This is a genomic window from Thalassotalea psychrophila (genome assembly GCF_031583595.1).
Classification (GTDB): Bacteria; Pseudomonadota; Gammaproteobacteria; order Enterobacterales; family Alteromonadaceae; genus Thalassotalea_A; species Thalassotalea_A psychrophila.
In genome coordinates, this window is record NZ_CP134145.1 from 1,787,812 (window position 1) to 1,845,482 (window position 57,671).

The 57,671-nt window shown below is 40.7% G+C and carries 26 protein-coding genes (1 of these 26 running past the window's edge); 25 read left to right on the forward strand and 1 reads right to left on the reverse strand.

Annotated features, from left to right (window positions below; translation table 11 throughout):
* Window positions 1-483: 483 nt before the first annotated feature.
* The 19 genes from RGQ13_RS07405 to RGQ13_RS07495 all read left to right on the forward strand — a co-directional run bounded on the left by RGQ13_RS07405 (window position 484) and on the right by RGQ13_RS07495 (window position 51,903).
* On the forward strand, window positions 484-4,524 hold the full coding sequence (locus RGQ13_RS07405) for a S8 family serine peptidase (RefSeq protein WP_348392915.1): 4,041 nt from the start codon (window positions 484-486) through the stop codon (window positions 4,522-4,524).
* 45 nt (window positions 4,525-4,569) lie between these two features.
* Window positions 4,570-8,973: a S8 family serine peptidase gene (locus tag RGQ13_RS07410; protein ID WP_348392916.1), complete on the forward strand. Its 4,404-nt coding sequence runs from the start codon at window positions 4,570-4,572 to the stop codon at window positions 8,971-8,973.
* Window positions 8,974-9,047: 74 nt separating this feature from the next.
* Window positions 9,048-12,125 (forward strand): TonB-dependent receptor domain-containing protein, encoded by a 3,078-nt coding sequence (locus RGQ13_RS07415; protein ID WP_348392917.1) that lies wholly within the window; start codon window positions 9,048-9,050, stop codon window positions 12,123-12,125.
* 174 nt (window positions 12,126-12,299) lie between these two features.
* Window positions 12,300-15,509, forward strand: a complete 3,210-nt coding sequence (locus tag RGQ13_RS07420) for a leucine-rich repeat domain-containing protein (RefSeq protein ID WP_348392918.1) — start codon at window positions 12,300-12,302, stop codon at window positions 15,507-15,509.
* A gap of 533 nt (window positions 15,510-16,042) precedes the next feature.
* Window positions 16,043-18,130, forward strand: coding sequence for a winged helix-turn-helix domain-containing protein (locus tag RGQ13_RS07425; protein WP_348392919.1), 2,088 nt, complete (start codon window positions 16,043-16,045; stop codon window positions 18,128-18,130).
* A gap of 393 nt (window positions 18,131-18,523) precedes the next feature.
* A complete protein-coding gene (locus RGQ13_RS07430; protein WP_348392920.1) occupies window positions 18,524-21,685 on the forward strand; it encodes a leucine-rich repeat domain-containing protein in 3,162 nt (1,053 codons plus the stop codon).
* An 867-nt stretch (window positions 21,686-22,552) separates the two neighbouring features.
* Entirely contained in the window at window positions 22,553-26,593 is a 4,041-nt protein-coding gene (locus RGQ13_RS07435; protein ID WP_348392921.1) for a S8 family serine peptidase, read from the forward strand.
* 17 nt (window positions 26,594-26,610) lie between these two features.
* On the forward strand, window positions 26,611-30,861 hold the full coding sequence (locus RGQ13_RS07440) for a S8 family serine peptidase (RefSeq protein ID WP_348392922.1): 4,251 nt from the start codon (window positions 26,611-26,613) through the stop codon (window positions 30,859-30,861).
* Window positions 30,862-31,024: 163 nt separating this feature from the next.
* On the forward strand, window positions 31,025-34,099 hold the full coding sequence (locus RGQ13_RS07445; RefSeq protein ID WP_348392923.1) for a TonB-dependent receptor plug domain-containing protein: 3,075 nt from the start codon (window positions 31,025-31,027) through the stop codon (window positions 34,097-34,099).
* Between the two features lie 539 nt (window positions 34,100-34,638).
* A complete protein-coding gene (locus RGQ13_RS07450) occupies window positions 34,639-35,754 on the forward strand; it encodes a saccharopine dehydrogenase family protein (protein ID WP_348392924.1) in 1,116 nt (371 codons plus the stop codon).
* Window positions 35,755-35,767: 13 nt separating this feature from the next.
* Window positions 35,768-37,324, forward strand: a complete 1,557-nt coding sequence (locus RGQ13_RS07455; protein WP_348392925.1) for a class I adenylate-forming enzyme family protein — start codon at window positions 35,768-35,770, stop codon at window positions 37,322-37,324.
* A 372-nt stretch (window positions 37,325-37,696) separates the two neighbouring features.
* Window positions 37,697-38,890, forward strand: a complete 1,194-nt coding sequence (locus RGQ13_RS07460; protein WP_348392926.1) for a thiolase C-terminal domain-containing protein — start codon at window positions 37,697-37,699, stop codon at window positions 38,888-38,890.
* 99 nt (window positions 38,891-38,989) lie between these two features.
* Window positions 38,990-41,389: a TonB-dependent receptor gene (locus RGQ13_RS07465; RefSeq protein WP_348392927.1), complete on the forward strand. Its 2,400-nt coding sequence runs from the start codon at window positions 38,990-38,992 to the stop codon at window positions 41,387-41,389.
* A 238-nt stretch (window positions 41,390-41,627) separates the two neighbouring features.
* A complete protein-coding gene (locus RGQ13_RS07470; RefSeq protein ID WP_348392928.1) occupies window positions 41,628-42,428 on the forward strand; it encodes an alpha/beta fold hydrolase in 801 nt (266 codons plus the stop codon).
* Window positions 42,429-42,683: 255 nt separating this feature from the next.
* Window positions 42,684-43,877, forward strand: a complete 1,194-nt coding sequence (locus tag RGQ13_RS07475; RefSeq protein WP_348392929.1) for a thiolase C-terminal domain-containing protein — start codon at window positions 42,684-42,686, stop codon at window positions 43,875-43,877.
* Between the two features lie 91 nt (window positions 43,878-43,968).
* A complete protein-coding gene (locus RGQ13_RS07480; RefSeq protein ID WP_348392930.1) occupies window positions 43,969-46,473 on the forward strand; it encodes a TonB-dependent receptor in 2,505 nt (834 codons plus the stop codon).
* 183 nt (window positions 46,474-46,656) lie between these two features.
* Window positions 46,657-47,934 carry an acyl-CoA dehydrogenase family protein gene (locus RGQ13_RS07485; RefSeq protein WP_348392931.1) on the forward strand — a complete coding sequence of 426 codons (1,278 nt, stop codon included), beginning with the start codon at window positions 46,657-46,659 and terminating at the stop codon, window positions 47,932-47,934.
* Window positions 47,935-48,169: 235 nt separating this feature from the next.
* Window positions 48,170-50,797, forward strand: coding sequence for a LuxR C-terminal-related transcriptional regulator (locus RGQ13_RS07490; protein ID WP_348392932.1), 2,628 nt, complete (start codon window positions 48,170-48,172; stop codon window positions 50,795-50,797).
* Between the two features lie 101 nt (window positions 50,798-50,898).
* On the forward strand, window positions 50,899-51,903 hold the full coding sequence (locus RGQ13_RS07495; protein WP_348392933.1) for an AraC family transcriptional regulator: 1,005 nt from the start codon (window positions 50,899-50,901) through the stop codon (window positions 51,901-51,903).
* 65 nt (window positions 51,904-51,968) lie between these two features.
* Here RGQ13_RS07495 and RGQ13_RS07500 read toward each other — a convergent pair whose 3' ends face one another.
* Window positions 51,969-52,358 (reverse strand): hypothetical protein, encoded by a 390-nt coding sequence (locus tag RGQ13_RS07500; RefSeq protein ID WP_348392934.1) that lies wholly within the window; start codon window positions 52,356-52,358, stop codon window positions 51,969-51,971.
* A 206-nt stretch (window positions 52,359-52,564) separates the two neighbouring features.
* Here RGQ13_RS07500 and RGQ13_RS07505 point away from each other — a divergent pair, with 206 nt between their 5' ends.
* From RGQ13_RS07505 to RGQ13_RS07530, 6 genes are all read left to right on the forward strand, one after another.
* A complete protein-coding gene (locus RGQ13_RS07505; protein ID WP_348392935.1) occupies window positions 52,565-53,488 on the forward strand; it encodes an SDR family oxidoreductase in 924 nt (307 codons plus the stop codon).
* Between the two features lie 14 nt (window positions 53,489-53,502).
* Entirely contained in the window at window positions 53,503-54,681 is a 1,179-nt protein-coding gene (locus RGQ13_RS07510; protein WP_348392936.1) for a lipid-transfer protein, read from the forward strand.
* Between the two features lie 240 nt (window positions 54,682-54,921).
* The gene (locus RGQ13_RS07515) at window positions 54,922-55,365 is read left to right on the forward strand and encodes a MaoC family dehydratase N-terminal domain-containing protein (RefSeq protein WP_348392937.1); all 444 of its coding nucleotides are present in this window, start codon (window positions 54,922-54,924) and stop codon (window positions 55,363-55,365) included.
* Window positions 55,366-55,376: 11 nt separating this feature from the next.
* Complete coding sequence (locus RGQ13_RS07520) at window positions 55,377-55,778, forward strand: MaoC family dehydratase (protein WP_348392938.1); 402 nt, start codon at window positions 55,377-55,379, stop codon at window positions 55,776-55,778.
* A gap of 268 nt (window positions 55,779-56,046) precedes the next feature.
* Window positions 56,047-57,462, forward strand: a complete 1,416-nt coding sequence (locus tag RGQ13_RS07525; RefSeq protein WP_348392939.1) for a DUF1254 domain-containing protein — start codon at window positions 56,047-56,049, stop codon at window positions 57,460-57,462.
* Between the two features lie 68 nt (window positions 57,463-57,530).
* Window positions 57,531-57,671: the 5' portion of a hypothetical protein gene (locus tag RGQ13_RS07530; protein WP_348392940.1), read on the forward strand. The gene runs 345 nt beyond the window's last position; the window shows 141 of its 486 coding nt (coding positions 1-141); the start codon lies at window positions 57,531-57,533; its stop codon lies beyond the right edge, outside the window.

Genomic DNA, 57,671 nt, shown 5'->3' on the forward strand with positions numbered 1-57,671 from the left:
ATTATCAAAGTAAGCCTGTTATCAATAAGCGGCTAAGTTAGTCCCACTAGCTTTAACAATGCGCTGCTTGAATTGTAAGGTTAAGTGTCAACCCACTTGCTTACAACCTTACGGGAGCCATTCTTGGTTTTTCCGTTGGTTCAGGTCGTAAGTTATAGGGCGCCGTAACTACAATGACACTGTTAACGTTGTTTATTGCGCGAAAGTGTTGTCTTAGATTTAACAATTTATTTATAGCAGTTAACAATAAGTATACTTTTATATTACACATGAATAATTTTTAACGTGCTGTAATGTAACGACTTATACCTTTAATAGATAACTTTAATAAAAATATTTATAGGTGTTATAAGCCCTATCAAATTGCTTGTTATAGTGCCTGCCCGTATTTTAATGCCCTTTAAAGTAACCTTTGTTTAACAAAGGTTACAAAAAAATAAGAATAAATAATAAGAGCACAATACACTGAAGGGGAATATGTGCATGATTTTTCAAAAATCTACACTAGCAATATGTGCAGTAGGGTTGCTGGTCGCGAGCGTAAATAGCGCGAGCGCAAACACCGCAAACCTGGCAACAACAATTGGCCAGCAAAATGAATCCGAGTTCATTGCTATCTATGAACAAGTAGGCAGTGGTTCTCATACCTATTTAATTACACTGTCTAACGATGGTGCACTTGCTCAAGCAATGCAAAATCAAAATATCTCACGCGAGCAAGCAAGCTTAAATATCAACACCGAGCAACAACAGCTTATTGACGATATTTCACTCTTAGATCAAAATGCCGTTGTCGGTCGACGTTTTCGAATCGTTGGCAATATGCTGTATGTTAAAATGGCAGAGGCGGCGGCAAAGCAGCTGCAACAAAACTCGTTGGTAACCAGCATTAACGTAGTTGATGCCAGCGATGCCGAATTTATTGAAGCTGAGCAAAGTCCATATACCAAACTTAAAGTTAATGATGACGGTGGCCATACTGTGGTCGCATTAATTGGCTCGGGTGTTGATTACACTCATGCCTCTTTAGGCGGCGAAGGCACAGTAGCTGACTTTAGTAAAGGCTATGCCAATGCCACCAATTATTGGGGCGGATTTCCTAATGATGTGGTGATTGGCGGTTTCGATTTATCTTCAGAGGAAGGTTTATACGATTATAACCCTATAGAATATCCGGTAGATTACACTCCCCCTTATGCTTCGTGGCAACATTATACTGGTGGCATAGGTACTATGGCAGCCTCGCTTGTGAGACAAGCGGCTAGTGACGCCAAAATATTGGCCTATAAAACATCTGGCATCTCATTTAGAAATTATGTGCGATACGAAAGCCGTGGCAACTTTGCGCTTGCCCTTGAAATGGCAATGGATCCTAACCAAGATGGTGATATGTCAGACAGTGCCGATATCTTATTGATTGATTATGCCAATAGTATCAGTGCTTACTATCAGGAACTGGAAACTGGAGGTTCACATTATCCCACTCAAATGGGCTTGATTCGCGCCGTGGCCGCTACCGGGTCGTTGGTAGTTGTCCCTGCGGGAGATGATGATCACTACAAGTATCATAACTATTATTCGTTAAGTTATCGTGGTGGCGTAAAAGAAGCTCTTACTGTTGGCTATTCTGAGCATGAAGCTGACAATTACACCGTTGCCGACAATAGCCCATTAGGGCCAACACGCGGTGAGTCAATTTTAAAACCAGATATTTTAGCATTAAAACGCGATGTTACCGGCGCCGCGGCCGCAACCGGCTCAGGTTTTCATAAAATAACAGCCACACCGTATTTAATTGCGGCTAAAGTAGCCGGTACAGCCGCGAGTATCATGGAATCGAACCCCGAATTAACCAATAGCGAAGTTAAAGCGCTTATTGTTAACACCGGTATTCTGGATATTGAACAGCATTGGGGCGTTGCACAAATAGGCGGCGGCTCATTAAACCCGCTTGCAGCGATGAAATCCTACGCGCTGATGATGGATCAGACTACGCTGTTACCAAGCATTAATCTTGGTCAGCAAAGTGTGTTTAATAAATCCGGGTTTAGCCGTAACATCATCGTTAAAAATTTGACCGACAAAAGCCAAACTTATCGCGCCGAAATTATTATTAATGGTGACACGCCAAACAATCAGGCGATTGATGTCGTGTTACCTGAGTATATCGTATTAGCCCCTAATGAAGTAAAAACCATTGCCGTGGCGTTCAATATTGACGCTGATAAATTAGCTCCGCCACCTATAACTGAGGGTAAAGACTTTAGCCTTGAAAATTGGGACAAATTGGCGATTAATGGTTTTATTCAGTTAAACCACGAGCGCAATCCTGGTGCCAGTATTCATATGCCTTGGATGATAATGCCACAGCTTGCCTCGTCTTTTGTCGTCGATGCCGAGAGTGTTGATTACACGCCTATTTACAATGATGAATATTACCTTGATAAAGATAAAGAGCGACCAGTGGTGCCGCATAGTAGTGACTGGGTCGATAAGGCAACATACCCGATCCGTTGGGCTCACCATGAAGCAGAGCTCAGCAATAACTCTGCAATGGAACAAGATTTATATGCGATGACGCTCTTTTATAATGCCGAAAATAAACCAGTTGGCAGAGAGGATAACCACGGCCGATACATTAAATCACTTGCTGGCGGAATATTCCCGCAGGAGCAATGTAGTTCGGGTAAACAAATGAGTCTTGCGGTCAGAATGTTTGAAAAAATGGACCTGCCAATGGCGAATCACTTTGATCGTTTAGGCAGTACACTGCTGTATGTAAAAATGTACAACCAAAAGAGTGTAGAACTGGCCGATGGCAGTAATGAGTTGCTAGAAAAAAGCCTTCGTGAAAAAGGTATGCTAACCAGTTTAGCCATTGGCTTTGATCAAAATGGCGCCTTTAGAAGTACTTATCGTGATTTATCAATGGAGCAAGACCGTTCTAAGCCGCTGGCTAGACTCAAAGATACTGGGTTGCCACTTATAATTAGCCCCGGTGGTGATTCATTAATTATCAATATATGTACCGATAAAATGTACCATGGTGAGATCAATCACACCACATTTGAGCAGCCTATTGCTTTACAGTTTTCAACTGACCGACAATCACTGCCGGGCGTTGACGATCCTATTATGCAGCACAATTTCAGCACTAACGGTGAGATCATCGATGTTATCGTCGAAGATGAAAATGCAGATGAAGATGCCGATAACTGTCGTGATGGTTATATAACCGACAATGTTGGCAACTGTATACGTACCTTTACTAGCCCAATAACCATGTCGATAATCGATTACTTCTATGACGGTTATTATTATGATGTTAATGAACAAGCAAAGTTTGAGCGTCGTGACTATGACTATGCTTGTGCTGAAGCCGAATTTGGCAACAAGTCTTGTCAGCTTACTCATCCGCGTTTTAATAAAGTATTAACGTTCACAATGCCTGAAACCATTGAGTTTAACAATGATATTGATTGTACTTTTGCAGCCAATGAAACCTTAGCATCATGTTTTCCTGCTGAGTTAAGCGCTAGCGATAATATTGACGTAACTGCATTTATCACCGAAGTCGATTTTAGTGACCTATTGCAAGAGCCTGAGTTGTTGGCTGGTGCAGCATATTCATTTCATACCGGCAGCGTGATTAAAATTGCTAACCAGACAGAGTCTGAATCGTTAATTTGGAAAAACCACATAGTGGTACCCGCCAATGGTAAAGTCAGAGTGTCGTATTTAAGTGATAACGTTTGCCAATCGTTATTTAAAGTAGAAGAATGTTTGCCCGGTGCCGTAGTGTTTAGCCCGAAAACGTCTTACTTTGCTATTGCCGACGGCACAGCCGAGGTGTTAAATATCCAAACCGGGCAAAGTTTCATCGTGCCAGAAAATGCACAAAATGGCCAAATTATTGGTTATGTACAACGCGAATCAAACAATATCACAAAACTTCAGAACCAGCGCTTATTTTTAGTGGATGGTGATGAAGGCGCACCTTTCCAACTCTCAGAGCAAGGGGTGTTGTCGGTACGAGACGCCACGCAGTTAGACTTTGAGCGCAGTAAAAGCTACCGACTTGTGGTTGCAGCAAACTGGGGTAAAGTTTGGGGTAAATCATTACCAATTACCGTTGGTGTTGCCAATGTCAATGATAATGCACCGCAACAACTAACCAGCATCGCGCACATTCAGGCGCAACAACAACAACCGCTTAACACCGTAGATCTTAGCCAAAACTTTACCGATGACGATAATCAAGGAATGATTTTTATCGCCAATAACTTACCGCTAGGGTTAACCATGGATAAAGCCGGAAGGTTATCCGGAACGCCGGCTAAGCATGGCGAATTTAGCGCTACGATCATCGTCAGTGATGGTGCCACTCAGCTAAGCGCAGAAATTAATTTCGAAATAGCCAAAGCCAATGATAGCGGCCAACCAGAAGAACAACAGTCTTCTGCCGGCGCTATGCACTTTGGAATTTTTATGTTGCTGATGACACTGCGTCGTCGTTACCGTTAATTATGCAAAGAGAGCTCTAAGGAGCTCTCTTAAAAGGAATCTATTGTGAAAATTAAACTTCGAATATTATGTTCGGTTTTACCCATTGCATTAGCTTGCCAGCAATTAAGTGCTCCTGCATTTGCCGCAAGCAATTATGTGCCCGCCGACCATGAAGGTGAGTCAAGCATACTGCGCAGCCAAGAAAATAAATCTGGCTATCATTTGATAAATAACCCATTTAAGGAAAAATATCGCAGTCAAGAGAGTGAATACTTAGTGGTATTAGTGGATAAACCGCTTGCCACTTATGCCGGTAATATTCAGGGCCTACAAGCCACTAATATGCTGGCGAGCAAGCACACTAATAGCACTGAAAAAGGTAAGTTAAACACCAAAAGTTTAGCGTCAAAACGCTACTTAAATTACCTTGCTAGTAAGCAGCAAGAGCAGCAGTTGTTTATCAACTTGCGATTACAGCGAACCGTTGTTACTGACACCAGTTTTAATACCGCGATTAACGGTTTTTCGGCTAAAATAAGTGCCAGTGAAGCAAAAATCATTGCCCAATTACCAGAGGTTATTGCGGTCAATAAGTTTCAAATCTCACATATTACGACCGATCGAGGACCACAATTTTCCGGTGCGGATAAAGTTTGGGCGGGCAGTCCGAACGTAGAAGGCTTTAAGGGCGAGGGCGTTGTAGTTGGTATTATCGACTCCGGTATTGCTTCATTTTTGCAGCCGGTTGAAGAAATAACCGACCTTGACAACTTACCGCCATTTAATCCTTCGTTCAAAGATAAAGTAGACGAAGATGGTGACGGAATTATTGATTATGATCATACAAATCCTTACGGCGAAGGCGTATATTTTGGCGATTGCGCAATAAAGCCTGGTTGGTGTAATGATAAATTAGTTGGTGTTGTTGCTTTTGGTATATACAGTCGCGACTTAGTAAACAGCTCTTTACAAGATAAACGTAGTGCAACTGGCCAAGATACTAACGGCCATGGCACACATACGGCCTCCACTGCGGCTGGCAATGTCGTGCGCAATGTGATCTCCGAAACTATTATTGGCTCACCATTAGAGGCACAATTTCCGCAAGACTTTAGCTATGAACAAATTAGTGGTGTGGCACCACATGCAAACATTATTTCTTACCAAGTATGTAATAAATTTGGTAGCTGTACCGGAAAAGAGACGTTACAAGCAATAGAGCACGCGATGAATAATAACGTCGATGTACTTAATTACTCTGTTGGGATGCCTGCGACTATACCTTGGTATGATCATACTTCTATTGCCTTTTTAGCGGCGCGAGAAGCTGGTATCCATGTTGCAGTTTCGGCAGGTAATCTAGGCTTTGGTGGTCGCGGTACAATAAAAACGCCGGGCAATGCACCTTGGTTGCTTTCTGCGGCAGCAGTGACTCATGATCGCGCCTTTAATGATAAAACATTAACGTTAACCGGTGGTGATGATGCTTTTGAAATGGAAAGTAATATCCTAGTTGGTGCTGGTGCAACACAAGGTTTAGCGGCCAGTAACGTTGTGCTGGCTGAAAATGTTGAATATCAAAATGACCTAGAGCATGAGCATGAACATACCCATATAAATGAAGCTGGCTTTACTTTTGCCGACCAACACACAAATCCAACTAACTCCGCCGATTACCACAACGAAATGCAAGATCACCGCGGTAAGTACACACATACGCATAAACACCAGCATTTTAATGCTGTTGAGCGCTATGGCATAGCTGGCTCTTGTGGTTTAGGCAGTCTAGACCCGGAACAAGTTGCCGGTCGAGTTGTCGTTTGTAATCGTGGTGGTACCTTTAATAATGTCGGCTTAAGTCGTGTATCTAAAGGGTTTGCGGTAAAGGCTGCCGGTGGTGCTGGCATGATTTTAATCAATACCAATGATAGCCCTGACAACATCGCAGCTGATATGCACAGTGTACCAGCCATTCACCTTGAAGAAAAACAGGGTGAAATATTATTAGACTGGTTAGCCCGGGGAGATAATCACCAGGTAACTTTGAGTGCATCGGAGGTGATCAGTAGCACATCATTCGCTAGCGAAGATGATTTTTCAGGGGTTGTTGGCGGATTCTCTTCACAAGGCCCTGATCCGTTCACTAAGGACTACCTAGTGCCGAGTATTTCTGCGCCAGGCGTAGATATTTTAGCATCAGGTTTAGGCTACGACATGCAAGAATTTGATACCCCCGAGGCGTACCGAAGCCGTACCGAACAGGTGTATCAATCGGGTACCTCAATGGCATCCCCTCATATTGCCGGCATGTTAGCCTTAATGAAAGGCTTGCAACCAAACTGGAACCCCGCGCAGGTACAGTCAGCACTAATGCTAACAGCAGGTACAGGTCTTAAGTTTACCGGGCCTGTGGTTAAAAATAAGCTCAGCTTGGTTCCTGCGGAACTACATTCTACTGGGGCAGGCTTGGCCAATGTTAGTCGAGCAGCCATGTCGGGCTTACTGATGAGTGAGTCGGAACAAGGTTATATGGCAGCCGATCCTTTTGGTGATGTGGTGTTTATCCAATTACCCTTATTAGAAGGTGAAACTGCAGAGCCAGTTGAAAGTATCCGTGATTTGGTCAAAGAATTGCCAGAAGGTTGGCATGGTGAGCCAGCGCGAATGAATTTGCCAAGTTTATCAAAGGGCGACTGTTTAGGCTCTTGTACCTGGACTCGTACGTTTACCGCAACCAAAGATGCAACCTGGAATATTTCGTACAGCTATACGACTAAAGGCATGGAGCTTTCGAGCGATAAAGATGGCCAGCAAATTACACTCAAAGCGGATGAAAAATTTAGCTTGTCTATCACTGCAAGTGTCACCAGCGAATTAGACAGTATATGGTCTGACGGTCGAGTTCACTTAAGTACAACTGATGAAAGCATCCCTGATGTGAGTTTACCAGTTACTGTTCAATTTAAAGCGGGTAAAGCGCCTTCAGAAATTAATATTGTTGCCCATCGTAATGAAGGTAGCGCACCGTTAAAAGGCGTATCGTCGATAGGCTCTGATAAATTTATCAGCACAGCTTCAGCATTATCGAAAGCGACTATTTATGACGCTAAGATTAAACGCTCTAAATACACTGAATATTATGGTGACGACAAAGAGTCGATTTATGTAGTGCCACTAAGCATACCGGCCAACTCAGATCGTTTAATTATTGAAATATTAGAGACCACATCGCCTGATCTGGACTTGTTTGTTGGCTATGATTATAACCTTGACGGTGAAGCGGGACCATTTGAAATCAGAGGAGCGCAAGCGTTCAGCATCGCCAGCAATAAAGCCTTGGAAGTGCTAGATAGTGCTAATCCGGTCAATGGTGACTTTTGGTTGCTAGTACATAATTACGGTAATCAATTCAACCATATTGACGATGAAGATTACGATATGGCGACTGAGCAGACCTATGATGATGTTAAGTTTGCTATCACCGTGGTGAGTGACGATCTTGAGGTTCAAGGTGAAGACGAATTAAAAGTTAAGGCACAACGTAAAAACCAAGCCAATTCAGCCGTGCCGATAGATATTTTCTGGCAGGAAGATATGCAAGAAGATGATCGCTTTTATGGCATTATCGGTCTTGGTACTAAGAAAGAGTTGGGCACAAATATTGGCACAGTAAATGTTAATATTAGCCGTGGTATTGATGATGTGGCGTTGTCATTAATTGACAACGATAAAGGCAATACTTTAGCGACTTATGAAATTAGCTTTATGGCTAACGACAGCGCTATGGACAAAGTTTATCAGCTGTCTGTTGACCTTGAAAGCGGCTCAATATTAGAAACTATTACTATAGCCAACGTGATTAACGGCGCTGCCAACACTCCTCAACCGTTAGACGTTGAACAAGATGGCGAGTCTATCTCTTTCACTTATAACCACCCGGCAAACTCAACAGCCAGTGCCGTTGAAATAGTATTTAACTATCAAAATGTATCTGGTACCACCGATATTACCCCTTATGTAACGTCAATACTTGATGATAGTGAGCAACCGCAAACTGCCCGCACCAAGCAAGCCGAAATGGTAAAGGGCAGACCGTTATTTACCGTAGCCGCGACGAATACGTTAGTTATAGCCGATGACACTGTTACTTTAAGTGCTGTCGTTGTTGATGCCGTCATTGACAATGCTGAAATTAGTTACCAATGGCAACAAATCAGTGGCCCAAAAGTGGTCACCAATATCAATAGCTCACAGCTAAGCTTTTTGGTGCCTAAATATAACCACGATCAAGAACTAAGCTTCGAATTTATCGGCAGTAACTCTGCGCGCAAATCTAATCCTATTGTAACTACTATTTATGTTACCGGAGAAGATAACGGCAATGGTGGCAGTTTAGGCTTTCTATGGTTAGCTCTAGGCTTTTCAATGTTTGCGCTGCGTCGTAAAACTAACATCAATTCAAAATAATAATTAATGCAAGCAACAGCTGAAGATAAGCGCAAGCTTTCTTCAGCTGCTGGTTGAGTATCAGGGAATTAATTGTGATTAAAAAGAACAAACTTGCCAGTAGTATTCAAACCGCAATACTACTAGGCACAATTGCAAGCACACAGGTGTATGCATTCGAACAAGGCTTAACTGAGCAAGAGGTTAAAAAGTCCGATAAGCAGCAACAAGAAAACATGGACGATGTCGACAATGAGATAACCGATAATGAAGAAATTGAAATTGTTGAGGTCACTGGCTCAAGAATTAAAGCCAACGTGTTGGAAGGCGTCAGCCCAGTTACGGTTATCACCTCAGATGATATGATTAAGAAAGGCTTTGCTACTGCCTATGATGCGCTGAAAGATTTAACCCAAAACACTGGTGTCACCCAAGGCGCTGAAATTGGCGCGCAAGGCGGTTTTACCCCTAATGCGCAAACAGTAAGTTTACGTGGTTTAGGTAGTAATCAGGTGCTGGTATTAGTGAATGGCCGTAGGGTTGCCGATTATCCTGCGCCGTACAATGGCGCTTCAAACTTTGTGAATTTATCATCGATTCCTGCCGCAGCAATCTCAAATATTCAGATCCTTACTTCCGGGGCCTCGGCAATTTATGGCTCAGATGCTGTTGCTGGTGTAATGAATATTATTACCAAAAAAGATGTTGAAGATACCAGCTTTAGCGCAAAATTTGGGACCACAACTGAGGGGGGAGGCGACGAAGCTCGACTGCAATTAGTTACCGGTACCTCAGGTGATGATTACACCGTAACTATGGCACTTGAGTATCAAAAACAAGATCCTATCTTTTCTAAAGACCGTGACTTTATGGACTCGGTAGAAGACGGTCCTGCCGGCCATAATTACTTGGACCGCGGTATTCTTATTGTTGATGAAATGGTTAAATTAGGCTTTTATCAAGACGATGAAAACGTCGATGAAGACTGGACTGCACATCATGGTGCTAAGGATGAAGAGTTTGACGAGAGCTGGACATTGTATCGCGATCCAGGTGAGCAACTGTGTTTAGATTCAGGCTCAGGTTACGAGCATAGCCAGCGCATTATGAACCTAGGTGAAGAAGACGAAAATAACTATGGTTATTACTGTGGTGTCGACCTGTCAGGCACCAAAACCATTCGTAATGAACGTGAAACAGTCTCAGTCTATGTAAGCAGTGAATATGACCTAAACGACGATACTGTAGTTTACGCAGATGTGATGTATGCAAAACAAGATGCGTTTTTACGCGGTAGCTTCCATTATATAAATGCCCCAATTATTGAATATCGACCAGAAGCCGATGGTAATATGAAAGCGTTGCAAGATATAGGCGATAAATATGCCGGTGCTGAGTATTGGGATTATCGTACCGAGCAGCGCTTGTTTGCTGAGCATGAGTTAGGGTTCAGAGATTCTAATATTGAAGATCAGTCTTTACAGATTAATATGGGGCTTCAGGGCATCATTCTTGATGATTTCGACTGGGATATTGGCTTTAGTCGCAGTGAAAATAGTAATGACAAATACTCTAGTTTATTAAAAGAAGAACAAGTCTATAACACCTACTTAGGTGAAAAAGGTGATTACTGGGATGTCGAATATTATGATGGTTTAGGCTCCACCGATCTTTATCAGCCAATAAGCGCCGAACTAAAAGATGCCTTAGTTGGCACGCAAGCGACAATTGCCGACTCCTATTCAAATACCGTTTCTGCCTTAATTACTGGGCCATTATTGGAACTGCCGGCAGGGGATATGTATTTTGCCTTAACTGCTGAATGGAATCAGCAAGGCTATGACATTGAACTCGACGATCGCACCTTAAACAAAGATGGCTTTGGCTGGTATGGTGTTACCGGTACAGAAGGTGGCGGTGATCGAGAGCGTTATGCTGTAGGGTTAGAATTACAATTTCCCATTACTGATTCACTTAATGCGCAAATTGCCGGCCGCTATGATCAATATGACGATGATAGCACAGACGTAGGTGGTCGCTTCTCACCGCAGGTGGGGCTTGAATACCGACCTACAGAAGATCTTCTGCTGCGAGCCAATTGGGGTAAGAGCTTTAGGGCACCTGATATGCATCGCGTATTTGCCACTGAAGGCGGCTACTACTCTTCTGGGGCAGATATTTCAACTTGTGAAGATTTGTATTATAACAATCAGCGTGATGACATAACAGGTGAATTACCTAGCGATGTTAAACCGTTCGATCCGAGTGAGCATTGTTCAGTACAGTCGATTAAAGGTAATAGTTCTGGCTCTAAAATACTCAAAGAAGAAGAAGGAACTAATTACGGAATTGGTTTTGTCTGGGATGTGAGTGACGATTTAAATCTGACCTTCGACTGGTATCAAATTGAAATTGAAAACTTGGTCCAAGGTGAATCAATTCAGGGTATTTTAGAAACAGATTACTATTGTAAAGTTCGTGATACTGAAAATGAAGATGCCGACAACTATTATCCTTACCCGGTTACTGAACGACCGGACATAGTGCCTGGCAGCCAGCAATGTTTAGAGAACTCAGAAAAGATCAACCGCGAGCAAACTGGCTTTGCTGGCGAAATGGTCGAGTCGGTAAGTACTACACATGTTAATGTTGCGAAACAAACTACCGAAGGGATTGATGCCAAAGCAGCCTATCACTATGCAAGCAGCATCGGTGATTGGTACTTCAATATCGCCTGGACCCACACTTTAGATTCTACTTATCAAGTTAACGGTGAAAGCGACGAAATACATACCCGAGATTTATGGTTTAATAAAACTGCAAGGTCTGTGGTAAATGGCTCATTCACTTGGATGGCAGAATATTTATCTATTACATTCAGTGGCCGTCGTACCGGTTCAATCCCAATTTGGAATCCACCACAAGAATTTGGTGATGAAAACAGCCATTACTTTGAAAAATATGACCGTTTAGATGCTTATTATACGTTTAATCTAACCTCATCTTATAGAATGAGTGATGTATTAAATGTCAGTGCTCAAGTGATTAATATTTTTAACCCAGAGCCACCACATGATGAAACACACACGGCGTGGCCGTATTACAACTCAGGACAGTACGGCGGTGCATCTGTTGGACGTTCTATATCGGCTGAAATTACCTATGAGTTTTAAAAAATAGATAATTAATAATAATTTAATAACAAATTATTCAATGGGTTGCTACTTGAGTTGTGGTAAGAAGAAGCCTATCAATAATTGACTAGGTTTCTCTTAACAAGTAGTCGCCTCTGGTGATTAAAAAAATAAAAATATAAACAATTACTTCCATTAGTATTAGGGAACAGAATGAAAATAACGAATAATTATAAAAAAATAGTACAATGCGGTTGTTTTTTAACAACCACTATACTCGCAGGTTGTGGCGGTGGTGGTGGTGGCAATGCCCCCGAAGTTACTAATATCGCCCCCGAAGCTGAAATCATCGGCGCTAATCTTGCTACTGAGCATGACCTGGTAAACTTTAAGGCGCAGGCAGACGATATCGACGGCGTAATTTCTAGCTACTCGTGGTCTGTTGAAGGTACTAATGTTGAGCTAACGGGTGCCAACACCGCAAACCTTAGCTTTATTGCCCCAAGTGTTGAGCAAGATACCAGTTTTACCATTCACTTAACCGTTACCGACGATGATGGTGCTACGGTATCAAAGTCAATGAACTTTACCAGTGAGCGCATTTTCGACTCCTTAGTAATACGAGGATTGGTTAAAGACAAAGCGCTGATACACCCGGAAGTTACCCTAGATATAGGTGATGAACAATATACAACCACAGGTACTGCCGCGGGGGTTTATACCTTTAACGATGTAATTGTTGATGAACGAAACTTCGACCAGTTAGTGAAGCTCACAGCGGTTGGTCATGAAGATTATAATCCTGGGGTTAAATTGGTGTCATTGCTCGAGTCGTTTCGAACGCTTAAGACCTATGATACATCGCAAGAGTATATTTTAGCCATTGATTACTTTGGACTAAACGTAACCAATGTTACTACTGCCAAATATGCGTTGGCACTTGCCGCCAATGACAATCAGCCAATCACCACCGAACGTCGATTAAACGAACTGCTAAACTCACTTAACTCACAGCAAGTATTTGTAGTTGCGGGCTTACTTAAGGTAATTATTGACCACGAAGAGCATACCCTGCCAAACACGGTTTCCGATACGCTTTCGTTAGTATTAGCTGCCAACCATGAGGTTTACAAAGATACGCTAAGGGACATTTCAGCTCAAGGTAACGTTTTAACCACTGCTATTGAAGCAACGTTAGGGGATCCAGATTTAGTCGAAAATCCTGATTTTGATGGCGATGGTATCGTTGATTCAGAAGACGGTGACGACGACAACGATGGCGTGTTAGATGAGGACGACTTTTTTGATCGCGACAACACTAAATCAAGTCCAGAGCTGGGTATGATACAGTATCCTTGGGATGGTACTTATGGCTCGTGGTTAGAGTTTTGTGTGCGTGAGTCGGTGAATATTCCACATATAGGTACTGATGATTTCAAACCATTAGAATATTATAAATCTGTGCCGGCTGATGAAGTCACAGAAATATATTGTAATGGTACCGAGTTGAGCGATCTTAGCATGTTGAAGCACTTCCCCAACCTTAAGATATTGCAAATAGCAGATACAGATGTTGACGATATTTCAACTATAGCGCAGGCAAGTCAATTAGAGCATCTGCTTCTGCAGAACACCAAGGTTAGCAACTTTAGCCCGCTGTCTGATCTGGTTCAGTTAAAAACCCTAAACTTAGCTAGTACTAAAATTGCTGATTTGGCTGCTTTAACCAAGCTAGTAAACTTAGAAGTGTTGAATGTTAGCGGCACCAATATTGCTGACCTAGCTGCCGTGTCGGCATTTAGCAACTTAAAACAGTTAGATATTTCAGCCTCACAAGTGACTGACTTAAGTGAACTGGTTAATCTAACCAAGTTACAATTGTTGTATGCACATCAGGCTAAAATAGCAACGCTAGCCGATTTTTCTAAATTGACGCTATTAACAGAATTTACCTTATACAATAATTTGATCAGCAATATTGACCCGTTGGCAACGTTAAGTGCAACTTCAAGTTTGGATTTAAGCCACAATAAAATTGCTGATTTTTCAGCGCTGGCCAACTTAACCAATTTAACCGAGCTGGATCTTAGCCATAACGAAATAGCGAACACTGCTGCGCTTAGTAGTTTAGTAAAATTAACCCATGTCAACCTTGCTTATAACCAACTTAGCTCTGTTAATGGCGAGATCACTGCTGGTAGTGTGCTAAATGGTTTAAGCAACTTAACATTATTAACTGATTTAAACTTAAGTAATAATCAGCTCGACTCAAGTGCCAACGACCTGCAAGCTTTATCAGCACTTGTAGGCCTAAGCACATTAGATATTTCGAATAATAATTTTGAAAATATTACACCGGTAAATTTATTTACTTTATTAACAGACTTTGATGCTTCGGGTAATAACATCGTAAGCATTAATGATCTCGCCAATTTAACTACTTTAATACAGTTAGATTTGGCTAAAAATGAATTGGTCGATATTACGCCACTGAGTAAACTCACTAATTTAACTACATTGTTGTTATCGCATAACAGAATCGACAATATTGATGTACTTAACAATTGGCTAACATTGCCGCTAACCCTTTGGCTTGATGGTGATGATGAGAGCCTGTGTGCTCCTGCAGATCCGTCAAGCCCAGTAGAGCTATTGCAAATAAAAGCCGATGAGCAGAGTATTGCCTATAAAGGTCCTTGTGCTAACTATATTTCCCGCCTCGCTATCGTTGAGCCGGAACAGTTTTTAACCATTATTGATCAAGATGCAACGGATCTAATTCATAGTGCCGGTGTTAGTAATTTAGGCGACTATGAAAGGGTTGCATGTATGAATCAAATCCATGATGGTTATCCATTATGTTGGATTTCTAATAATGCCAATTTCTTTTTTCCGCAATGTACGGCAGAAGAAAATGCGCCATTGATGACTTGTAGTGATGGACCTGAGGAAGGTATCGAATGGCCGCCAAGCAGTGGTAATTACTGGAAAACTGAGCCATTTACGGTCGACTACGATTTTACCTTGCAAGCCAATAATCAATTTGTTTCTAACTTTGAAAATCGCTTGATCCTTACCCTAGTAAAATCGAGCTTTGTTGAAGTCGACATTAACTGTTCGGCATTAAATGCGCAAGGCTTGGCCAGTTGTGAACTTAGCGGAGATTATTTCGTTGGTACAATTAGCTGGACCCAAGACCATGAAGATGAAACTTACCCACGTTGTAGTGCAGAAATTGGCTCATCGATAGCGACTTGTACCCCTGGGCCTTCAACGGCACAGATTAAAGCAGCGGCCAAAACGATTGATCAGCTTCCGGTATTAAATACTGAATACAATTTTGATATTGACTTTTCACAAATCGAAATAACGCCGGTACAAGATCGTGATTACCCATGTATATCTGGAGCCTTATGTTGGTAATAGCACATTAACGCTATTGTGACTTATTACAAATTGGCAAACATGACAAAGATAAAAAGATCTGTATTTACAGATCTTTTTATTTAATAGTAAATTTTTGTTGGTTAGCAGGCAAAAGTTTGTATCAAAGTTTATAACTTCATTAAGAGGTATAAATTTGCATGCCAATACTGAGGGATAGTTCATTTCAGTGCAGCTCGGATCACAATAATACCTTAGCTATACAACGGCTAAACGATATTTACAGTCATCATCATGCCTTATTAGATAATCACAAAATCTACTTTTATTTATTGTAAGTCATTGTATTTTAGATGTTTCAAAAAATAATTAAAATTTAATTACAAATAATACAAAAGGTTGAACATTGATTGGTTGACCTGATTGAGTTTATTTTAATGTCCGTCAAAAAGAATAGATTCAGCAGTGAAGCTGTAATTATCGAAGATCACTTCGAAGTATTTAATATATGTCATCTTGATAATAGGAAAATATGATGCTGTTAAACCTAATTTTTAGAAAGATCTTCAATTATGATTGAAGTTCCTTTTCGTAAATATCAAATTGGCCGATGGCAGTTAGATTGCGCTCGGATGACGATTTCGTTAGGCGATAAAACCGAGCAACTAGTCCCCAAAGTCTTCGAATTATTGAAATTGTTTATTGTCAGTCTTGATCAAATAGTCGATAAAGAGTTGGCCATTGAAAAAGTCTGGAATGGCAATGTTGGTGTTGGTAAAACTGGATTTCCCAATGCTGTTTGGCATTTACGCAAAGCGTTTTTTGATCTGGGTGCCGAAAACGATGAGGTGATTGTAACTATCCAAAAGGTAGGGTATCAATTAATTGTAAACGCACAGGGAATTGAAGAACAGAAAACGGTAACGATAAAACCGCAAAAGTCTAAAAAAGCAGTAAGCATCATTGCGGTTGCGACGGCTACTTTGCTTGTTTTGGCTACTATTTTACTTCCTCAATTAGAGCGAACTAATCAGCCGTCTGAGAGTAAAGTTTTAGGAGCGCATGTCACCAATAACGAAGGGGTCGAGACGCAAGCTAGTATCAGCCTTGACGGTAAATTTATGGTGTTTCAATGGCGCAAAGAAGCACGAATTGGCCAAGTTTATATAAAAGACCTACAAAATAAACAAGCTCCTCTTAGAAAACTAACACAGAGTGATTCTTACGAAACGTCACCGGTTTGGTCTCCTGATGGCCAGCAAGTTGCTTATTTTCGTTTTACTGAAGATGACGTTTGTGAAGTGCGAATTTACAACCTGATCACCAACAAAGACCGATTCATAGATGATGGTTGTCGTACCAAACTGAGTAGTCATCCGTTAGATTGGAGCCGTAACGGAAAAACATTGGCCTACAATAAAATTAGTGACGATGGCATTGTTATATTTTTGCATGATCTAAATACACAGCAGTCAAAACCATTAACGGTAAGTAGCAATAATAGCGAAGACTTATCGGTGGCTTTCATTGAGAACGACAAAAGAATTGCCATTATTCGTGAATATGGCGATTCATCTGACTTGCTGATCGTAAACAACTATCTTGCAGAGCAACCAGAGTTTGAAAGCCTGTTTGTATTCGATACCATAATACTCACCTTAGCTTGGGATGAACACAACCAGCAACTACTCATTAATAAACCCGCCAATGGTTTGTATAACATTGTGGCTTTAGACTTAAACAACAAATCGGAACAGCTTATCGATAATACGCCATCTCCGGGCAGTATCACCATCAATGCTGCAACAAATGAATTGTTTGTAACACGGTTTCTAGCCAGTGAGTATATTACTGATATTTCGTTACTCAGTGGTCAAATTATACGTCGGGTGACTTCATCCTCGCGTAATTTATATGGTAAATATGTTGCTAAATCTGACAGTATATTGTTTTTTTCAAACCGCTCCGATGGTTGGGAGCTTTGGCTAAAAGGCAATATAGGATCCAAACAATTTACCGATAATATTGGCAAAATGCATATCCCGACGGTGTCACCATCGGGTGAACAAATTGCGCTTATTGTTACCGCTAAAGGTGAGAAGCGAGGACGTCTACATCTAGCCGATATTAACAGCGGAGAATTTCGTTTAGTTGAAAACTTAAATTATAATATGCAAAATCTGTCTTGGTCATTGGATGAAAATCGTCTGTTTTTCTCTGCCAGTAAAGATGGAAAAATGGGCATATTTGTTTACGATATCAACACTAAGCAAGTGTCACAAATTAGTAACTCAGGTGAAATATTTGCCATTGCCGGCAGTGACGGCAACTTATATATGTCAAGAAATAACCAGCAGGGACTTTGGCGCTTTGATCCGCAAAACTCAACATTTGAAAAAATTATAGATCATCTAAACTTAAACGATTATGGCAACTTCTTCTGGATGGCAGGTAAGCTTTATTATTTGCGCCGCAATGACAATGCAGATGAGTTGATGTTGTATCACGACAACGCCGCCGATGAAGTGGTTTTGAGCTATCCAGCTAAAACGATTCGAGCTCATCAAGGAGTAGCAGCATCTGCGCCAAGTAGAGTGCTGATCAGTATGCATGCCAATTCTGATGGTGATATCTATTCATTGCCACTTGTAAGATCATAACCACATATAGTAGCACGTCTTTTTATAGCCGCAGATACTGTTTTTTAAACGGTATTTGCCGCAATTTATCCTAGAACTTACATACAAAAGCTACTGTTGAATAAAGTTCAACCTACGCTTTAACATAAACGAGCACGTCTATATTTAGGATTAAGTAAGTCATTCTAAATCGACATTTCGCTTCGATTGTAAATTATCTAATTAATTGATTTTTAAGTACTTATAGAATAAATAAAAATATTATTAAAAATAAATCAACAAGCCTGCTGTTGCCTTGTGGTAGCCATCCTATTATTTTGTTGTTCATAAGAAAGCTTCATCTGTGAAGCGCTTAAATATCGAAGTTCACTTCGATGCATTTAAATATATTTCATCTTGATATAGGAAAATATAATGGGGTTACACCTAAAGTTTAAAGACATATTATGGGCCGGAAGTATGGCTACAGCAACACTATTAACCGGTTGTGGTGGTAGTGGTAGCGACTCAAGTGATGCGCCTGAAATTTTGACATTTGCACCAACCGTTGAAATTCAAGGCTCGAATCGTTCATTAGAGCGAGAAACCATCGCCTTACAAGCAGTAGCTGACGATATTGATGGTACTATTAGTGCTTATGAGTGGTCAGTTGATCTCGATGGGATGAGCTTTACCGGTGGCCAAGGCCCAGAAATCACCTTCACCGCGCCTGACGTTGATGAAGATACAGTGATTACTTTTAAAGTTACTGTTACCGATAATGACAATGAAACTGCTACCGACTTCTTCTCATTTACCAGTGCAGCACTTACCCAAGAACTCTTTATTGCCGGCACTGCAATTGATGAAGAAATCATTAATGCTGAAATCTTTATCAACGTAGGTGACCAAAATTTTGAAACCACTGCGAATAGTACCGGTGGTTATTATCTTACCATCGATGTTAATGAGCGTAATTTTAAAGAATTAGTTAAAATTACCGCTTTTGGTCAACCTGACATTCAGCCAGGGGTTAAATTAATTTCACTGCTGACGACGTTTGAAAAATTAGTGGCCAAGGCTAATTCTCAAAATCAACTCGGTTTGTTTGAAGACTTTAATGTTAACGTCACCAACTTATCGACGGCAAAATACTTTTTAGCTCAACAACTAGCGATTGAACTCGCGCAAGGCGACGATGTTAATGCCGAAGGTGCACTCGTAACGGCGGAAAACTATGACGTTATATATGCCTATTTTGACCCTGCGCATGCCGATGCTGCTAACACCTTACCTAAGTTAATCGAACGTGCCATAGTCATTAAAGCCATTGTTGATATAGACGGTTACGAATTACCATCAGGTGTTGAAGATACGTACGAATTATTAAGCAATGAAACTAGCTATATTGACGTTTTAGCACGTATTAACTCAGATACCACCGAGATTGATGGTTTAACATTAATTGATTATATTCGTGTGCAAACTTTAGGCAATGAATTGATCAGTGAATTTCCTGATTTCGATGGTGATGGTATCTTTGACATCGATGATGACGACCGTGATAATGATGGTATACAAGATGCCGACTCTACACAAGTGCCATACGATTACTCACCGTTCAACGCTGAAATATGGGGACCGCGCATTGAACAAATTACCTTTGTTAGTGATGATCCTGAAAACGACCCATACCTTTACTTTCTTGCCGTTTGTATTCAGCAAAGCATAAGATCTTTTCCACCTAGCACCATAGATGACGTTGACAGTTGGACGCAAGTTAATGCGCACGATATCACTATATTACGCTGTCCAGGCTACCCGAATTTAAAAGAAAATGGCCCTTTAGCCCACTTTGTTAATCTGGAAAGTTTAACGATCCAAGATACTGGTATCACTGATATCAGCTCTATTGCCGGTTTAACTAAGTTAGTTGAAGTTGACGTAAGCAATACCAACATTAGCAGTGTTGAGCCGTTTGCTGAGCTTACTAATTTAGAAAAGTTAGACTTAAGTAGAACAACTATTGCTGATATCTCACCTTTATCGAATTTAACATTAGTGAAAGATTTAAATCTGGCTAACACCAATGTTGCTGATATTACTGCGCTTAGTCAATTTAGCGGACTTGAGCTGTTAGACCTAAGTGACAGTGCGGTAACCGATCTTACTCCACTTGAGGGAAAACAAGTATTAACTACCTTGCTTGCTCATGATGCAAAAATCACTACCCTAGCAAATTTCAGTACTTTGCCGGCGTTGCAAACCCTGACCCTATACGGTAATGGTAATGACGAGGGCACTGGTTTAAGCGATATTAGTAATTTAGCTGTGTTTGCTAATTTTACTGAACTTGATCTAAGCAATAACAATATTGAAGATATCTCGGTATTAGCAGATTTTACTAAGCTTACCAATTTAGATTTAAGTTATAATAACATCACTGATATTTCAGCACTGACGAATGCTAGTCAGTTAGTTGAGCTTAATCTATCTGATAGCAATGTTGCAGTTATCGATGCCCTGGCAGACAAGCCACAACTCAGCAATTTGGTGTTATCGGGCAATAATATTACGTCACTGTTACCTTTAGCTACCAGTACAGAAATGACCGTTCTGCTTTTAGAAAATAATAATATAACTTCGCTTGACGGTCTTGCTAATTTGCTAAATCTTCAATCGTTACAGCTTGAGAATAACGATATCAGCGACGTGACTATAATCATTGCTTGGCCAAATTTACCTGCAGAGCTTGATTTAACCGGTAACTTTCTTTCAAAAGAAGACCATCTTGTTATTGCAGCGAAAGCAGAGACTGAAGAAACCGTGTATTTTGGCGACTGGGATGATCGTGAAATAATTACTGGCGGCCCGTTTACTGACGTAACCATTGACTTTCAATTTGACTTACCTCAATTAGGCACCAATCACAGAGATTCAAGCAGTTATCAAACCATAGAAGAACTGGATAGGATCCATTGTGTAGAATCGGCACAACTGGCAGCGCCAATTTGTTATGAGTCACGCCAACTTATTACTGGTCAAACGCTTTGTTCTGCCGACGCAGGCTCACAACAAATGACTTGTACCGAAGCCGACGAGTGGGACGGTATTCGTAACAAAACCTGGTATGGTACAACGTTTAGCATAGACTTTGATCAGTCAATACAACCAAATAATAAGTTTATTGCTGGATTTGAAAACCGTCTGATTTTGACTCTATTAAGAGTAAACTACGCGCAAGTCCTAGTTACTTGTTCAGCCTTAGATGCAACAACCAATATGGCTACCTGTGAACTTACCGAGAATTTATGGAGTGCAGAAGAAGAACTATACCCTAATGGTATGCGCTTTAGTACTGATGTAGCCATTACTTGGCAGCAAGATCATACTCAGCCATTCTTCCCAAGGTGTGATGGGGTGCAAGACACGAATACAGCCCAGTGTTACCCTGTTCATGGCACGTTGCAAGAGGGCGACCGAGATGGTAAAGGACAAACGAATTATGATGCAACTCCGTTTACCTTAGACATGTCAAAAATAACCCTTCATAGCATTCCAGGCGGTTGTGAAGAGGGCACAATTTGTCGGCAATAGTTGATGAAATCGATTAACCCTAAGCAAAGCCGGTAGAGTATCTACCGGCTTTTTTTTGCTACTTCAGGGATGATGGAATGCAAACTGCCAGGGCCGCTCATTCACATCCTCGGTAATTGTTCCTTCATTACTCTATCTACACACTGTACCAGTGCATTGCTCACTTATACCAATATCATTAAATTATTGCCCATCTGTGCTGGTTAAAATACTCCATGACTGCGTTGCTCTCAATCCCAATAGACAGCTGTTGTTCGATAATTGCTCCTGCATTATTCTACTTACGGACATCCTGTCCTAATCAATCGAGCGCCTCGCCTACACGGATGTAGGTGCTTAGGTTAAGTCTGGAACAATAAACCTGTGCCCTGATTTATTTTTCCTTCGCACAACAAGAGCACAAACTTAATGGAACTGGTATTAGTTACAAATGTGATGAAGCAAGCGGTGTTATATAGCTAAAAAGATCGGCTACTACTGGCAAAGTAATTTACTGATATGCCGAGTAACAACACCCGCACTTAGCATATTAATGATCGTACCCGCCATTTAAGTACGATAAACATAGATAAAATATAGAAATACTGCTAGCTGATGTACTGCCGTAAGGTCTATTACAACGGCAAAAAATAGCAAAAGAAACCTAATCGCTTTTTAGCTTAACATACTGTAAACATTGAAAATAAATAACTAATCAAAGATAAATTATAAATAAAAAAAAACACTTTCAACTTCTTAGTGTTGCCTGTTCTAAACCTTTCCAGTATTTTGCCTGCGATATTAATTTAACCGCCTATTTTAACTGTATTTTGGTTAAAACAATGATTGTTCATCGTTGTATGGCGTAACTTTATAGGAACAAGAATTATGATGCTTAAATCATCAGCTCTTGCATTATTGGTAGCTACAGCGTTTTCAACATCCGCTGAAAACCATTCTCCAAGTACCCAGTATTTAGAGATTGGCGCAGAATCGGTTCCAGCGTTTGCAACTGCAGATAGCCAGCAACGAGCCGGATATGCAATTACCCTCAAATCGCAACCAGCCATAAATAACTACTATGTAGCCATTGGCCTGGATCGCAGCTCGGCCGTTGAATTAATCAGCGCTGAGCAAGACACATTACTAGCTGAATTATACGCCGCAGACCCTAGCGTTGACTTAATCAAGCGCCACCGCGCCGTAACTAATAGCATTTTCGTGCAAATGAATGCCGAGACGGCCGATAAGTTTTCTTCACATCCTATGGTTACCTCAATCAATACTGCCGAAAATTTATCGACGATTAGTTTGCAGGCTAAAGAAAGCCCATATGCGTCGTTAAGAGTGAACGATGCCGGTGACTCGGTTGTTGTTTCAATTATCGGCCAGGGTGTCGACTATACCCATAAATCGTTGGGTGGCAAGGGCACGCTACAAGCTTATTTAGATGCCTATGAAAACATCGGCAATGATTGGAGCGGATTTCCTAATGATGTCGTTATTGGCGGTTTCGATTTATTCTCTGAAGTCAGAACATACGATTATAACCCAATAGAATTTGCTAACGACTATACCGATGGGCGTGGTTACGAATATAAAGGTGGTTATGGCACCATGGCGGCATCGTTAATAAGGCAAGCCGCCCCTGATGCTAAAATTTTATCTTACAAAGCCCATGGCTTGCACTTTGGCGGCTCCGTCAGTATCGGCGCAACCCGAGCCAATCTTATAGCGGCCCTTGAATTTTCAATGGACCCTAATTTAGATGGTGATATGTCCGATGCTGCCGATATCATCTTAGTCAATGACTACTTTGGTGATGGTGCTTTTTATCGCGAAGGCGAATTGGGCGCGGATGGCTCACAAGTAGAAATACAAGCCTTACGTCAAGTCGCGGCTAGTGGTGCTTTGGTGGTTATTTCAGCCTCTGATAATAGTAAGTATTACAGTTTGGTCTTCGATGAAAATGGCGAAAAAATAATTGAAGATGGTAAGTACAAAACTGAATTTAAATATTATCATAGCTACTTTAACTATTCAGCTCGTGCCATAACCCCAGAAGCGCTATCGGTTGGTACATCATTAAAACAAGCAGACAATAGCTATAAAGTAGACCCTGCTTCAGCCATTGGTCCAAGCCGTGGCGACTCAGTGCTTAAACCGGATGTGTTATCGGTATTAGGCAAAACTGCCGGAGCAGCAATTACCAGCGGTACTGGTATTTGGGAAGTGGAAGGTACGCCGTTTTTATCTGCGGCAAAAGTTGCGGGTACTGCTGCTAGCATTATGCAAGCCAACCGCGAATTAGCACCGGCAGAAGTTAAGGCATTAATTGTTAATACCGCTAAAAGTGATATTGCCATGCCAAATTGGGGTGTGCCTCAAATTGGCGGTGGCCAGGTTAACCCATTAGCGGCTAACAGCTCTGCAGTGTTAATGTATGACCATGACAGCAAACAACCAAGCTTATATCTAGGCTTTCTTGCCACTGCTGGCCATCAGGCCGTTAGTCGCAATATTTTAATCAAAAATATCAGTGATGAACAACAAACCTACACCAGTGAAATTGTTGTCAATGGTGAAAAAACCAGTAATAACGCTTTAACATTTAGCTTCCCTAGCACCATTACACTTGCGCCACATTCACAGCAAATTGTGCCAGTAACGTTCAAACTTGATGCCAGTCACCTTGACCAAGGCTTAATCTCTTCAGGTGCAGATTACGCGATAGCAACGTGGGATAAAATGTCATTGCAAGGCAATATTGTTCTTACCCATGACGTTAATAAAGCTGCTTCTATTGAAATGCCGTGGCTGCTGCTACCAACAATGGCCACAGCTATGGAAGTTGATGATTCAGTGCAAGACTTTACGGCGCACCGAGTCATTGGCGACAATATCATTCCATTGCCATTTAATGCTGATATTAGAGATCACACTGAATATCCAGTTCGATTTACCAGCACTCAAACCGAATTAGTAAACGAGTCAACTGTTGCTCAGCAACTATACGCTATGCCGCTGTTTTTCCAACAACTTAGAAAACCACAGAAACTGGCTAATAACAATGGCCGTATCATTTCTGAGCTTGGCGGTGGTTATTACCCAGAAGCGCAATGTGAATCTGGACATAAACTGTCACTTATGGTGAGGTTTTTTGAACCACTTGATATGCCGAGATCGAACCATAGTGACCGTATAGGTAGTTTGTTATATGCGATAAAACTGTTCAGTAAACAAGGTGTTGAAGATGCCAACTTTAATAATTACATTCTTGGCACCATTCTTGGTACTACCCAGTTAACTGAACTTACTGTTAGGACCAAGGAAGATGGTACGGTTAGCAGTTTCTTCCACGATTTATCAATGCCTGAAGATAGAACTGATCGCTCTGCGCGTATAACAGAAATCGATTTGCCACTGGTGATCTCACCAAATCGTAAAACCTTGATCTCTAGTGTGTGTACTAACGACTTACACCACGACGATATTAATGAAGATACCTTTAACGATTACCTTGGCGTTATTGTTACAACAGACCGTTCTACCGTGCCTAGTGCCGATGAAGATGTGTTATTACATAACTTCAAACTTGGTGGTTTAATGCACACTACAGTAGAAGCACAACCAGAAGTTGAAGCCTGTGAAAACAATTTTGTTGAAGATTACCAAGGCAATTGTATTCGTATTTTTAATAACGACGTAACCGATCTTAGCATGGCAGATTATTTCTCTTTTGCACCAACCGAGCTTGCGCCAACTTGTACGCGAACTGGGTTTGGCGATACGGCATATACTTGTGCAATATCTCATGATCGTTTTATTGGAGCGTTGCAATTCAATTCACCTATTACTGAACCAGGCCAAATTATTTGTGATATAGACGCCGGTGATACGCTAGGACGTTGTATGCCTGAACAGATAAAATTTGATCAAAATTATGCTCATATTGGTCCAACAGATCTTCAGCTAAAAGGGATTTTAGCCCCTGTTGAGGTTTTGCCTGAAGGCAACACCTTATATTCTGGTACCTTGATCAAAGTTGCCCATAAAAACTTTGAAGATCAGCAAGACTATGACTGGCAAGACAGCATATTGGTAGAGCCTGGTGCAAGAATTAGAGTGTCTTGGATCAATGATGATGCCTGTGAGCTGTTTGCTGACAGACAACGTTGTGGTGTTGGTGCGGCGTTATTTAACCCAACCACAGACTTTTTTGCTATCGCAGAGCCGCGTGGTTCAGTACCAGCAGTTGCTGCAGGGCAAAGATTTAGCATTAACGAAAACGCACCAAATGGTACTGTTATCGGCAAGCTAAAATGGAAAAACACTACCTTGCTTAATCTACCTGTCGTAGAGATGTTCTTATCTAGTGGTGAACTTTACCAGCCATTCCAAGTTTCTACCGATGGCATAATTTCGGTTCGAGACAGCAGTCAACTTAACCATGCGGCACTAGCCAGCTATCAGCTTAAGGTTCATGTAACCATGGGTAAAATTAGTGGTGGCAGCTATTCATTTACAATTAATGTAACGAATGATAACGACAATGCCCCAGTATTGCTTAGCGCGTTAACCGATATCGCACTTACCAAATATCAAGCTATGTCAGCAATAAATATTTCCTCTAACTTTAGCGATATTGACGGTGACAGGTTGGTATTTACCAGCGATAGCCTGCCAGCTGGGCTAATCATTAGCCGTGCTGGTGTGATCTCGGGTACACCTAGTGTATCTGGTAACTTTGCCGCTAAAATTCATGCCAGTGATGGCATGAACAGTTCAGTTGCTTATGTTGACTTTATTATTGAGGCTGGTGAGCAACAAAGCGCCGATGGTGCAGCGAATAATGCTAGCTCAAGCGGTGGCGCTATGGTTTACGGCTTATTGTGTCTAATGATGGTTTTCCGTCGTCGTTTTCACTAGCAATTAAGGAATTCATTGTGAAATTTAAATTAAAAGCAATCATCAAGGCATTACCCTTGATGATGATAGGTGCTAGTGCTAGTGCCAATGTTTTAGACAAAGAACCAGCAATGCTGGGCCACTTTGTTGAAGATGGTCTTAATAATACGATTTTGCGTACTAACGCAAATCAAGATGGAGTTAAGTCGTCAATAGATATAACCGCTCAGGTTAAGTCAACAATTAGCGACAGCTATTTTGTTATCCTTAACGGTGAGCCTTTAGCAAGCTACGATGGCACCGTTGCCGGGCTTGCTGCTACCAATGTATTAGCCAGTAAAAACACCAATATTACTGCTAAAGGCAAGCTAAACACCAAAAGTTTAGCCTCAAAGCGCTATAAAAGTTATCTTGCCGGTAAACAAAACGAAACAGAGTTGCACATTAACCTAAGGTTAAAGCGCCAGATTGATGTATCTCAGCGCTATGACACCGTATTGAATGGTTTTGCCACTAAATTAAGCAAAACTGAAGCGATGTTAGTACGTCAGCTCGACGGCGTTTTAGCTGTTGATAAAATAGAAATGGCTTATATCGATACCGACAGTGGCCCAAGTTTCACTGGCGCGGTAAACGCGTGGCAGGGTACGTATAATGACCAAGGCTCTCGCGGTGAAGGCATGGTTGTTGGTATTATTGACTCGGGTATTGCGTCATATTTACACCGAGTTGAAGATATACTAGACACTGATAATTTACCTTCATTTAATCCGTCATTTGCAGCTGAAGTTGATGAAGATGGTGATGGTGAAATTGATTTTGTTCATAGCAACCCAAGAGAAAATAACGACTATTTAGGCGATTGTGTTGACCTTCCTAACTGGTGTAATGACAAACTTATTGGCGTTTACGGAGTTGGCTTTTTAGGCTCTGATGAGTTGGTGGCTGAGTATAATCCAGACCAGCCGTTATTTGCTGATTATGGTGGTCAGCGAAATTATACCGGCCAAGATACTAATGGTCATGGTACTCACGTTGCCTCTACAGCGGCCGGAAGTGTGGTGCTCAATGTACAAACTGAAGGCGAAATTGGTGGTCAAGTGCCAGACATTTACCCAAATGATTTTGTTTTTGACAAAATTAGCGGTGTTGCGCCACGAGCGAATATAATTTCGTATCAGGTATGTGATAGAAATGGTGGCTGTTTCCCTAATTTAGCATTTGAGGCGATTGAACTTGCCATTAATGACGGTGTTGATGTTATTAATTATTCAATTAGTGGTGCTCCGAGTTCACCTTGGTACGACTGGCTTGCATTAGCGTATTTAAATGCCCGTGAAGCTGGTGTTTGGGTTGCATCTGCAGCTGGTAATGATGGTTTTGGCGGACGCGGTACACTTCGTACACCAGGTAATGCTCCTTGGATAACCGGTGTTGCTGCTGTGACTCATGACCGTGGTTTTGAAGGAAAAACCTTAACCTTAGCCGGTGGCTCAGAAGATTTCGTGCTAGAAACTAATGTTTTTACCGGTGAGGGTGCTACTCGCGGCCTGGCTAGTACCGATGTTGTTTATGCCGCTGATATCGAACTTTCAACAGCGGTTGAAGAATTCGCCATTGCCGGCTCGTGTGCCATTGGCTCGCTTACCGCGGACGTTGTTAAAGATAAAGTCGTTGTTTGTAACCGTGGTGGCGTTGACAAAGACGATGTTCCGCTTACCAGGGCGGTAAAAAGTTTTAGTCTGTATGAACTTGGCGCTAAAGGCTTGGTTTTAGTTAATACTAAAAGCACCACTGACAATATCGTCAGCGATATGCATTCATTGCCTGCCGTTCACCTTAATAAGAAAGATGGTAAAATTCTTCTCGAGTGGTTGGCCGAAGGCGAAGGCCATCAAGTGGCAATGTCTGATTCTAAATTGATCAGCAGCACTAGTTTTGATGAAGACCAAGACTTTAGTGGCTTGATGGGTGGATTTTCCTCACAGGGTCCTGACTTGTTCTCACCAGATTACCTAGTACCACACATTTCTGCCCCAGGGGTAGGTATTTTAGGCTCAGGTCTTGGTAAAGACATGCAAGACTTTGCTGTGGCTCCAAAAAATAAAACTCAGCAAGATCAAGTGTATAAATCCGGTACATCAATGGCATCACCGCACGTTGCCGGTATGTTCTTGTTGATGAAGTCTGCTCACCCAGAATGGACACCAGCAGAAGGCCAATCGGCATTAATGCTTACCGCAGGCAGCAATACCAAAGTTGTAGGTCCACTCATAAAGGGCAAACAAACCTTTGTTACTGCTAATTTTCATTCATCGGGTGCCGGCCTGGCTCGTGTTGATTTGGCCATAGAAACTGGTTTGATTATGCATGAAACCATACAAGGTTACCGTGACGCAGATCCGTTTGGCGATCTTTCTTCTATGCAATTACCTTCTGCTCCGGGTGAAATCGCTGTGCCTGCTGATGAAGGTATACGAGGTATTGAAAAAGAAGTATCGGCTACTTGGCACGGTGATACCACGCGAATGAATCTTGCCAGTATGGCTAAGGGCGCATGTATTGATAGCTGTAGCTGGACCCGTACCCTAAAAGCCACCAAAGCGGCGACTTGGCAGGTAAGTTACTCTTATAACTCTAAAGGTATGACCTTAAGTAGTGATAAAGACGGCGCAAGCATTGCACTTAGCGCAGGTGAAGAGTTTACCATTACCGTGACTGCCACGGTAGATGAAAACTTAGATTCTTACTGGTCAGATGGCCGGGTAATCTTAACGTCTAACGACGCCAACATTCCAGCCGTTTCATTACCGGTTACGGTAAATTTTGTTGCTGGTTCAGTACCAGATTTATTAGAAATTACCGCCCATCGTGATACCGGCTCGGTTGAATTGCCAGATGTTGTTACCGTCGGTACCACCGACTTTACTGCTGACCCATCGCGTCTTGCTAAGGCGAAGATTTACAGTGCCGAAATCAAACGTGCTGCAGAGCCTTATAAGATTGTTGAAGAGCTTGGCGTAGTGTCGTATTCAATGCCGCTTACCATCCCAGCTCGCAGTGAACGCGTTATTATTCAAATTTTAGAAACTAGCTCACCAGACCTTGATGTATATCTTGGTCAGGATTTGGATTTGGATGGTCAGTTTGACCGTGGCGAAAACCACGTCACCATGGTAGCAGCCACTGGAAAAGCACTTGAAAAACTAGATTATGATTTTCCTGTTCCAGGTGATTATTGGTTGATGATCCATAACTTTGGTAATCAGTTTAATGACTCCAAGCATGATCGATTTGACCCGGAAAGTGCCGAAATTATTGACACTATTAAGTTCGCTGTTGCGGTAGTTGAACCTGACTATGACGATGATGCAAATCATGAGTTTAAAGTTAAGGCAGATAAACAGGCTTACCCTAACTCAAATATTCCGGTAACCGTTAGCTGGGAAAAAGACATGGAAAAAGATGACCTGCTGTTTGGTAGTGTATTTTTCAGTACGTCTGAAGACCTGCCATTTAACATTGGTGTAACCCGAGTTGATATTTCTCGCGGCCAAGACGATGTTGAGCTGACTTTAGCGACAAATGACATTGAAGTGGAGATGGCTGCATTTAATATTCGCTTTATGGCAAACAACACCGCAGAGCAAAAAGTCTATCAAATGACGATGGAATTAGCTTCTGGTGCAGTGTTAGAGCAATTGTTACTAAACGGCGAAACATTTGATCACACTCAAACGGGCAATAGCATCACTTGGACTTATACCCAAGCAGCCAATGCCGCGAGTGAGACGGTATCGTTAGTAATCAACTACGCTGAAATTTCAGGTTTAACCGATATTACCCCAGTGGTTAGCTCTGTACTTAATGACAGTGATTATGTGCAAGTTTCTAACAGTCTTACTCCAGTTATTGTCGCAGGTAAGCCCGTAGCAGAAGTTGTAGCATCTAACACTTACGCAGCTGAAAATGAGCAAATAACCTTAACTGCTAATGTTACTGATGCAGTTATCGATAACCCTGAGTTGAGCTATGAATGGCGACAAGTGAGCGGCCAAGACCTAGCTTTCTCTAATGATTGGGACAGCATTAGCTTTACCACGCCTACAACGAACAAAGATTTGGAATTTGTATTTGAATTAGTAGTGAATAATTCTGAGCGCAATTCAGATCCTGTTCTGACAACTGTTTATATTGATGTTGAAGACAGTGGTTCAGCAGGTAGCACCGGTTTTATCTGGTTTGCGATCACCTTAATGGCATTAGTTATTCGCCGTAAATCGATTTAACTATCTAACGCATAAATCTATAGCAAAAAATAAACAATGTTACTAAGGCTGACGCTTCGGCACGAAGCCTTGGTACCTACATAATAAAACATAAACAAATATAAGACGTAAAAACGTATTAATCGTTAACACGTTACATTTAAAAATATTTAGGGAAAAGAAAGTGAAAAATTTAAATTTTTTAACCTCTAGCATTCGCGCCGCACTTGTTGTTGGTGTTATTGGTGGCTTTAGTGCCACCGCATTCGCTCAACAAGATGAAGTGAGCGAAGTAGAAGTTGAACAACTGACTGAACAAGGCTCTACCACCGAAACTGAAGCAGAGCAAGAGATTGAAGTTGTTGAAGTTACCGGTTCTCGCATTAAAGCGAATACCCTTGAAGGTGTAACCCCTGTAACGGTTATTTCTGCTGATGAAATGATCAAAAAAGGCTTTGCCACGGCGTTTGATGCCTTAAAAGATTTAACCCAAAACACTGGTGCCACGCAAGGTGCAGAAGCTGGTGCCTCTGGTGGTTTTACCCCGAATGCCCAGTCGGTAAGTTTACGTGGTTTAGGTAATAACCAGGTATTAGTCCTAGTTAACGGTCGTCGTGTTTCTGATTACCCCGCGCCATACAATGGTGCGTCAAACTTTGTTAACTTATCTTCAATCCCAATGGCGGCGATTGCTCGTATTGATATTTTAACCTCGGGTGCATCAGCCATTTATGGCTCAGATGCGGTTGCTGGTGTTATGAATATCATCACCAAGAAAGATGTAGAAGATACTACGTTTAGCGCTAAAATCGGTACTACCACAGAAGGCGGCGGTGACGAAGGTCGCTTCCAGCTTGTGTCTGGCATTAGCGGTGATGATTACTCGGTAACATTTGCTGCTGAATATCAAAAACAAGACCCTATTTTTTCTGCTGACCGTGACTTTATGGACTCAGTTGACGACGGTCCTGCAGGTCGTACTTACTTAGACCGTGGTATTGTTATTGTTGATGAAATGGCATCACGTGGTTTTTACCCTGATGACGAAGAAACTGAAGATGTAGACGAAAGTGTTTCTTGGTATCGCGACCCAACTGAAAGATTATGTCAGGCCTCAGGCTCTGGTTATGAATATACTGATCGTATTATCAATACCGATGATGATGATGATGAAAATGATTTCAACTACGGTAACTACTGTGGTGTAGATTTATCTGGTACTCGTACGCTTCGAAACGAGCGTGAAACAACATCGTTGTATGTAAGCAGTATTTACGATTTAACCGACGAAACGTCAATTTACGCTGACGTAATGTATTCACAGCAAGACGCATTTGTGCAAGGCGGTTTCCATTTTGTAAATGCCGAAATTATCGACTTTGTTGGTGATGGTACTGGTAATATGGCTGTGTTAGAAGAGCCGATATATCAAGGTGATTTCGAAGGTGCGGCCGATTATGACTGGCGTACTGAGCAGCGCCTATTTGCTCAGCATGAACTGGGCTTTAAAGGCAGCAATATTGAGGACACTGGTTTACAAGTCAATACAGGCATTAAAGGTATTGTTTTTGAAGAATATGATTGGGAACTTTCATTTAGCCGTAGTGAAAGCACTAGTGATAAATACTCTAGCTTACTAAAAGAAGAAAAAGTTGCAGAGCTTTATCTGGGCGAGCACAATGTACATCAAGTGTGGTTGGACCAAGGTTTAGAACACTATGATGGCACTGGTACAGTTGACTTATATGCACCGGTAACGGGTGAAATTCGCGATGAATTAGTTGGCATGCAAGTAACGAATGCCGATTCGTATTCAAATACTGTGTCGGCATTAATTACCGGACCATTAGCTGAATTACCGGCAGGGGATATGTACTTTGCCTTAATAGCCGAGTGGAACAAACAAGGCTATGATATTACCCTTGATGACCGCACGTTAAACAATGACGGTATGGGCTGGTATCAAAACACCGGAACCGAAGGTAATGGTGAACGTGAACGTTACGCCCTAGGTTTAGAATTACAATTCCCAATTTTAGAAAATCTTAGCGCTCAGGTTGCTGGACGTTATGACCAATACGATGATGAGACTACCGATATTGGTGGCCGTTTCTCACCACAAGTGGGCTTAGAGTATCGTCCAAGTGACAGCTTATTAGTTCGTGGTAACTGGGGTAAGAGTTTCCGTGCACCAGATATGCACCGAGTATTTGCGACCGAGGGTGGTTACTACTCGTCAGGTGCCGATTTATCAACTTGTGAAGACCAATTCTACGATGATCAAAAAGACGATGATGGCGATTGGAAGGATCCTGATAACATCGAAAAATATGAACCAACTGAAAGCCCGTGTCGTTCAGAATCTATTAAAGGTAACAGCTCTGGCTCGAAAACTTTAGAAGAAGAAGAAGGTACAAACTATGGTGTCGGTTTTGTTTGGGATATTACCAATAGCTTAAATCTAAGTCTTGATTGGTATAATATTGAAATTGAACATTTAGTATTAGGTGAATCAATTCAAACCATATTATCGAATGACTTTTATTGTAAACCTCGTCAAACTGAAGATGAAGATGGCGAAAATTACTACCCGTATGAGCAAAATGATCGTCAAGATATAGTTCCTGGTAGTAAGATGTGTGGCGATAATGCCAGTAAGATCGTGCGCTCAGACAGTGAAAGCACAATTGGTTTAGGCTCAACTATTGAAACGGTTAAAACTTCGCACATCAATGCTGCTAAGCAAACCACTGAAGGCCTTGATGCCAAAGTTGCTTATCATTTTGAAAGTGAACTAGGTGACTGGTACTTTAACCTAGCATGGACTCACACGTTAGATTCAACGTTCCAGACTGACGAAGAAAGTGAAGAAATTCATACTCGCGATTTATGGTGGAACTCTACTGCTCGCTCTACTATGAATGGCTCGGTTACTTGGGCTATTGAAGATCTTTCAGTTAGTTTCAGTGGTCGCCGTACTGGCTCTATCCCAATTAATAATCCACCAGCTGAATTTGGTGATGAAGACAGTTATTATTACCAAAAAGTTGATCGTTTAGACCCTTGGTACACATTTAACTTAACGTCGACTTATAATTGGTCTGATAACGTTATGGTTCGTGGTCAAGTGATTAATATCTTTAACCCTAAACCACCTAAAGATGATACTCATTATTCATGGCCTTACTATAACGGTGGCCAATATGGTGGTGCATCAATAGGTCGTTCTGTTTACGCAGAAATGTCTTATACGTTCTAACAACATGAACAAAGCAATGAGTTAACTTAACCGTTGTTTAACTTTAAAAATCCCAGACAAAACTGTCTGGGATTTTTTACTTCAGGAATGCAAACTGCCATGGACAGTTTTATTCCACATCCCCGGCAATTGCTACCTCGATAATTTCTCCTCGATAACCGCTCCTGCGTTATTCTACTTACATACATCCATGTATTAATGCATTATTTTACCTACGTACGACCTGTACTAGTGCTTTGTTCTAATATACAACGTCCTTGTTAAAAATGTGATCACGGCATTCATTTCTTCCTGTAAATCATAGCAATAGATTTGCACCATCAAGGAAACGAAATTTTAAATAGTTAATAAGCTTTTTTCATAAATCACCCATTGGGGTGATTCTGAATTGTGCTTAAACGTTTAGCGTTAATAGCACAAATTAAAATAATTTTAAAAGTCGTTATCGTATCTAAACAACGTCCACTCTTGTTAACTTCTAGGAGTTTCTGAAGAGGCATTGTTAGATTGATACGCTACAAAACCTGAAGGAAAAAGTTATGACAAATAAATCTGTAGTGTTATATGGTGCAAGTGGTTATACCGGAAAATTAGTCGCAGAATTTTTACGTGAATATGGTATTTCATTTATTGCAGCTGGTCGAAATGCTGAAAAAATTGAAGCTGCAATGGCCACGGTTCCGGGAATTGAAACCGCAGATTATGAAGTTGTACAAGTAGAGCACACCAAAGAAGCGCTAACTGAACTGTTTAAAGGCGCAAAAGTTGTTTGTAATACTGTTGGTCCATTTATGTATTTTGGTCAGCCTGTAGTTGAAGCCGCATTAGAAGCTGATTGTCATTATTTAGATACAGGTGGTGAAATGAACTTCATCACTAAAATACAAGAAGAGTTAGGACCAAAATTCGCTAAAAAGAATTTAGTTTTAGCACCAGGCACATCCTATATGTATACCTCGCTAGAAATTGGTGCGCGTATGGTGTTAGAGCAAGGGCAAATTGATACCTTAAATTGTCTTACCGCGCCTACCTTAGTGCCAACCGTTGGTTCATTCCAAACTATTTTTGCCATGTTCAGTATTGCCGAACAATCATTTAAGCTAGAAAATAACCAGCGTGTGATCTGGCCTGTAGCGAAAGGCTATGAAGTGAGCATCCCTGGTCGTGCCGATACCTTGCTAGCACACCCTTGGGGTGGTGGTATGTTGCCGCTTTATTTTGAACATGATCCTCGCGTGCGCAATGTGCAACAATTAACAGCAACTCAAAACCGCGCGATGATGGAAATGGTTTTGGATTTGCAAAATACCTATGAAAATGAGATCAAGCATTTACCGGCAGACGAAAAAGCTGCGAAGTTAGCTGAATACGGTAATAGCATGCAAGCAACTATGCCGCCACGAGAAAACAAACTTGTGCATCGTTGCCTTGATGTTGTTCATGGTAGTGGTTCGTTTGATTCAGTCACCTGTGAAGTACGAACGTCGTGTGGATACTTAACCACCGGTGCTTTACAAGCCGCAACTGCTAGCTCGTTAATTGGCGGATTACAAAAAACATCTGGTTTTTCATCAGCTTGTCAAGCTGTTGGTCATAATGAATTAGCAAACCAACTGAAAAGTTTTGGTTTGGTTGACTATAAAATTATCAAATAATAGGGGATAGCAAATGCGAATTATTGATTTTTTTGATCAGGGCGCAACATTATACCCTGATAACATTGCCTTTCATGAACTGACAACAGGTGAAAAGAGAAGCTATAAACAGGCCCATGCCTATAGCCATAAGTTAGCGAGTGCACTTACCCAACAAGGCTTTGGTAAAGGCGCTAAAATTGGCATACTGGCGCCTAATTCAAACGTTGCTTTTGAATGCTTAATAGGTTTGTTTCGCGCCGAAGCGGTATGGTTACCGGTAAACCCGCGCAATCCTGTTGAGATCAATACTGATTTACTGCATCGTTTTGATGGTGATTTGCTAATGTACCATTCAAATTATGAAAGCGAAGCGAAGGAAATTGCACAAAACGCCCCTAATATTAAAAAAATTGTTTGTATTGATAAAGACCTTGATGGCGTAAATTTATCCTCTTGGTTAGTTTCTGCTGATAACCACCATGAAATGGGCGATGGTTGTGATGATGACATTATGGCAATTTTTCCAACCGGCGGTACTACCGGTAAATCGAAAGGCGTAATGATGTCAAATAAGGCATTGGAGACGATGTTTTCCAATTTTTATGCGCATTTCAATTATTACGATAACACTAATCATTTAGTTGTCGCGCCAATGACTCATTCTGCCGGACTTATGGGCGCTATGCACTTTGCCCGTGGTGGTACCAATACCATTATGGCAGCAGTTGATCCTGGTGAAATTTTAAAGGTGATTGAACAGCATAAAATCACCCATTTTTTCTTACCGCCAACGGTCATGTATATGATGTTGGCACACGAGGATGTAAGTAAATATGATTATTCATCACTACAACATTTTATCGTAGCAGCTGCGCCTGTTTCATTGTCTAAATTAAAAGAAGCGATAAAGGTGTTTGGTCCGGTTATGACCGAAGTGTTTGGTCAATCAGAAGCACCAGCGGCAATTTGTGCAAAAGCGCCGTGGGATTATATTAATGCCGATGGTTCTATTAATGAAGACAGACTGAAAACAGTAGGTCGTCCTTGCGTATTAAATCAAGTCGCAATTATGGATGATGATAATAAACCACTACCGATGGGGCAAGCAGGCGAAATTTGTGTCAAAGGCCATATTGTCAATCCCGGTTATTATAAAAACCCAGAAGCAACGCAAGAAGCTCAAATCGATGGTTGGCTGCATACCGGTGATGTCGGTGTGATGGACAAAGATGGTTATATTCAAATTGTTGACCGTAAAAAGGACATGATCATTACTGGTGGCTTTAATGTATTTCCCAATGAAATTGAGCAAGTACTTAACTCTCAAGTTGAAGTGCAAGATTGTGCGGTGATTGGCATTCCTGATGAAAAGTGGGGTGAAGCAGTTAAAGCCATAGTTTTGTGTAAACCTGGCTGCAGTATTAACGAAGACGCTTTGATCAGCATAATTAAACAAGAATTAGGCAGCGTTAAAGCGCCTAAATCCATTGATTTTGTCGATGACTTGCCACGCAGCCCTGCGGGCAAAGTGTTAAAAACAGACATTCGTAAGAAATACTGGAATAGCGAAAATCGCATGGTGAATTAATGGCTGTTTTGCCATAGTTTTACCACTGTTTAATAAATGTAACAGGTCATCTAAATAGTGACCTGTTTTTTTTTGTTTGTTATTTGTCGAAAATGCAGCAAGCCCTGTTGAAGAGAGCGCTATTTTAACTTTATTTTATCAACTCTAACCTATTGTTATAACTATATATAAAATTAAATACTGAAAAATAATAACAATATCACCCGATAGGGTGAATCACCGAAATAGATTAACAATTAGGTTACTTCTAAAGGTAATTAATTGTAATTAATTAGCGAAATAAAACGTTGAAGAATCGCTTATTAATATAATGCGATTACTTCATTAGTCTTTTTGCTGAGTTGCAGCCATTTGCGCATAAACAGGATAAACATGACTAGAAAAGTAGTAATTTGTGGTGTTGGTATGGTGCCATTTACCAAGCCTGGCCAAAGTGATGGATACCAAGTTATGGGTGCTAACGCAGGACGTGAAGCATTAACTGATGCAGGCATAGATTACTCCTTAATTGAGCAAGCATTTACCTCGTATGTGCAAGGCGATAGCTGTTCAGGACAAGCCGCACTTTATGGCTTAGGCATGTCCGGTATTCCTGTTACCAATGTAAATAATAACTGTGCGAGTGGTTCTACTGCGTTCGCCTTGGCAGCACAGGCGATTGAATACGGCATTTCAGAATGCGTTATGGCATTAGGTTTTGAACAAATGGCGCCTGGTGCCATCGAGATGATGTATCCAGACAGAACGAGTCCGCTGCAACGCCACACCGATGCCATTGTTAATTTGATGGGGCTTAACCCGCAAGAAGCGCAATTACCACCGGCAGTATTAATGTTTGGCTGTCAGGCTGAAGCGTTGATGAACGACTACGGTATTAGCGAACAAGCGTTGGCAAGTATCGCGGTAAAAGCCAGAAAACACGCAGAATTTAACCCTTATGCAATTTATCGTGAGCCATTAACGATTGAACAAATTTTAGAACAACCTCCACTTTATCGTGGCTTGCGCAAATTGTTCGCCTGCCCGCCAAGTTGTGGTGCTGCCAGCGTCATTGTTTGTAGTGAAGAATTTGCTAAAAAGCATAATCTGGATATCAGTATTACGTTAAAAGGCTCTAGCTGGTGCAGCGACAAACCTGAGTATTTCACCTCGAATGTACTCGACGTCACGTTTGGCGCATTAAGCCGTGAAGCATGTAAGCAAGCCTATGAAAGTGCTGGTATTGGTCCTGACGATATTGATGTTATCGAATTACATGATTGTTTTACCAGTAATGAAATATTTACCTATTCGGCACTGGGTTTGTGTGACGATCACGATTTAGAAAAATTTATTGTTGAAGGACAGAATACCTATGGCGGCAAAGTTGTTATTGGTCCATCTGGCGGACTGATGGCAAAAGGGCATCCATTAGGGGCAACAGGACTTGCGCAAATCACTGAGTTGGTAAAACAACTCAGAGGGCAGTGTGGTAAACGACAAGTTGAAAACGCACAAATTGCGTTACAACACAATGGGGGAATTGGTAGCGCTGGTTTTGTCAATATATTTGAACGAACTAGATAAATATCATTTTAAATTAAAACAATTTAAGCATTAAACAAAAACAAAAACAAAAATAAAATAAAAATATAAACACAGAAGTACCTTTAGGAGAGGAATTTAATGAAAGTTATTAACAACACACAGGCTTTACGAAAGACTAAACTTGCACTAGCAATTGGCGCCACACTTTTCATCAGCAGTAATGCTATGGCTGCAGAAGAAGTTGCAGATAAAAAAATAAAAGGCCTTGAAGTGATTCAGGTAACGGCAACTAAGCGTTCACAAAGCGTTCAGTCTGTACCTATGTCAATTACCGCCATAAACGGTGATAAAATCGAAAAATCAGCGATCCAAGATTTATCTGAAATTTCTGATTATGTTCCAAACTTAAGTATTTCTGAAAATGCCATTAATACTAACATTTTCATGCGTGGTGTAGGCTCAGGGAACAACCGCTCGTTTGAGCAATCAGTTGGTATGTTCATTGATGGTATCTACATGGGCCGTAGTAAACAATTTCGTGCCCCGTTTTTAGATCTTGAACGAGCTGAAATTTTACGTGGCCCACAAGGTATTTTATTTGGTAAAAACACCATTGCCGGTACATTAAACCTTAGCACCGCCAAAGCCGAAGCAGGTTCAGACTTTGAAGGTAAAGTCATCGCTGATTTTGAACCTGAATATAATAGCCAAGGTTTAACCGGCGTTGTTTCTGCTGGTCTAACAGATGAATTAGGTTTTCGCTTAGCGGTGAAAGATTCTTCTTCTGATGGTTACATGGTAAATAATAACTTAGACCAAGATGAGCCACAATCAGAGGAAACGATTGTTCGTTTGTCTCTTCATTGGCAGCCTACAGATGATTTATCTGTGCATTTTAAAGGTGAAAACTCGGAAACCGAAAGTGTTGGTAGCACCTCACAATTTATCAGTGCTGAGCCATTAGATGGTTTAGCTGCATTTATTCTTGGCGCGGTTATTCCAAGTGTACAAGATGATTTTGAAACTAATTTAGATGATACTCGTAGTTCAGATGATGCCTATGAAGGTGAGTTTCGTGGTGTAGAAGCTGATAATGTAGCTGTAAATATTGATTATGATTTAGCTGGCGGTGTTTTATCTTATACCGGTGGTTATAGTGCATATGAGTCTACAGAACACCAAGATTTAGATTATATGCCATTCCCATTCTTGCATACCAATGATCTCCATGATTTTGATCAAACCAGTCATGAAATTCGTTTTGCCAGTTCGTTAGGTGGCAGCTTTGATTACATTACCGGTATATACTATTCAGAATCTGATCTAGTAATGGATGTGACAACTCACATTGATGTTGCCGCGATCACTCCTGCGTTAATGCCTGCGTATAACGCCCCTAGGGATGCCTTGGGTGGTTTAAGTTTTACCGACATCGGCTTTGCGCCAGAGTCATTAGATCGAGTATCTAACTTTAACCAAGAAACCGAAACTTTGTCGGCATTCTTCCAAGGTACTTATCATTTTACTGATGCTTTACGTTTAACTGTTGGTGGTCGTTACACTGATGATACTAAAGACGTATTCCGTCAAAGTGCCCATGGCGAAGTACAATTAAACCATACTTTTGACAATTTAATTCCTGCAGATGCGAACAGTGCTTTTACCGCAGTAGCATTATCAGTTAATGTGAAAACACCAGAGTACACTGATAGCTATGATGAGTCACATTTTACTCCATCAGTTAAAATTCAGTATGATGTTAATGATGACATGATGATTTATGCTACCGCTGAAGAGGGTTTCAAAGCTGGTGGTTTTAACTCTGATACTGCTGCTGCAGAAGAAGATATGGTGTTTGAAGATGAAGAAGCATTAGGTCTTGAATTAGGGATGAAGTCTGATTTTCTCGATGGCCAGGCTCGTTTAAATGTGGCCGTGTTCCACACAACATTTGATAACTTACAAGTAACGTCATGGACAGGTACTGGCTTTAGTGTTGGTAACGCCGCAGAATCAACTACTCAAGGTGTAGAAGTGGATGGCGCCTATATCTTAAGCGATAACTGGACGTTAAGTGGTTCAATGTCATATTTAGATTCTACCTATGATGACTATGCAAATGGCCCATGTACGGCACCAATTATGAAAGATCCAGTGAACCCGCAAACTGATTGTGACTTAACTGGCGAAACAACGCCATTCGCTCCTGAAATGTCGGCATCGGTTTTCTTAGATTATGAGACTGAAATCGGCAGCTCTTTATTATTATCTGCTCGTTTAAATGTCAACTTTTCTGATGAATACTTTGTTGATAGTGATCTTGATGAAAACTTAAAACAAGACTCATTCAGTAAAGTGAATATGATGGTATCGTTAGCGTCAGTTGAAGATACTTGGAGCGTGTCTCTAATTGGTAAAAACTTAACTGATGAGACAACATTCTCTGCTGGTTTAGATACGCCATTAGTTGCAGGTGGGTATATCGGTTATACCGATGCTCCTCGTACAGTAACAGTACAAGGCACATATAATTTCTAGTTTATAGAGGGCCTTGAAAATCAAAGAGCTTCACCTAGGTAAGTTGATTCCCTAACGTAGCTCTAATTGAAACCATCAGATTGTTACCCTAATCTGGTGGTTTTTTATTGCCTAAGTTTAAACGTGTATAAAGAACGAAACAGCGCCAATGCCGATCAGGCGAATTCATTCAATTAATGGTACAGTTTAAGCTTATAGAACAATTAAATTTAGCAAGCTTGTACTGATGAAGGTTAAAATGAAAATAAACGGATTAGATTTTAATGTTGAAGTAAAAGGCGAGGGTGAAGCACTCGTTTGGGGACATGGTTTAACGGCAAGCATTGAAAGTGAAAATTTATTGGATATTTTCGAATGGCACAAGTTGTCAAATCAAACAAAGCTAGTGCGTTATGATGCCCGTGGCCACGGAAAAACAGAAGCTTCGTTCTCGCCAGGTGATTATCATTGGAAAAATTTAGCAAATGATATGTTGTCAGTCGCGAGTGAGGTTGGAGTAGATAAATTTATTGCCGGGGGACAATCTATGGGGTGTGCCTCGACAATTTATTCAGCCATGCTTGCGCCTGACCGTATTAAAAGTATGGTCTTGATCAACCCTCCCACAGCATGGGATACAAGGAAAGAACAAAGCCAATTTTATCTTAAACTCGCTAGAGTTGGCGGTTTTCTTGGTGGCTGGATCTTGGCCAAGCTAATAAGTAAAAATCCAGAGCGCTTGCTGCCAGGTTGGTTAGTTGAGGCAAAAAAAGAAAATATAAACGGGGTCTTCGAAGGGCTAAAACCAATAAAAAGAAAAACCTTAGCAAATCTATTCAAAGGAGCTGCTTTGACTGATCTACCTTCTAAGGAAGAACTTAAATCCATTAACGTTCCTACGCTTATTTTGGCATGGACTGGAGATCCAAGCCATCCAGTCGAAACTGCCACTGAATTACACCAAGTAATGCCAAACACAGAACTACATATTGCAGATGGATATTCTGATCTTCAACACTGGTCGCAGTTGATTAGAGACTTTGTGTCAAAGACGAAATAAACCTTATATTTATATCCCCAACTTGCCATTTTATAGTTTGTTTGATCCTGTTTTTAAAACCAATGTTTAATTATTTTAAATATCACCCGACAGGGTGAATCATCGAAATAGATTAAGTATTAGCTTAGTTCTCAAGGTAATTAATTGTAATTAACCAGCAAAATAAAACTGTAAAGAACGGCTTACTTTATATTAAGCGATTACTTCTTTGTTTACTTTGCTGAATTTCAGCCATTTGGCAAAACAGGATAAACAATGACTCGAAAAGTAGTAATTTGTGGTGTTGGCATGGTGCCATTTAAAAAGCCTGGCCAAAGTGACGGATACCAAGTTATGGGCGCCAACGCCGGGCGGGAAGCATTAGCTGATGCAGGCATTGATTATTCTCTAATTGAGCAAGCATTTACTTCCTATGTGCAAGGAGATAGCTGTTCAGGACAAGCTGCACTTTATGGTATTGGCATGAGCGGCATTCCTGTTACCAATGTGAATAATAACTGTGCTAGTGGTTCTACTGCGTTTGCCTTGGCAGCACAGGCGATTGAATACGGCATTTCAGAATGCGTTATGGCATTAGGTTTTGAGCAAATGGCGCCGGGTGCCATCGAAATGATGTATCCAGACAGAACGAGTCCGCTGCAACGTCATACCGATGCCATTGTTAATTTGATGGGGCTTAACCCGCAAGAAGCGCAATTACCACCGGCAGTATTAATGTTTGGCTGTCAGGCTGAAGCGTTAATGAACGACTACGGTATTAGCGAAAAAGCGTTGGCAAGTATCGCGGTAAAAGCCAGAAAACACGCCGAATTTAACCCTTATGCAATTTATCGTGAGCCATTAACGGTTGAACAAATTTTAGAACAACCACCTCTTTATCGTGGCTTGCGCAAATTGTTTGCCTGCCCGCCAAGTTGTGGTGCCGCCAGCGTGATTGTTTGTAGCGAAGAATTTGCCAAAAAGCATAACTTGGATATCAGTATCACGTTAAAAGGCTCTAGCTGGTGCAGTGATAAACCTGAGTATTTCACTTCGAATGTACTCGACGTCACGTTTGGCGCATTAAGCCGTGAAGCATGTAAGCAAGCCTATGAAAGTGCCGGTGTTGGTCCTGACGATATTGATGTTATCGAATTACATGATTGTTTCACCAGTAATGAAATATTTACCTATTCAGCACTGGGTTTGTGCGCCGATCACGATTTAGAAAAATTTATTGTTGAAGGACAGAATACCTATGGCGGCAAAGTGGTAATTGGTCCTTCTGGTGGACTGATGGCTAAAGGTCATCCGTTGGGGGCAACAGGACTTGCGCAAATCACTGAGTTAGTAAAACAGCTGAGAGGGCAGTGTGGTCAGCGACAAGTAGAAAACGCAAGAATTGCTCTACAACACAATGGAGGAATAGGCAGTGCTGGTTTTGTCAATATTTTTGAAAGAACCAGATAAAAATAATTTTAAATTAACAACAGTTTAAGCGTTAAAAAATAATAAAAATAAAAAATATAAACACAGAAGTTACCTTGAGGAGAGGAATTTAATGAAAGTTATTAACAACACAGAGACATTACGAAAGAGTAAACTGGCACTAGCGGTAGCGGCAACCTTTTTTATTGGTAGTCATGCAATGGCAGCTGAAGAAGCTATTACAGAGGAAAAGCTTGAAGGTTTAGAAGTTATTCAAGTAACAGCTCGTAAGAAAACGGAATCTATCCAAGACGTTCCTATGAGTGTTAATGCTATAACTGGCAAGCACATCCAAGATATGGGCGTTCATAGTGTTGAAGACTTATCTAAATATGTTCCAGGTTTAGAGCAACCTAAGCTAGCTGCAACCAGCCGTTTAGTTCTACGTGGCGTATCATCTGGTGACAATGTTTCATTTGAACAGTCAGTAGGTACCTATGCTGATGGTGTTTATCGCGGCCGAATGAATCAGCAAAGGTCAGGTTTTTTCGATATGGAACGAGTGGAAGTACTAAAAGGCCCACAAGTTACACTATATGGTAATAGCTCTATTGGTGGTGCGTTAAGTATGATCACTAAACGACCAGAAGTTGGAGAAGATATTACTGGCGATATTACCGTTAAATATGAAACTGAATACGAAGAAAGTCAGGTTTTAGGTGGCATCAATGTTGGCATAACAGACGATTTAGCCGTAAGGGTTTCGGGTAAATTCAGAGATCAATCTGAAGGGGTTGCGTACAACAATTACGTTGACTCTCAAGATTACGAACCTACAAATTCAGACGAGGCGTTTCGTATTGGTATCGTTTGGCAGCCATCAGATGATTTAAATGTATATTTCCGTCATGAACAAAGCACGGCAGAGATGGAAGGCCATAATCTTAGCCTATTATCTCACGCTAGTTTTGATCAGAGTTACAATATTATCGATCATCCCAACTCACCGCTTGCTGGTTTTGGATTAGGTACTGATGAATTAAATATTGGTAATAGTGATTTATTCGTTAATGGCCCGGACGGTTATAAAAACGAAGCCGACGAAACTATGTTAGAAGTCGTTTGGGACATTAATGATAGTCTAACCCTAACGTCGATATCTGCCAGCAGTAACTATGATTATAATCATGCTTTCGACGTAGATATTATGCCTGTTGATTTTATCGATGCCGGTGAATCAGAAGACTATGAACAACTATCGCAAGAAGTTCGTTTAGATATTGCTGTGTCAGATAACATTGATTTGATGTTGGGTCTTTATTATCAAAGTGATGAAACAGACGTTCAATGGGATATTGATTTTAATTTACCTACCGCGTTTGTTCCTAAATTGATGCCGGGGTTGATTGAAGCCGGATTACCACCTGAAGATGCATTACAAACGGCATTGATGATGTCACCATCAGCACTCGATCGCCAAAACAACCTTACGCAAGAAACCGATCAACACGCGGTCTTTACCCAAATAGATTTTCAGGCAACGGACGAGCTCAGCCTAACTTTAGGGGCTCGTTATATTCAGGTTGAAAAAACCTCCGATCAAAACATGCGTTTGATCGATATCGATCACGTAGATCGTGGTTTTGGTGAAGATAAAGATATTAGTTGGGCGGTAGGTGCTCCTGCAGGCACATTGGTAATGCCAGATCATTTAGCCGGTTATTTGCTGTTAGGCTCAACCGGCGCGCCACACGATTTTGAAGGTTTAGTGCGAGAAGAAGATCACCTGATGCTACAAGCAAGCGTTAGATATAAATTCAATGATGATTTCATGATGTATATGAATGCAGCCAACGGCGCAAAATCAGGTGGTTTTGATATCTTATACGAAGGTGATACCTTTGGTGTAGCATCGCGTGAAGGGGCAGAGTACGAAGATGAAGAAGTTACTTCGTTTGAACTTGGTTTAAAACATGACTGGGAAGATTTTCGCTTAAATGTTGCCGCCTTCTATGGTGAATATGACAACTTGCAAGTGTCGTTGTTTAATGGCTCTGCAGGTTTTAATGTTGGTAATGCTGGTATGTCTACGCAATCAGGTATTGATGTTGAATTAACATGGCAGGCTACTGACAACCTAACCGTTATGGCGAATGCTGAGTATTTAGACTTTACCTATGACGAGTATCAAGGGGCTGGTTGTAGTTATAGTGAAAAGGTTGCGAACCAAAAGGCTAATCCTGATACACCTTGGGCCGACATTAAGAAAATGTCGTGTGACTGGAGTGGTCGCGATATTCCTTGGGTTCCTGATTTCAAAGCATTCGTTGCTGTTGAACATATAACCGAAATTGGTGATTTTGACATAACTAATTTACTTAGCGTAAGTTACAAAACCGAGCATACAACATCGTCAGATAACGAGGTGTTAACTATGCAAGATGCTTACGCATTGGTTGATTATCGCCTTAACTTTGCTCCAAGTGAAGGTACATGGCATGTCGCTTTAACAGTGAACAATGTTGCCGATGAAGATTATGATGTGTATACATCGGCAGTCCCTTTACAAGATGGTGCTTTCACGCATGCCTTACATAAAGGTCGCCAACTAACATTGGAAGCCGGTTACCAGTTCTAGAAAGAACCAGATAACAAATTAAAAGCCTGTTCATTAAATTTGAACAGGTTTTTTTGTTTTTAACTCATTGTATATTAAATGAAAAATTAATTATTTTAAATATCACCCGACAGGGTGATTCTTAACATTAAAGAAAGGATTAGCTTTGTAGCATAGTCTATTCAATAAATATCTGGGAATACAATGTTTGTTTTAAATGAAGTACCTCTACCTAAATTAGGTCTTACCGGCTTAGAAGGCTTTATGAGCGAAGAAGAGCTAGCGATTCAAGAAGTCGCGCATCGTTTTGCTGAAGATGTAATGCGTCCAATTGGCGAAAAACTGGATAAGTTAACTGCTGAGCAAGCCGTTGCTGAAGATTCTCCTGTATGGGAATTTTATAAAAAACTTCATCAGTCAGGGATTTTTGATTTAGAAGCGATAGGTGGTATGAGTAATGAAGAAAAAGCTCGTATTCTACCAATTATACTTGAAGAGTTTGCCTGGGGTGATGCAGGCTTAACGTTATTAGCCATGGTAACCCATTTTGCTGCTATCACCGCTGTCTCTACAGGCAACCCTGAGCTAATTGAACGCTTTGGTCATTTACGCGGTTGCTGGATTGGTACCCAACCAGACCGGGGCAGTGATGTTCTTGATATTGATAAAACCGAAGCTATCCCAGGCTCTAAACATGGCAGAGGTAATTTAATTGCCCGCGTTGATGGTGATGAACTGGTGATTTCTGGTCAAACCTCGGCCTGGGTTTCTGGCGCTCCGCTAGCTGAATGTGGCTTAATGTATACGCAATGTGATTACGGTGATGGCATCTACCGTGAAGATGGCGGGCTGCATTATGTTGGCGTTTTGGTGCCATTTGATCTGCCTGGTTTCTCTCGTGGTTTACCGTTAGAAAAGCTTGGTTTGCGTTCATTGCCGCAAGGTGAGCTATATTTTGATGAAGTGCGCGTGCCAATGAGTTACGTTATTGCCGGTAAAGAAGAGGCGTATCCAAGTTTCTTTGGTTCATTGACCTTTGGTAATATGGAAATGAGTGTTACCTATACAGGTATTGCCCGAGCGGCTTATGAACATGCGCTTGCTTATGTACATGAACGTAAACAAGGTGGTGGCGAAATCATCAACCACCAAAGTGTAAGAGTGCGCTTGTTTGATATGTTCAGAAATGTTGAAGCTTGTCGAGCTATGGCGCATCGAGCATTCAATTATAACTATGGACCGAATGGTCCGCACTTACTCGGCTCGGCTACCGCAAAAACTTTTGTCACCAAGACATCTGTAGATGTAACTAGTGAGGCGCTGCAAATGTTTGGTGGTAATGGCTTAACTAAAGAGTACCCGCTGGAAAAATTATTCAGAGATGCCCGCGCAGGTTTGATCACCGATGGCGAAAACAACGTGTTATCGTTAAAAGGTGCTACTATGCTGAGTAATATTTATAAAGATAAGCATGGTCTATAATATGTTGTAAGCTACTAATAAGTCGAAATTTATTAGTCCAAAAGTGTAAAGTATTGCTTTGCACTTTTTTTCGTTACAAGAAAAATAATTATCTCGTCGATAAAACATGTTTTATAAAAACATTTAACAAGGTGGGGAATGTTTTCTAGCGAGTAAAAATGATCTGATCTTATGCTATGGTTAATACATTAATCTCTACTTCTTCCGACATTTTATATCTAGGTTTGTCAGTAATATGCAAAAAAATTTAGTGCCTTTTAAACCGTCAAAACTATTTAAAAGAAATCGTTTAATAACACACATAGATGACTCTTTCGCTGCGCAATCGACATTTTTGTTTGTCAAAGCGCCTGCTGGTTATGGCAAAACCTATTTATTGATAGATTATGCCCATCAAGTGCAAAAATCAGCTGGTGTGGCTATTTGGACTAGCCTTGATAATGATGATAATCAGGCTGAATTTTTCTTTACTTATTTCCTTGAGGCATTAAAAGCTCAAGATTTAGTGAGCGAAGGTTTAGTTTATGATGAAAATATTTCACAATTAAGTTTTGCTTATCAGCTAATTGCCGAATTGGAAAAATGCAAAAAATCTATCTATTTGTTCTTTGATGACTTTCATTTTATCTATCACGCTGTTATTGCCGACTTTTTTCAACAGTTGATCGTAAACAGCTCCGATAAAATTAATGTGATTATAGCCAGCAGAGTTGATTTGCCTTTCCCGATCGCTAAGGCGTATATGGCTGATAAAGTATGCAAACTAAAAGCTCACGATCTGGCCTTTACTGAAGATGAGATCCAACAATATTCCAGCAAATTCAACCAAACACTGCTAGCTGATGATGTGGCCAATGTGTTTAATATTACCGGTGGTTGGCCGGCAATTATCAGTATGGGTAAAAGTTTGTCATATTGGGGCACAAATTCAACCAATGAAGAGAATTTGGCAGCTTACTTTCTTGAAGAAATAATCGTTGGTTTATCTGAGCAGGATAAGCAGTTGTTGTTTATGATTTCCATCAGTGACTTTCTCTGTGAACAATTAATCGAAACCATCACCGAATCTCCGCAATTTTCAACGAACGTTGTAAAAAAATTTCCGATCTTGCGCCTGCATAAAAAATACCTTACTGAAAGGTTTGAGTGGTTCGCTTTACAGCCATTACTTAAAGATTACTTATATCAGCAACTCACTATTCACAACCCCGATGATATTAAGGAATTACATCAACGGTGCGCCGATTGGTATTTAGCTCATAAAATTTATCTAGAGGCTGTCGATCATTACAACAAAGCTGAGCAATACCAAAAGGCCGTTGCAATTTTAGAAGAGCACGGCAATACAATCATTGCCAGTGGTAACTTCCCGCGTTTTAATGTATTAATCAGCCAGCTTCCTTACGATGTTTTATTATCCAATGACTACCTTTTAGTGCTGCAAGCTTGGAATTATTCGCTTACTTATCAGCATAATAAAGGGCGCCAAGCTATTGACAACCTTGAGTCTATACTCAATAAAAATTCAAATATTCAAGAACGTGACAAAATTAAATTGTTGGCGGTTAAGGCAGCACATGCCGTGTGGACCGATAATTTTTATAGTTTTCAAACGCAAGTCGATAAAGCATTAAGCATGCGACCATTAGAGCTGCCACATTTTGAGAATTCCTTGCGAGTTGTACAATGCATAGGCTATTTACACAGTAACCAATTTGAAAAATTACGGGAAACTGGTGAAGATGCTTCATTTTTTTCTCGTGGAGGTAGCCTTTTTTATAGCACTGTTACGATCAAAGTGACACTGGTTATGCTCGAATTTATTCAGGGTAACACCGAGCAATGTTTAACAAAGTGCGATGAAATAACCGCCTTTATCAATAGTCAGCAACATGATAGCCAATTAGCTCATATGGTTAATATTATGCGCGGTATGGCAGCTTACATTGCAGGTGATTTGAATTTGACCAAGCAATGTTTTGATACGTCGGGCAGCATCATCAGCTATGTTGCCGAACCATCCTTTTTGGCTTGGTATTATGTTACTCATATTCAATTGCTTACCGATCTTAATGAAGACGAGCAAAGAGAGATCATGATTGAACAATTGCTTGAACTGTTAGAATCAAGGCAATTAAAGACCTCTAAAATTCCACTTTATTATGAGGCGATCCGTTATTATTTGTTTACCGCAAACCCTGAAGAAGCAAATACAATTTATGAATCTTTTAAAGCAGAAAACATAAACACTAGCACCCCAGAAAATAACCATTTATTATTCAATGGCAATATGATCGATTGTTTAATGTTATCAGCGAAGGGCGAAATGGGACCTTGTGTAGCCAAACTTACACAAGTCATCAATGATTTTGAACTTTCATCCAGAACATTACAGCAGGTAAGAGCATTAGTGTTTTTAGTTAATATATATATCATTGACAAGGATATTAGCAATGCTAAAGCAACTCTGAAAAAAACCATTAGTATCGCCAGTAAAAAAAATATTATTCAGTATTTTGGCCGGCTTGACAAAGTTGCCATTGATATCCTTCATCAATGGTCTTTCACCGAATTATCGCCGCGCAGAAAAGCCTTTATGCAAGATGTTTGTCGGCGTTTTATTGGTCTGGATTTGAGAAAACGCTTTGAACTACAGTATGTTGAAAATTTAACAACGGCAGAGCAAAAAGTTATGCAATTACTCTGTTCAGGAAATTCCAATCAGCAAATTGCCGACCAATTATGCTTATCAATTAATACCGTTAAAACCCATTTAAAAACATCATACGCCAAACTTGGGGTCAACAATCGCATTCAGGCAACGCAAATATTTAGTCAAATTCAGCAGGCAAAAAATCAATGATTGGCCGCTATCAACTTTAGTATTATTTCACCCTTTTGGGTGTTTTAAATATATTACTGAGGGCGTAGAGTCATAGTTCATTTGTCAAAGCTGAGCTAGCAATGAAAAAAAATACCATTATTTATCATTATGTACAGGCGTTGGTTAATTCTTTAAATCGCCATGGTAAAGATAGCAAAGCGATTTTAGCTAATTGTGATATTCCGGCATTTTCAGGCAATAACAACGAACTTAGGATCCCAACGGATAATTTTGTAAAGTTATTGAAGCAAACCATTGTTGAATTGGATGATGAGCACTTTGGCTTAGTAGAGCCCGCACTGCCAATAGGCAGCTTTTTTTATGCTAGCCATGTGATGAGCAGCTGTGCGAACTTGGGCAAAGCTCTGGAATTGGGGATAGGTTATTATCAGCTCAATTCAAATGCTTATAAAATTGAGTTGGTTGAGCATATCGATGAAATTGAGTTTCGGGTCAGTATCAACAAACCTGAGCTCGATCCGGATCACTTACTTGCCGAATTCGTACTTAATGCTTGGCATCGCTTTGCTAGTTGGATGATAGGCAAAAACATCTTACTTAAATCTGCCAGTTTTAATTACGCTCCACCTAAACATGAATCTGAATATCAGTACTTGTTTCCTTGTCTTCGAAAATTTGATCAACAGTGGTTAAGTTTTACTTTCAGCCGTGATTACCTGGCGATGCCTATTATTAAAAAAAATACTGGTGAGTTAGAACAATATTTGAGAAATACCTTCCAAAACTTACTGTTTACACCAATTGACGATCAAAGTCTGACTGCAAAAATCCGCTTAATAATTGAAGGTTATGAAGAAAATAATTTCCCTACCTTTACTTTAGTTGCCGACAAATTATTTATGACCGAAAAAACGCTAAGGGCAAGACTTAATAAAGAAGGGGGAAGTTATCAAAAAATAAAAGATTATATGCGTCGAGATTCGGCTATTTATTATTTGACCAAACAAAACCTTTCAATCGCTGAAATAGCCTTTAAATCAGGATTTAGTGAACCGAGTGGCTTTATTCGTGCCTTTAAAAAATGGACCGGTTCAACTCCTACAGCATACCGAGTCAAGGAATAGCAGCTAAAAAGAATTTTAAACGCCATCTGAATATATGAAGTTTAAATGTAACAATAACAACTACATTAGTTTTTATAACGAGTTAAAAAAATCACCCCAAGAGTGATAAATAATCCACTTTCCGTTATTGGTATTATTTGCGCAATAATTGTTGGTAAAAATTCAAAGGTTTGTGGCGCCACAAAAATCGCCACTATACGCATAATGGCAGACAACACCAACATGACTCCAGTAGTGTAGGCCACAATGGGAACAAATTCTTTCTGCTCGGCTGTTTTAATCATTAACACCCCCCAGGCTAATAACAGGGCACCACTAAAGCTCATCAGGTAACTGCTCAAATAACTAAAGCCTGGCAACACATCGAATTGGAAAAACACTTTTAAAAATATTGCGGTGAAAAATAAAACACCTAATAAAGCTAAGGCTCGGCCGGTATTAATAAATAAAGTCATTGTTGTTACCTCGGTAAATAAATTTGTTAATAATTTTATCTTATCGATGCAGACTTTTAGATCAATGCCCTAAACATACCAAACAGTTACCCGAAAAACCCATGCCATAAAAAGTCTATTTAATGGTATTTTTCGGACATTGTTGATGTTCACCGATTTATTTAAATTGATACTCATTAAATATATATAGAGCAGAGGTTTGATCGATGAGTAATATTCGTTTTTATGACAAAGTAGTTATTGTTACCGGTGCCGGTGGCGGCCTTGGTCGTGCTTATGCATTAGAGTTTGCCAAGCGCGGCGCTAAGGTGGTGGTAAATGACTTAGGTGGCAGTGGTAGTGGCGAAGGTGAAAATTCAAGAGCTGCTGATAGTGTTGTCGATGAAATTAAGGCCTTTGGTGGCGATGCGGTTGCTAACTACGACTCGGTCGAGTTTGGCGAAAAGATTGTTGAGACTGCTATTGATAACTTTGGTCGTATTGATATTGTTATTAACAATGCTGGTTTCTTGCGCGATAAAAGCTTTACCAAAATGCAAGATAATGACTGGGATATGATTTTTAATGTTCATGTCGATGGCGCTTATAAAGTGACTAAAGCCGCTTGGCCCTATATGCAAGCACAGGGCTTTGGTCGAGTAATTTTTACCACCTCGGCAGCGGGCATTTATGGTAACTTTGGCCAAGCTAATTACAGTGCCGCTAAATCAGCACTACTTGGTTTAGGAAAAACATTGGCCATTGAAGGCGCTCGTAAGAATGTTTTCTCAAATGTTATTGCGCCAATTGCTGGTTCTAGATTAACCGAAACTATTTGGGATGATGAAATTTTAAAGGCCACCAGCCCTGAATATGTGGTGCCTTTGGTGATCAAATTATGTGATGAAAATAGCGATGAAAATGGCGGAGTATTTGAAGTAGGGGCTAGCTGGTTTGCTAAAGTTCGCACCGAGCGTAGCAAAGGTGTAGCCTTTGGAGTAAAAGATCAAGTTAGCGCTGAGCAAGTCGCATCGCGCTGGGAAGATATATGTGATTTTGAACAATCAGAGCCGGCCTTAGATATTGGCAGTACCTTTGTTGCCGTAGGCAATATGGTAGGTTTAGATCTGTTAGCTAAAAAAGACAAATAAATAGGAATTTAAATATGACACATGCACGTATTGCTGGTGTAGGAATGGTGAAATTTTCTAAACCAGGACAAAATGAACCATACCGAGTAATGGCAGCGAAAGCGATTAAATTGGCACTTACTGATGCCGGTATAGATTACAACCTTATTCAACAAGCTTATGCCAGTTATATTTATGGTGACAGTACTTGTGGTCAACATGCACTTTACGAAGTAGGCATGACCGGAATTCCTGTTGTTAACGTTAATAATAACTGTTCGTCAGGCTCTACTGCCTTGTATCTGGCTCGCCAAGCTGTTGAATTTGGCGCCGCCGAGTGTGCCTTGGCTTTTGGCTTTGAAGAAATGCAAAAAGGCGCACTAGGCTCGCATTGGGATGATAGAGAGTCGCCATTCGATCCTATGTTAAATAAGCTTTCTGAAATATCGACAGCGCCAGACGGGCCCCTAGCCTTGAGAATGTTCGGTCAGGCCGGCACTGCGTATATAGAAAAATACAACGCCAATCCGAATATTTTCGGTAAAGTGTCGGTGAAAACCAGAAGCCATGCGGTAAATAATCCATATTCATTGTTTGCTAACGAGTTAACTCTTGACGAAGTGATGGACTCGCCGGTGATATTTCCACCATATTTAACCCGCTTTATGGCATGTCCTCCTACCTGTGGTGCGGCAGCTGTTATTGTTTGTAGCCCTGCATTTGCGAAAAAGCATGGTTTGAGTAATGCCAACGTTGAAATTGTCGGCCAATCTATCGCGACAGATATTGCTGAGAGCTGGACAGATCCGATGAAACTTATTGGCAGTGAAATGACCGCAAAAGCTGCTAGAGAAGTATATGAACAAGCAGGAATGGGGCCAGAAGATGCACAATTAGTAGAGCTGCATGACTGTTTCACTCCGAATGAAGTTATTACCTATGAAGGGTTAGGGTTGTGTGGCGAAGGCGGCGCGGAACAGTTTATTTGTGATAATGATAATACTTATGGCGGCAAGATTGTGGTTAATCCATCTGGCGGTTTAATGAGTAAGGGCCACCCAATTGGAGCTACCGGCTTAGCGCAATGTACCGAGCTAACCTGGCACCTCCGTGGTACGGCTGGTAAACGCCAAGTAGAAGGCGCACGCGTTGCTTTACAACATAACCTTGGTTTAGGTGGTGCTGCCGTTGTAAGCATGTACCGCAAGGTATAGGCTCATTTCACTTTGATTAAGTTAATTCTTCACTAAGAGGAGTTAACTTAGTTACTTGGCAATACCAATTTGGGGCATGTGAGCAATAAACTGACCATTATTCTAATTGGTATAATATCCCCCTAGTCGGTGTTTAACACAAGCCTATTCATTGTCTGTTTTTAACCAGTAAAAATGAGCAGATAATTAATGGTTTTGGTACGACTGGCTTGGGTTTAATTTAAGTTGATAGGCGTTTAAATGTTAGATCAGAGTAAAATAGGCCACAAATTTCCAACCTTCAAAATTGATGTTGAAAAAGGTCGCTTGAAAATGTTCGCTAAAGCTATAGGCGAAACTAATCCAATTTATAGCGATGAAAGCGCAGCAATCGAGGCGGGTTATAAAACCATACCAGCACCGCCAACGTTTCCATTTACCATTGAGCTCGATGGTCCTGAATTACTCCCCGTACTTAGGGTGTTGAATATGGATATTGGTAAGCTTTTACATGGTTCACAGGATTTTGAATATTTTGATACGATTTATGCCGGCGATTGTATTGAAGTGAATTGTGTCATTGTAAATATGTTTTCTAAAAAGGGCGGGGCGTTAGAGTTTGTTGAACTTGAATCGAGTTATTCCAATCAAAACGCCAAGTTAGTTGCCAAAGCAACTTGTACTCTAGTTTACCGCAATGCCTAAGGATCACTAATATGACTAATATAAACGTTGGCGATAAATTACCATCATTAACATTACCTGCAATTTCACGCTGTACATTGGCATTATTTGCCGGAGCAAGTGGTGATCATAATCCCATACATATTGATAGCGATTTTGCCAAAGCGGCGGGTATGGACGATGTATTTGCCCATGGCATGCTGTCTATGGCCTACTTGGGGCGCATGCTTACTAATTGGCAATCGCAGGCAAAATTGCGCAAATTCAGTAATCGATTTCTAGCCATCACCCAATTGCAAGATGTGATCATTTGTACCGGTGAAGTTGTCGATATTATTAATGTTAATGACGAATCAAGAGCCAAAGTTGAGATATTTGCAACTAAAGCCGATGGTACTCAAACCTTGGCAGGTGTTGCAGAAGTGGCAATTTAATCTAAGGTGTTGATATCTATTGTAATTTTTACAAAAAAAATTAATTGAATCCTCCAGACGGCCTATTATCATTAGGCCGTTTCCACAATGTTTATCTTTATTTACAACCTTTTACAGTTATCACCCTTTCGGATGATGCTTCCTTACATGCTAAAAAGACAAACTTAATTTTCATTATTTTACAAGTTTAGTTGGCATTATTTTATATCCCAATCTAAGCTAAATGTATGAATACAATACGGTAATAAAAAATAAAGAAGGTAAATCTATGAGTAAGCCAGTAAACCCTTTAATTAACATTATACTAGCAATTTCTATATTCGTTATTGGTAGTACCAATAGTATGGCGAAAGAGCAGCCCATTAGCGAACGAATGATGCTTAGTAGAGCCGTTGAGTCTGTCGTTTGGGCAATGCCATTACTTAACTATAAAGAATATCGCGATGGTCATGTGGCATTAGGTGTGAAAATGAACGATATTGCTTACAACAGCAAAGTTCAAGATTGGAAATACCAAACGGCTACGCCGAACAATACCACGCCTTATGTGAGTTTTTTTTGGAATGTTGAAAATGGCCCTATGGTTGTTGAAATACCACCTTCAGCTGATGGTGTTGGTATTTTTGGCACGTTAATGGATGCATGGCAACGCCCTATTGATGATGTTGGTGCGGCAGGTCGCGACAAAGGTAATGGTGGTAAATATATTTTATTACCAAAAGGGTACGATGGCCCATTACTGAGCATGTCTTATTCATACGAGCAACGCACTAATAATGGCTTTGCCATTTTAAGACCTATTATGCAAGGTGGTCCAACCGCTGAAAACTTAAAAAAAGCGGCAGACTTTGCTAAACAAATTAAGATTTATCCTTTAGCAGAAGCAAGCAAACCACCTAAAAATAACTATGTTGACATCTATGGCAAAATTTTAGAAGCAACACCCATTTTAGATGGAACAATTTACAATGATTTAAATGAAATCTTGCAAGAAGAAATCGTTGAAGAGCAAAATTTAGCGATGTATGGCTTATTAAATAATATTGGTATTCGCAAAGGACAAGCGTTTAATCCTGACGCAAAAATGCAATCGGTTTATGATGAAGCGGGGCCTGATGCCCTAGAATTCTTAATTGATCAGTATCATAGACAAGGTATAAACAGCTGGATGTACCCTGATAAGAAATGGAGTACGATTGTTCCTCCTGGAGTTGTTGAAACTGACTTTACCTATGAGTACCCAACTCATTTCGACTACAACGCACGTGGGGCTACTTATTACGCTATCATTTCTAGTGTGAAAAACTTTGGTTCGGCAACATTCTATTTAGATATTGCTGAAACAGCAGATAACGAATGGTTAGATGGTACTAAAAATTACAAGTTAGTTGTGCCACCCAATGTGCCAGCTAAAGATTTTTGGGCAATTACTGTTTACGATCTAGAAAGTGCTTCATATTTAAGAGATATGCCTAAAAGCAGTGTCGATTCTAATATGGATATGAAAAAGAACAAAGATGGTAGCACCACCGTTTATTTTGGTCCGAAAGCGCCAAAAGGAAAAGAAGCTAATTGGTTGCCGACTAATGATAAACGTTTCTTCTTATTGTTTCGTTTCTACGGGCCAACCAAAGGCTTACGCGATGGTAGTTTCGAACTGAATAATATTGAACTTGTTAAATAATTTTCTTTAAACTTTAATAGCCCCGGTATAACCGGGGCTATTTACATTAATCGTAAGAGAGATACCTAATGGATGAAGAAAAATTTAAGCAAGGGTTGGTCTCTCTTTATCAAGGTGAAATTCTAGGTGAAGTTCTATTTGATCAAATGCTGTATCTATTTGAAGAAAGTGATGCTCAGTTCAAGATTTTCGTTTTAATGCAATTAGAA

What these genes read in the sequence shown, in the direction of transcription:
- RGQ13_RS07420 (WP_348392918.1), top strand. Translation starts at nt 12,300, where the DNA reads ATGAAAATAACGAATAATTATAAAAAAATAGTACAATGCGGTTGTTTT.
- RGQ13_RS07460 (WP_348392926.1), top strand. Translation starts at nt 37,697, where the DNA reads ATGACTAGAAAAGTAGTAATTTGTGGTGTTGGTATGGTGCCATTTACC.
- RGQ13_RS07455 (WP_348392925.1), top strand. Translation starts at nt 35,768, where the DNA reads ATGCGAATTATTGATTTTTTTGATCAGGGCGCAACATTATACCCTGAT.
- RGQ13_RS07405 (WP_348392915.1), top strand. Translation starts at nt 484, where the DNA reads ATGATTTTTCAAAAATCTACACTAGCAATATGTGCAGTAGGGTTGCTG.
- RGQ13_RS07505 (WP_348392935.1), top strand. Translation starts at nt 52,565, where the DNA reads ATGAGTAATATTCGTTTTTATGACAAAGTAGTTATTGTTACCGGTGCC.
- RGQ13_RS07465 (WP_348392927.1), top strand. Translation starts at nt 38,990, where the DNA reads ATGAAAGTTATTAACAACACACAGGCTTTACGAAAGACTAAACTTGCA.
- RGQ13_RS07470 (WP_348392928.1), top strand. Translation starts at nt 41,628, where the DNA reads ATGAAAATAAACGGATTAGATTTTAATGTTGAAGTAAAAGGCGAGGGT.
- RGQ13_RS07520 (WP_348392938.1), top strand. Translation starts at nt 55,377, where the DNA reads ATGACTAATATAAACGTTGGCGATAAATTACCATCATTAACATTACCT.
- RGQ13_RS07490 (WP_348392932.1), top strand. Translation starts at nt 48,170, where the DNA reads ATGCAAAAAAATTTAGTGCCTTTTAAACCGTCAAAACTATTTAAAAGA.
- RGQ13_RS07430 (WP_348392920.1), top strand. Translation starts at nt 18,524, where the DNA reads ATGGGGTTACACCTAAAGTTTAAAGACATATTATGGGCCGGAAGTATG.
- RGQ13_RS07475 (WP_348392929.1), top strand. Translation starts at nt 42,684, where the DNA reads ATGACTCGAAAAGTAGTAATTTGTGGTGTTGGCATGGTGCCATTTAAA.
- RGQ13_RS07450 (WP_348392924.1), top strand. Translation starts at nt 34,639, where the DNA reads ATGACAAATAAATCTGTAGTGTTATATGGTGCAAGTGGTTATACCGGA.
- RGQ13_RS07525 (WP_348392939.1), top strand. Translation starts at nt 56,047, where the DNA reads ATGAGTAAGCCAGTAAACCCTTTAATTAACATTATACTAGCAATTTCT.
- RGQ13_RS07515 (WP_348392937.1), top strand. Translation starts at nt 54,922, where the DNA reads ATGTTAGATCAGAGTAAAATAGGCCACAAATTTCCAACCTTCAAAATT.
- RGQ13_RS07425 (WP_348392919.1), top strand. Translation starts at nt 16,043, where the DNA reads ATGATTGAAGTTCCTTTTCGTAAATATCAAATTGGCCGATGGCAGTTA.
- RGQ13_RS07485 (WP_348392931.1), top strand. Translation starts at nt 46,657, where the DNA reads ATGTTTGTTTTAAATGAAGTACCTCTACCTAAATTAGGTCTTACCGGC.
- RGQ13_RS07500 (WP_348392934.1), bottom strand. Translation starts at nt 52,358, where the DNA reads ATGACTTTATTTATTAATACCGGCCGAGCCTTAGCTTTATTAGGTGTT.
- RGQ13_RS07435 (WP_348392921.1), top strand. Translation starts at nt 22,553, where the DNA reads ATGATGCTTAAATCATCAGCTCTTGCATTATTGGTAGCTACAGCGTTT.
- RGQ13_RS07480 (WP_348392930.1), top strand. Translation starts at nt 43,969, where the DNA reads ATGAAAGTTATTAACAACACAGAGACATTACGAAAGAGTAAACTGGCA.
- RGQ13_RS07495 (WP_348392933.1), top strand. Translation starts at nt 50,899, where the DNA reads ATGAAAAAAAATACCATTATTTATCATTATGTACAGGCGTTGGTTAAT.
- RGQ13_RS07510 (WP_348392936.1), top strand. Translation starts at nt 53,503, where the DNA reads ATGACACATGCACGTATTGCTGGTGTAGGAATGGTGAAATTTTCTAAA.